The organism is Ruegeria sp. C12 (genome assembly GCF_056537745.1).
Genome location: NZ_JBQFSA010000009.1, coordinates 163188 through 219329 on the forward strand (window position 1 = coordinate 163188; position 56142 = coordinate 219329).

Here is a 56142-nt window from a genome sequence, read left to right on the forward strand (position 1 = left end):
TTTCGTATTTCTGGATTTGTTGAAACTTGATACCAACCTGCTGCGCCAATTGCTGCTGGGTCATCCCAATCAGCCAGCGGCGATGCCGAACGCGCTTGCCCACATGGACATCGACGTGATGAGTCATTGGTATTCTCCTTTACTACACAAACATCTGTACGGGATTGCGCGACGTCCGTGATCGCAACCTTAGCGAGCGGGCCTTAACCACTCCCTAACCTGGATCGTGCCACCCCCCGATTACAGCACTAGGTGCCTATATTGCTGCTTTTGGAATTTTTTTCAAGCCGGTTGAGTCATGCACCCGACATGGTGGTTTGTGGTTGTGTCCCTTTGGACCCTACACCATTGGTTGTATTCGACGGGCCGATTATTCCCGACGTGGCGTGCATATTGACAAGCGACGCGCGACGCGCGCCTATTTCCGCAAATCAAGGGGCGGTCAATCTATGCTGGCATATCGTGTTCAATCCGACGGCGCAGTCGCGCAATTATGTGAGGTCGAGGTTCCGGCCCCGTCTGCGGGTCAGGTGCGCGTTGCCATCAAGGCCTGCGGGCTGAATTTTGCAGACCTGCTGATGCAGAAAGGCACCTATCAGGACACCCCCAAGACTCCGTTCACGCTGGGTCTGGAAATTGCCGGGGTGATCGAGTCGGCTGGCCCGGACATCACGCATCTCAAACAGGGCGACCGGGTCGCGGTTTACTCGGGTCAGGGTGGTTTGGCCGAGTTCGGGGTATTTGACGCAGATCGTGTGATCCCCCTGCCCGACACGACCAGTTTCGAGGATGCCGCTGCGATCCAGATCGCCTATGGCACCAGCCATCTTGCGCTGGATCACCGGGCCCGGCTGCAACCGGGCGAGACCTTGCTGGTCACCGGTGCCGCGGGCGGGGTTGGTCTGACGGCTGTCGAGGTTGGCAAGCTGATGGGCGCGACCGTGATCGCTCAGGCGCGGGGGGCCGAAAAGCTGGCCGTTGCAAAAGATGCGGGTGCGGATCACCTGATCGATGCGTCCGAGGATCTGCGTGAAACCGTCAAAGCACTGGGCGGTGCGGACGTTGTTTACGACGCCATTGGCGGCGACGTATTCAAGGCGGCCTTTCGCGCCACCAACCCTGAAGGTCGCTTGCTGCCCATTGGATTTGCCGGTGGCGAGGCTCCGCAAATCCCGGCCAATCATCTGTTGGTCAAGAACCTGACCGTGATCGGCTTTTACATCGGCGGCTATCTCAGCTTTCGCCCCAAGATCGTTCAGGACAGTTTCAAAACGCTGTTTCGCTGGCACAGCGAGGGCAAGATCAAACCGCATATCAGCCACACCCTGCCTCTGGCGGATGTGGCCGAGGGGATGCAATTGCTGAAAGAACGTAAATCCACCGGCAAGATCGTTATCACGATCTGAGCGCGCCTACCCGACGACCGCCCGCAACTGGCTGCCGCCCAACATGCGGAAGTTCTGCCGGACCAGTTGGGCCAATGCCTCGACAACCGGGTCACGCCCCGAATCGCCGCCGTAGAGGTTGATCATATGCGCGGGCAGGTCCGGAAGCGCACCGCCCGAGTCGATCTGTTCCAGATGCGCGGCCTCGGTCCCGTCCAGCATCGCGTGAACGGCCAGATCGGCGCTGACGGTGGCCTCGATGGTCCGGTCGTTTTCGGTTTCGACAGACAATTCCCACGGGATACCCGCCGCGTCCAGCGCTGCGATCACCTGCGGGCGGAACAGACACCGCCGCCCCAGCGCCAAGGGTAGCGGATTTTTACGCCAGGCAGACCCGCCCGGCGCGCCGATCCAGCGTAGCGGCAGTTCGGCAATCGTCTCAGCCCCGTCCGCCGAAGACGGTTCGGTGGTCAGGATCACATCGCACTCACCGCGTTTGAACATATCCTTCAACTGGAGTGAGTAGGACGAGACCAATTGCACCCGCACGCGTGGGAAGTCGGCATTGAACCGTTGCAGGACACGGGGAATCGCCGGGTAGACGATGTCATGGGGCACGCCCAGCACCACTTCGCCCTCAAACGCCTGATCAGTGAGTTTCGAAATCACCTCATCATTCAACGCAATCATCCGTCGGGCATAGGCCAGCAATTGCTCGCCCGAGGCTGTCAGCGCAATGGTTCGACCGCTGCGGTCCAGCAGTTCAAGGCCCAGAAGCTCCTCCAACCGTTTCAACTGCATTGAAACTGCGGATTGGGTCAGGTGAAGGAATCCGGCTGCGCGGGTTACACCACCCTGATCTGCCACGGCCACGAAAGAGCGCAGGGTTGTAATGTCCAGATTTCGCATCTTCACGATTCCTTATGGGTTACATCATAAATATTCGTTTTCAAAATATGACATGCTTTGCCATATCAATCAAGGAAGTTGATCGATGGCGACAAATCCATCGAAAATCGCAGAAAGGACAATTGCTATGACCCAAATTGCAATCCATCACAGCTGCAAACCCGCCAAACGCTCGTTCGTTTCCTTGGTGCTTCAGGCGCTTTCGGTGAAGCGTCAGCGTCGCAAACTGGCGCAACTGGACGATGCCGCGCTGAAAGACATTGGCATTACCCGCGCCGAAGCCTCGGCAGAAGCGGGTCGGTTTTTCTGGGATGCGCCGCAAATCTGGAAAAGATGACCCGGATGGTCATGTTTTCCCGAGCGATTGGTGACGCAGTGTCGCCTGTCGCTCGTTTTGTTGGGTGTTTTCGTCGGTTTTCCGCCGGAAAGTCTTGAAACACAGCCATTAGTTGCCGATATTTGAGGGGAAAACCGCCCCGCCCTGTCGGGGCGTTCTAACAGGACGATAAGGGAGACCCTTTGATGGCACAATTCGACACGATCCGGACGGTATCCGGCGCGCGCGCCGCCGAGATTGATCAGGGCCTGCGCGCCCATATGAACAAAGTCTACGGCACAATGTCCGTCGGCATGCTGATCACGGCGCTGGCCGCGTGGGCAATTGCCGGTCTTGCCGTAACAAGCGATCCGACCAATGCGGTCGCTCAGATCGGCGCTGATCGCTATCTGACCAGCCTTGGTGGCACCCTGTTCCTGACGCCGCTGAAATGGGTTGTCATGTTTGCCCCGCTGGGCTTCCTGCTGTTTGGCTGGGGCGCTCTGATGCGGCGCGGATCGGCTGCGGCTGTGCAACTGGGCTTTTTCATCTTCGCCGCCGTTATGGGCGTTTCGATGAGCTCGATCTTCATGGTCTTTACGCCCTATTCGATCACGCAGACTTTCCTGGTGACCGCAATCGCATTCGCCGGCCTCAGCCTGTACGGTTACACCACCAAGCGTAACCTCAGCGGCATGGGCACCTTCCTGATGATGGGCGTGATCGGTCTGCTGGTTGCCATGATCATCAACCTGTTCCTGCAGTCGGGCGTGATGATGCTGGCCATCTCGGCCATCGGCATCCTGATCTTTGCCGGTCTGACCGCGTTCTACACGCAGGACATCAAGAACACCTATGTGGCACACGCCGCACATGGCGATCAGGAATGGCTGGACAAAGCTGCCTTTGACGGCGCGCTGAGCCTGTATATCTCGTTCCTGAACATGTTCCAGTTCCTGCTGATGTTCATGGGGCAACAGGAATAACGACTGCAAGGCAAGACAAATACGATGGGCCGGTCAGTGACCGGCCCTTTTCTTTTGCCCTCTGTCCAACAAACAAAAACCCCCGCTGCGGAAGCGGGGGCTGTAATTCCAAATCGTCTAAGTTGTCAGCTGCAGTTCAATGGCACCGCAAACCCGCTGCTCCGCTCGGACGAGCCTTTGCGGAACACGTCCCCCGCAGGAAGGCATCCGGTAAAGCGCTCAGTCTCGCTGCCGAAGGTTGCACCGATCGAATTGTCAACGCGGGTGCTGTTGTTGGATGTGCGCAGCACTCCGAAAAGCGTGCCATTCACGTTGACCGTGCTCAGGAACAGGTTGGTATCGCTGCCCGACAGTTGTACGGCGGTGTCCGGGTTCCGGCCACCATTGTCGATGGCAACACTGGCCACCTTGTTCGGATCGACCTGATCCGAGAGAACTGTAACGGTTGGCAATTCGGCCAGTTCAGCCGGGATATTCGTTGCGGGCGGGACAAAGGCCACCGCGCCCGGCACGTCGGAAATGGTGCGGGGTTCGCCATCAATTCCAGTAAACCCAACACCTTGGCGGTTGAACGGGTCTTCACAAGCCGTAAGGGTCAGAACGGCAATTGTGGATAACAAGATTTTTTTCATGGCGGTCAACATTTTGTGGCGGTTTGCTCAACCGTAAGTGCAGCGGGTTGCAAAAAGCAAGCCGCCGCCCAAACGATTGCCCCTTGCCCTGATGCGCGGCTGCAACGGACTGTGCGATTTAGCAGTCGTTGAATGACATCAATACCAGCACGAAAAAAGGCCCTGCCGCAGCAGAGCCTTTCCCGAAAGTCAGTTCAGAATGGCAGATTACTTGATCTTGCCTTCCTTGTACTCGACATGCTTCCGAACGACCGGGTCGTATTTACGAATGGTCATTTTCTCGGTCATGGTGCGTGCGTTCTTCTTGGTCACGTAGAAGTGGCCCGTGCCCGCGGTCGAGTTCAGACGGATCTTGATTGTCGTCGGCTTCGCCATGGTTGATCTCCTGCGTCCGAAAAGGCAGGGGCCTTTCGGTTGAATTCCTATGAGCGTGCGCTTTTACGCGCTGCACCGCCCATGTCAAGGCCAATCGGCCTCGTGTCGTTCAGGATTCGCGCCCATCCTCAGGCGGACAAGGTCGGGGCGCCCATATAGGCGTGAATCTGGTCCCGTTCCGCGTCGGACAAGCCCAGCGCAGTGGCCAGTTGCAGCAGATACGCCGCCTCACGCTCGTTATCCAGCCGAATCGCCGCCAGGGATGTGGCATAGATCTGCGTTTTGAGCGGCCCGCCCGAAGCCGCCGCCAGCCCCATGACATCGACTGGGGATTCGAGCTGTTCCAGAACAAAGGCGCGTTCTTCGTCGCTGATGTCGTCGCCCAACTCTCCGATGATGGTCTGTTTCTCCTGCTCGTCGAGCTCTCCATCGGATTTCGCGGCCTGGATCATGGCGCGCAGCATCAGTTTGGCCTGCTCTTCCATCGCGGCCCCGGCGGGTGTGCCGCTGAACACCGTCTCCATCATGTCGGCCGTTTGCTGGCTGCCGGTCTTGGCAGCACCCTGCATGGCGTTCAGAAGGCCACTCAGACCAGCAGCACCGGCGGCCCCACCGCCCAGCCCCATTTTGCCGATCATGTCCTGTAATCCCGACGCACCGCCCGGCATTCCGAACTGTTCGGCCATTTTGCCAAGCTGGTCCATACCAAAGCCACCGCCGGACCCTTGCATCATTTTCTGCAACCCGGCCATGCCGCCCATTTCCTTGTATTTTTCCATTCCCTTGGCCGCCGCAAAACCTACGGCAACCGATGCCAATGCCTTCATGAAACTCATAACAATCCTCCCGGGTTCACTAATCCCTGTTTACAAGCGTAGCAGCGGAACAGGGTTGAGAACACCATTTGCGAGGTTCTGGGCGGATCGCCACTTATGGGTTGGCCGGATTTTGGATACGCGCGGAGGGCCTGTAAGCCGGATCTTGTTCCGGGGTTGCCCCCTTCGATGACCATTCCTCTAGGCCGTGCATTGCTGCGCGGCTCAAGCTGCCAACCCGGTCCCTCTCGGCCAAGACGCGCTTAGCGGCGGTATCGGCTGACGCCGACCGGCCCGCGCGGGGACCCTATTTGGCATTGCTCCCGGTGGGGCTTGCCGTGCCGCCCCTGTTGCCAGGGGCGCGGTGGGCTCTTACCCCACCGTTTCACCCTTACCTTCGACCGAAGCCGCAGGCGGTCTGATTTCTGTGGCGCTTTCCGTCGGGTTGCCCCGCCCGGGCGTTACCCGGCACCGTTGACTTGTGGAGTCCGGACTTTCCTCTCGGGCCTTGCGACCCCAGCGGCCATCCGGCCCTCCGCGCGTGGGTTGGGTATGCGCAGTGATTGACGGCGTCAAGAGTGGATAGGGTGCTGAAGGGGCCGGCCCCTTCTTGGCCTGCGGCCAATTCATCCCCGAGATATTTTTTGCCAGATGAAGGGCGGATCAGGTCTGTGGGCCAGACCGGATGAGCGGGGTGAAGTCAGCGGGGCTTAGAGGGCCTTTGCCCCAGGGTCGGTATCGCAGGCGGACCGCGGCGAGAAGGGTGTCGTCGTCCACATTTGCCGTAAAACCTGAGTCTTGGGCCAGGGTGCGGAATGCCTGTGGGGTTGGGTCTGGTAAGGCTGCGCCCTTACCGCGCTTACCGGCCAGACATTGTTTTTCGAGGCGGTGCCAGTCGAATCGGGGGCCGGGGTCGATCTTCCGGCCCGGAGCCATGTCGGAATGGCCAATGACATTCTCAGGTCGAATGGACCAGCGTGCCATGATGCCCTTTATCAACCTTTCCAACGTGGTCATCTGGGGGTCGGAAAACGGGTGCGCGCCCGTATTGTCCAGCTCGACCCCGATGGAGCGCGAGTTGATGTCGTCCTGACCGAGCCATTCACCCGCCCCGGCGTGCCAGGCGCGATCTTGTTCGCGCACCATCTGCCATAGCGTGCCGTCATTGCCGATAAGGTAATGCGCCGAGACCTCGGCCTGTGGATCGCAGAGCCGGTCCAGCGCAGCCCTTGCGCTGTCCATAGCGGTATAGTGCAGGACGATAATGCCCGGTGTCAGCCCATCCCGGCGCGGACCGAAATTGGGTGAAGGATGCCAGACGGCGGACGGGTGATCAGTTGCTGACGGCACTGCGGAACGGGCTGGGATCCCAGCCGCAGGCATAGCCATCGCCATCGGGGTCCAGCCCCTTGCGGTCGCGCTGCGGGCCGCCATTGGACAGGAACTCGATCTGAGCCTGATCCGCCGATGGGAAGCGCGCGCAGTTGCGTTGGGCCTTGGCCTGCAGGTTAAACCCCGCACGACTATAGAGCTGTGTGCCAACAGGGTTCGACGTGCTGAGCGCATATTGCACGATGTTGGGTTGACCGTCCGCACCACGCTCGGGCACGGCGGTCGGGGCGACCAGTTCGTAGGTCTGGCGGTTCTGCTCAATCCGAGCGGCGTCGGATTCGATGCTGCGACGCTCGGACACCGCGGCAAAGTCCTGTTCATCGGAGATCGCGGGGTTGCCGGGCGCAGGTACCGTTGCTTGCCCCGAAGTGCTGGCCAGCGCCGCCGCAGCCTGGTTCGCGATATCTGCGTTTTCGCCCGTCGCCACGGCGGTGCCGGGCGCGCCCAATGGCTGCTGCGATACGTCGACCGGGGCCAGCAACGGGTTGCCTGCAATGCCCTGTCCGGCCAGTTGCGCCTCACGCTGGGCCTGGTATTCCGGCGTGTTGAACCCTGTGCCCTGAACCGGTGCAACCGTGTTACAGGCCGCCACCAGGGCAACAAAAGGGATCACTGGCAAAAGACGCATATAACCGCTCCGATACTGGTGAACTGGCAGCCCGAGGCTTACCACCATTTCGCTGGTTTTGCCACAAACCCGGCGGCGTTTTCCAGCGCGTAGGCGGTGTTGAGCAGATCGCCTTCGTCCCACGGGCGTCCGATCAGTTGCAGACCCAGCGGCAGCCCTTGTTTATCAAGCCCAGCGGGCACCGAGATACCCGGCAAACCGGCAAGGTTCACGGTCACTGTAAAGACGTCGTTCAAGTACATTTGAACAGGATCGGCCTCGGTCATCTCGCCCAGACCAAAGGATGCCGAGGGCGTGGCCGGGGTCAGGATCGCGTCGACGCCTGCGGCGAAGACATCCTCGAAGTCTTTCTTGATCAGGGTGCGGACGCGGCGGGCACGGTTGTAATAGGCGTCGTAGAAGCCAGCCGACAGCACATAGGTGCCGACCATCACGCGGCGCTGCACCTCGTGACCAAAGCCCTCGGCGCGGGTTTTCTCGTACATCTCGGTGATGCCGTCACCCTGCGCCAGCGTCGCGCGGCGGCCATAGCGGACACCGTCATAGCGCGCGAGGTTCGAGGACGCTTCGGCAGGCGCAATCACGTAATAGGCTGGCAGCGCGTATTTGGTATGCGGCAGCGAGATATCGACGATCTCGGCACCAGCGTCTTTCAGCATCGCCGCACCGTCGGCCCAGAGCTTTTCGATCTCGGCGGGCATACCGTCCATGCGGTATTCCTTGGGGATACCGATCTTTTTGCCCTTGATGTCGCCGGTCAGCATCGCCTCGAAATTCGGGACGGCCAGTTCGGTGCTGGTGGAATCCTTTGGGTCGTGACCGCACATCGCCTCAAGCATGATGGCCGCATCGCGAACATTCTTGGTCATCGGTCCGGCCTGATCCAGCGAAGAGGCAAAGGCCACGATGCCCCAGCGCGAGCAGCGGCCATAGGTTGGCTTGATGCCGGTGATGCCGGTAAAGGCGGCGGGCTGACGGATCGAACCACCGGTATCGGTGCCGGTTGCGGCCAGACACAGGTCAGCGGACACAGCCGAGGCCGAACCGCCCGAGGAACCGCCCGGTGTCAGTTGCGCGTCGTCATTGCCGCGCCGCCACGGGCTGACCGCGTTGCCGTAAACCGAGGTTTCGTTGGACGACCCCATCGCGAACTCGTCCATGTTCAGCTTGCCCAGCATCACGGAACCCGCATCTGCCAGTTTCTGCGATACGGTGGATTCGTATTCCGGCTTGAAACCTTCCAGAATTTTCGAGGCCGCCTGCGAGGGCACGCCCTTGGTGCAGAACAGATCCTTGATGCCGATCGGCAGACCGCACATCGACGGCGCGTCGCCGCCCTTGATCCGCTCATCAGCCGCCTTGGCACGCTCCAGCGCGATTTCGGGTGTCTTGTGGACAAAAGCGTTCAGCGCGTCGGCCTCGTCAATGGCCTTGACGCAGGATTCGGTCAGTTCAACCGAGGTCACGTCACCCTTACGCAGCGCGTCGCGGGCCTCGGCCAGGCCCAGTTTGTTCAGATCGCTCATGTCTTACTCCACCACTTTGGGGACTGCGAAGAACCCTTCGCGCGCGTCGGGGGCGTTGGCCAGAACCTTGTCCTGCTGACTTCCGTCCGTGACCACATCCTGACGACGTTTCAGGCGCATCGGCTCGACCGAAACCATCGGCTCGACGCCCTCGACATCAACCTCGTTCAACTGCTCGATGAACCCCAGGATAGTGTTGAACTCGGATGCCAGCGCCGGCAGGGCGTCATCCTCGACCTTGATCCGGGCCAGTTTGGCCACCTTGGCGGCGGTGCTTTGGTCAATCGACATCGGAAAACCTCATATACGCTCAGGGGGGCATTTACCCGTCTGTTGCAGCAGTCGCAAGACCGGCAGGCCCCTGCACAGCATATGATTCACACCCCCGCAAATCGCTTGGCATTCAATCTTGCATACCCGCTATGCAAAAAAGTAAACCGTTTAGTTCATTTTATGACTTGAAAAACTGAACTGTACTGTTCATTTTACATCTCACAAGACAACACAAACCGGAGACTGAAAATGAAAAGCCTCATCGCAGCCGTCACTTTGTCCGCCACTCTTCTGGCCGCGCCGGCCATGGCTTTGGGCATCGACTCCACCAACCTGACCCGCAACCTGAGCTTCCCCTCCCCTGTCTCGGAACCGGTCACGCAGGATCAGGTCAAGCCGGGCAAGTAACCAGCCCGCCTCGGCCGGGTCAGAGGCCCCCCGTCTGACCCGGCCCTGTGCATTTGGGTGCTGCACCTTCTGCGGCATCACGCTACGGTGGCTTTGAAAATCAATCGGATGATCAACGCAAAACGCGCATCCGCAAAGCCAACGGAGCAAGACATGAGCGCGCGCAAGCAAGCGGTTCTGGACGCAATTGATGCGGCCAATGCAAAAGATCCCAATCTCGACGATGGCCAACCCGAAGCGCTGCTGTATGGCACGCGCATGAGCGCCGAGTTGGAGCGGCTGTTCCCCGATGCCTCGGACGCGCTGCAAATCGCGGCGCGCGGTCAACATGTCGAACGTTGGAAACTGGCGCGCACGGAATACCCCGAAGGACGGGCCGGGTATCTGGCCTGGCGCAAAGCGCAGGGCGAACATCATGCAGAAGTGGTGATGTCCCTGATGACCGAGGGTGGGTATAGCGAAGAAGAGGCCGAAGCCGCCGGACGGATGCTGCGCAAGCAGGGTATAAAACGTGACTCCGAGGTTCAGGCGCTGGAGGACGTGATCTGCTTTGTGTTCCTCAAGTGGTATTTCCAACCCTTCGCCGGCAAGCATTCGGCTGAGAAAATCCAGAGCATTGTCGAGAAAACGGCCCGCAAGATGTCCGCAGACGGGCGCGCGCGGGTGTTGGCAGAGTTCGACCTGCCCGAGCATCTGGCCGCCGCATTCCGGGCCTGACGCAAACCTGTTCGTGTTTTTGATGCGGTTAATCGGGCATTAACCATTTAACGCTCACTCTGAGACCCGTAGAATCTCCGGAGTCTCAGCCGTGTTCAAGAAACTGTATCTCGCCGCCGGGTTGCTGTGCCTGTTGCTGGGCTGTCAGGAACTGCCGTCCAGCAAGCCGGATGCAAAGGTCATTGCCGTTGGCGATTCGCTGATGGCCTGGAATTCGCCCTCCGGGTCGTCGATTCCGGATGTGATCGAAGAAAACATCGGCGCTCCGGTGGTGGATCGCACTGTATCTGCGGCGTGGTTGCAAACGCAGTTTGACGACAAGGGCGCGCCCCAAAGTGGGGTGCAGGCCCAGTTTGTCAAAGGCGACTGGTCCTGGGCGGTGGTCAATGGCGGCGGCAATGATCTGATGCTGGGCTGTGGCTGTTCGCGCTGCGATGCGGTGCTGGACAACATGATCTCGGAAGATGGGCAAAGCGGCCAGATACCCCGCTTTGTACGCCAGATTCGCGAAACCGGTACGCGGGTTATCTATGTGGGTTACCTGCGCAGCCCCGACCTGTTTACACCCATCGAACACTGCAAGGCCGAAGGCGATGAGTTCGAGGCGCGGATCGCAAGGCTCGCGCAATTGGATGAGGGGATCACCTTTGTCTCCAGCCAGGATGTGGCGCGGCCCGGCGATGCCTCGTATTTCTCATTCGATCTGATCCATCCGTCGCGCAAATCCAGCCGGATCATCGGCGAACGGATCGCCAGCGTGATCAAGGATCAGGGGTTGTAGCGGCACGCGTCCGGATGATCACCCGGCGGTAGGCCTCGATCATCCAGCCCAGCATGGTGGCGTTCAGGATGTGCCACAGGAAATGCGTGCCGGTTGGAAACTGCTGACAGATCGGCGCGTCAAGTGCGCGGAAGGTAATCGACAAGATCAAAAGAGCTGCGCCAATCGCCATGTTCTTTGCGAACGCTGGCTCTCGATGCAGCAACAGGAATGCATAAATCAAGATCAGCAAAGGCACCGGGGCATAAGCGGCAGAGCCACCCAGACCGGGCACAAGCTGGAACAGCGGTGTCGTCATCGCAGCATAAGGGATGAACAAGATCGTCGCGCCCAGCGCATAGCCCGTGGACATGCCCCAGACATCTTTGTTCACCGCGAAAACATAGATCAGGATAAACAGCAGGATCGGCGTCACGTCGGCAATCGCGGCCCAGACCTGCGCATGGGTGTGAAACAGATAGCTGCCAACGCCAATCGCCGCCAACACCGTGACCAACGCCATCGCAAGCGACATTTCCTGCCCCCGCACCCGCCGCCACATGATGAAGGCCGAGATCAGAAAGGCCGCGTTGGTGACCGCATTGATGGGCTCGGCCCAATAGGCGGCGGACAATCGCTCACAATAGCCGTCGATTTGCTGCATCCAGTCCATGGAATTTTACATAGCGAATGCTAGGCTGGAGCCAATAGGCATCGCAGGAGGAATTTCGGCATGAACATCATTTGGTTGGGCCACGGCAGTTTTCGCATCGAAACCGAGCGGCAGGTGCTGTTGGTCGATCCATGGCTGACGGGCAACCCCGTTCTGCCGGAAGACCAGCACGATGCAGCCGTGGACGGCGCGACGCATATCCTGCTGACCCACACCCATTTCGATCATGTGGTGGATGTTCTGCCTTTGGCAAAACACCTGAACATACCGGTCGTCGGGCAGTACGACCTGATGGGCTATTGGGCCGAGGCCGAGGGGATCGAGACCATCGGTTTCAACAAAGGCGGCACGGTCAATCTGAACGGGGTCAAGGTGACGATGGTGCCTGCCTCGCACAGCTCGACCTTTTCAACGCCCGACGGCTTGCGAACCGGGGGCAGCGAGGTCGGCTTCATGATCGCAGCCGAAGGGCGGATGCTGTATGTCTCGGGCGATACCGACATCATGGCGGATATGGAGTGGATGGGGGATTACTACAAACCCGATATCGGCATCCTGTCTGCGGGCGGGCATTTCACAATGGACATGAAAGCGACCGCCTATGCGGCCAAGCGCTACTTCAATTTCAAGACGGTGATTCCCTGCCATTACAAGACCTTCCCCATCCTCGAACAATCGGCGCAAACGCTGATCGACGGATTGCCCGGAGTGGACGTGATCGAACCCGAAGTGATGCAGCCGATCAAACTGTAGGCCGGGCTTCAGCCCGGCACATCCTTGCGGCGTGCCTCGAAGAAATCCTTCAAAAGTGCCGCCGCCTCGTCAGCAGCGATACCATCATAAACCTCGGGCGCATGATGCGCCTGAGGGTGCGAAAACACCCGCGCACCATGGGAAACACCGCCTGATTTCGGGTCGGATGCGCCATAATACACCCGACGGATACGCGCAGCGGCCAACGCGGCGGCGCACATCGCGCAAGGTTCCAGCGTCACATAAAGATCGTGATCCGGCAGACGTTCGGAGCCGGCCTCGGCACAGGCGGCGCGCAAGGCCAGGATCTCGGCATGAGCGGTCGGATCGTTCAACTCGCGCGTTCGGTTGCCAGCCGCAGCAACGACCCGGCCATCGGACGAGACGATAACGGCCCCCACCGGAACCTCACCCCGATTAGCCGCCGCGCGGGCCTCGGCCAGCGCCTTGTCCATATGCGATTTGAACACCATGCCCCTGACTGCATCAGAAACCTGCCTTTCGCAAGCGGGCGGGATGGGTTAAGGCCGGGGGCATGAGCAATACACCTCCTCCCGGCGACCGGATCGCCAAAGTGCTGGCCCGTGCAGGCGTCGCCTCGCGGCGCGAGGCTGAACGCATGATCGAAGCAGGCCGCGTCAGCGTGAACGGCAAGGCGATCGACAGCCCCGCGCTGAACGTGACCGCCAAAGACAGGATCGCCGTGGACGGCAAACCGGTCTCGGAACCCGAACCCTCGCGCCTGTGGCTCTATCACAAGCCGACCGGGCTGGTGACCACGACCAAGGACGAAAAGGGCCGCGCGACGATTTTCGACGAATTGCCCGAGGATATGCCGCGCGTGATGTCCGTTGGACGGCTGGACCTGAATTCCGAAGGCTTGCTGCTGCTGACCAATGACGGCGGCATCAAGCGCAAGCTGGAACTGCCCTCGACCGGCTGGCTGCGCAAATACCGCGTACGGGTCAACGGACGGCCCAAGGAAGAAGATTTCGCCCCGCTGCGCAAAGGGCTTGTGATTGATGGTGAGCGGTTCCAGCCGATGACCGTGTCACTAGACCGCCAACAAGGTGCGAATGCCTGGTTGACCATCGGGCTGCGCGAAGGCAAAAACCGCGAGATCAGGCGCGCGATAGAAGATATCGGCTTCACCGTGAACCGGTTGCTGCGTGTCTCTTACGGCCCGTTCCAGCTGGGCGATTTGAAACCCGGTCAGGTGGAAGAGGTGCGCCGCCGCGTGATGCGCGATCAGTTGGGCCTGGAAGGTGACGCAAAACCCGAAGGCACGGCCAAACGCGCCACGCGGCCGCAAAGAAAACGACCACTGATCGGCAAGAAACCCCGCAAGTGACGCGGGTTTGGCAACCTTCCCCCTAGCGCCAAGCCTGCGCATCCCTTAAATTTTCTGGGAATGCTGCTATTTGGGGGGCGCAATGTCCGGGAGCGGAGTGCAAAAACTGGCCTATGTGGTCCTGCTGGTCCTGATGCTGGGCGTGTGCACCGGCTTGCTGGGGGGACTTTGAGCATGGCCAAGCGGTTTGGCGGCAAATACAGCCCTCAGGGAGAGTCTCCTTCCGACGCGCCGCTGCCGCGCGGCCAGTTTGATGGCGCACGGGTCGAACCTGCGGGTGCGCGGGCGAATATCCTGTTTTTGCCTGCGATCCCATTGGTTTTCCTGTCTCTGAACGACGGCGCGATTGGCATGACCATCGGCCTGGTTGCGGCAGGCTTGCTGACTGCCGCAGCGTTTTTGCTGCGCGAAGGGTTGCGGGCCGAGGCCGCGTATCATTCACGCAAAACCGCCCGCCGCCCGGCCTTTCCACGCAAAATTTTTGCCAGTGTTCTGACCGGACTTGGCACCGCATTGGCTGCGTACCGGACCGAGTATCTGGATGCCGAAACCGCCGGACAGGTCAGCCTGCTGGCGCCCGTGCTGTTTGGAGTTGCCGCAACCGTTTTGCATTCTGTGTCATTCGGGCTGGACCCGATGAAGGACAAAGGCATGGAAGGCGTCGATACGTTCCAGCAGGATCGCGTGGCCCGTGTGGTTGATGATGCCGAAAAACACCTGTCCGAGATGACGGATGCGATCAAACGCGCCGGTGATCGCCGGGTCGAGGCGCGGGTTGAACGGTTTCAGGATACCGCCCGCGATCTGTTTCGCACGGTCGAAGAAGACCCCCGCGATCTGGCCGGGGCGCGCAAGTATCTGACCGTATACCTGCAGGGCGCACGCGATGCGACGGTCAAGTTCGCAGACGTGTATGCCCGTACCCGCGACGGGCAGGCGCTGGCCGATTATTCCGCCTTGCTGGACGATCTGGAACAGAATTTCGCCGCGCGCACGCGGAAGATGCTATTGGATGACCGCAGTGATCTGACGGTCGAGATTGACGTGTTGCGCGACAGGCTGCAACGCGAAGGCGTCCGGTTGGACTGACCGGCTAAAAATTGAGCGAGGAACATCCCCATGTCCGATGAGATCAAGAACAAGGCGGTCGAGGCCGAAACTCTGGTGCAGGAAGTCACCGCCGTGGCGCTGCCCGAACCGATGGCCGAGGTTGTCTCGCTTGAGGAAGCCGACGAACCGGTCAGTGCCGAGATTCGCAAGCGCATGGATGAGATCGATATGGGCAACACCAATTCGATCGTCTCATTCGGCTCGTCCGCGCAGGCAGAGTTGCAAGAGATCAGCCAGGCCATGCTGGCCGATGTGCGCAACAAGGATGTGGGCCCCGCTGGCGATAGCCTGCGCAACATCGTGACCACGATCCGGGGCTTCTCGGTCAGTGAACTGGACGTGCGGCGCGAGCGTAGCTGGTGGGAAAAACTGCTGGGCAAGGCCGCGCCTTTTGCCAAGTTCACCGCCCAATACGAAGAGGTTCAGGGCCAGATCGACCGCATCACAGACGATCTGCTGAGCCATGAGCATACGCTGCTGAAAGACATCAAATCGCTCGACCTGCTCTATGAAAAAACGCTGGGGTTCTATGATGAACTGGCGCTTTATATCGCGGCGGGTGAGGAAAAGCTGACCGAGTTGGACAGCCACGATATTCCGGAAAAAGAGGCCGAAGTTCAGGCCGCGCCCGAAGATCAACAGGTTATGAAAGCGCAGGAATTGCGCGACATGCGCGCGGCGCGCGACGATCTGGAACGCCGGGTGCATGATCTGAAACTGACCCGTCAGGTGACGATGCAGTCGCTGCCCTCGATCCGTTTGGTGCAGGAGAATGACAAGTCGCTGGTGACCAAGATCAACTCGACCCTCGTCAACACGGTGCCGCTGTGGGAAACCCAACTGGCGCAGGCCGTCACCATTCAGCGCAGCGCCGAGGCGGCAGCCGCCGTGCGCGACGCCAATGATCTGACCAACGAATTGCTGACCTCGAACGCAGCCAATCTGCGCGACTCCAACAAGATGATCCGTGAGGAAATGGAACGCGGCGTCTTCGACATCGAGGCCGTCAAACAGGCCAACGCCGACCTGATCGGCACGATCAACGAAAGCCTCGCCATTGCCGACGAAGGCAAGGCCAAGCGCGCCGCCGCCGAGCAGGAGTTGCAGAAGATGGAAACCGAACTCCGCGACACGCTTGCCGCCGCCAAGGCGCGGCGCGACGGGACCGGCGACAATGCAGGAACGGCTGTTCCGGGATAAGGTGGACTGGGCGTGCGGCCTTTGAACTCTGTCAAACTGGCCCTTGGGGGTATCGCGCTGCTGGCGCTGGTCGGCTGTGAGGAAGCCCTGACATCCGCCGTCGTGCCTCCGCCACGCCCCGCAGCCCCACCGCCTGCGGCCAACGCTTATGTACCGCCCTCAGCCGCCAGTCAGGACCTGGCCCGGTTCTATCAGCGCGTCGAACGCGATCTGCTGACGCGCGGCCTGTTGCGGACAGATGGCGGCGGGCCTGACGCGCCGTATGACGCCGACGATCTGACCCGGAATTTCGAGACGATTGCGTTTTACAGCGAATACCCAAACCACAGCGTCTCACTGGGATCGCGCCAGACCGATGGCCAGCTAAGCCGCTGGGATGGGCCTGTGCGCATCCAGACCGAGTTTGGCCCTTCGGTCCTGCCCGCCACGCGGGAAAAGGATGCGGCGGATGTGCAGTCATATGCCGCCCGTCTGGCGCGCCTGACCGGGCACCCGGTTTCGACTGTCAGCCGGAAGGCCAACTTTCACGTGTTCTTCGCCGGCAAGGATGATAGCGCCTATGTGGTGTCCCGCCTCAGGCAGTTGATCCCGAATATCAGTCAGGCCTCGCTGGAACTGGTCGCCAATCCGCGCGCGAATTTCGACTGTTTTGTCTTTGCCTCGGCCACCACATCCTCGCCCAACAAATACGTGCGCGCGGTCACTCTGATCCGCGCGGAACTGCCAGATCTGGTGCGGCTAAGCTGTATCCACGAAGAAATTGCGCAAGGCCTTGGCCTGTCCAATGACAGCCCCGCCGCGCGGCCTTCGATCTTCAACGATGATGACGAGTTTGCCCTGCTGACCAGTCATGATGAGAAACTGCTGCAAATGCTCTACGATCCGCGGCTTCAGCCCGGTGTATCGGTCGATCAGGCCCGCCCTGTTGTCAGGATCATTGCACGCGAATTGATGGGTCAGCCGCTCTGACCCCAAGGACAGGAGAACCCAGATGGGAATTTTCGATTTTCTGACAGGCGAGTTCATTGATGTCATCCATTGGGTGGACGACACCCGTGACACGATGGTCTGGCGGTTCGAACGCGAAGGGCACGAGATCAAATACGGCGCCAAGCTGACCGTGCGCGAGGGTCAGTCGGCGGTGTTTGTGCATGAAGGGCAGTTGGCGGATGTGTTCACGCCCGGTCTTTATATTCTTGAGACCAACAACATGCCGATCCTGACGACCCTTCAGCATTGGGATCACGGTTTTCAGTCGCCATTCAAATCCGAGGTGTATTTCGTCAACACCACCCGGTTCAACGACCTGAAATGGGGCACGAAGAACCCGATCATGCTGCGCGACCCGGAATTCGGCCCAACGCGCATCCGCGCCTATGGCACCTATACAGTGCGGGTGAAGGACCCGGCCAAGTTTCTGGTCGAGATCGTCGGCACCGATGGTGAATTCACCATGGACGAGATCAGCTTTCAGATCCGCAACATCATCGTGCAGGAATTCAGCCGCGTGATCGCGGGATCCGGCATCCCGGTTCTGGACATGGCCGCCAACACCGCCGATCTGGGCAAGCTGATCGCAGCTGAGGTGTCTCCGGTACTGGACAGCTATGGGCTGGACATGCCTGAGTTCTACATCGAGAACATCTCGCTGCCGCCAGCGGTTGAAGCCGCTTTGGACAAGCGCACCTCGATGGGGCTGGCGGGGGATCTGGGCAAGTTCACCCAGTATTCGGCAGCCGAGGCGATGACAGCGGCGGCGAACAACCCCGGTCAGGGTGGCGGCATGGGTGCCGGTCTGGGCATGGGAATGGGAATGGCCATGGCGCAGCAGATGGCGAACATGGCAGCGGGTCAGCCGCGCGGCCCGTGGGGATCGCCCGCCCCCGCTGCCCCGCAACCGGCAGCACATGCGGCGCCGCCGCCCCCACCTCCCGTTGAACATGTCTGGCACATCGCCGTGGACGGGCAGACCAGCGGTCCGTTTTCAAAGGCCAAAATGGGACGCATGGCCAGCGAAGGGCAGTTGACCCGTGAGACACACGTCTGGACCGCCGGTCAGGACGGCTGGAAGAAAGCGGGTGAGGTGCAGGAACTGGCGCAGCTGTTTACCATTCTGCCGCCCCCACCGCCGGGTGCGTGACCAGAACGGGCGGACGAGTCAAATGTGCAAGGCTCTGACATGAACGAAGAACATCGCTTTCCCTGCGAACAATGCGGCGCGGATTATCGGTTCAATCCCGGTGATGGCACGCTGACCTGTGACCATTGCGGGCATGCCCAACCCATCGGCGCGGGCCCTTGGGGCGGTGCGAAGCTGCGCGAGCTGGATTTTGACGCCGCCATTGCCGATCGTCTGCCCGATAGCGAGATCGAAGAAACGCGGGTTCTCTCCTGCCCCAACTGCGCCGCTCAGGTCGAGTTCGACCCGAACACCCACGCCGCCGAATGCCCGTTCTGCGCCACCCCCGTGGTGACGGATACCGGCGTGAACCGACATATCAAGCCCAAGGGTGTTCTGCCGTTTGCGCTGGACGAACGGACCGCCCACACCGCCATGAACGATTGGCTGGGCCGGTTGTGGTTCGCCCCCAACGGGTTGCAGGACTATGCGCGCAAGGGCCGTAAGATGCAGGGGATTTATGTTCCCTACTGGACCTTCGACGCGGACACCAAATCCAGCTACCGCGGCGAGCGTGGGGTGGTCTACTACGAAACCCGAACCGTGATGCGTGACGGGAAGCGCGTGCAGCAGCAGGTTCCAAAGGTGCGCTGGACCCCCAAATCCGGTCGTGTCGCGCGGTTTTTTGACGATGTGCTGGTGCTGGCCTCACGGTCCCTGCCCAAGGCGTATACGGACGCGCTGGAGCCGTGGGATCTGCCTGCGCTGGAACCTTATCAGCCGCAATATCTGGCCGGGTTCCGGGCCGAGGCCTACACGGTGGACCTGCAAGACGGGTACGCCGAAGCACGTCAGCACATGGCACGTGTAATCGAACGGGATGTGCGGTTTGATATCGGCGGCGACCGTCAGCGCATTCATTCGGTCGAAACCGACGTGGGCGATGTCACGTTCAAGCACATTCTGCTGCCCGTCTGGATGGCGGCCTATAAATACCGGGGCGAGACCTATCGCTTTGTCGTCAACGGGCGCACCGGGCGCGTTCAGGGCGAACGTCCCTGGTCGGCGATCAAGATCACGATTGCCGTGGTTCTGGGCCTGCTGGTGGCAGCAGGTGCTGGCTACCTCATGACAACCGGTCAGCAGTAGCGGCGCAAAACCAGCCCCTTGCACATCCTGATGGCGGCGGTCATCTTCGGCGCGATTGCCGGGAAGGAGATTATCGCCGTGACATTATCCGCGTTGAACACATTGTTGACGGATCGATATTCGTGCCGGGCATTTCGCCCGGACCCGGTGCCGCAAAAGGATATCGAGCAGATCGTTGCCAGTGCCTCGCAAGTGCCCAGCTGGTGCAATGCGCAGCCCTGGCAGTTGGTGATCACAAGCGGAGAGGAAACGGATCGGTTCCGCCGCGCCCTGCGCGATGAAGTCGAAACCGGAACGCCTGCTCCGGACCTTGCTTTCCCCAGTTCTTATTCCGGCGTCTATCAGGATCGACGGCGCGCCTGCGGCTGGGCGTTGTACGCAGCCGTTGGCGTCGAACATGGCGACCGGGCGGGATCGGCGCGCCAGATGATGGAAAACTATGCCCTGTTCGGTGCCCCCCATTGCGCGATCCTGTCCAGCCCGGCCGAACTTGGGCCTTATGGCGCAATGGACAGCGGCGGGTTCGTCACCGCGTTCACGCTGGCCGCGCAGGCGCTTGGGGTTGCAAGCATCCCGCAAGCCGCTGTCGCAGCCTACGGCCCCTTCCTGCACAAGTATTTCGATATTCCTGATGATCGGTTGATCCTGTGCGCAATCTCGTTCGGCTATGCCGATGCCGATCACCCGGCGAACAGTTTTCGCACCGACCGGGCCGCATTGGGTGACATTATCGACTGGCGCGGCTAAACCGGCAGGTAAAAATACCGAAGGGGGGAGCTTTGCGCGCAGTCATACAACGTATCTCACATGCCAGGGTCTCGGTGGATGGGTCTGTTATCGGGCAGGCCGGCCCCGGCCTGATGATCCTTGTCTGCGCCATGCAGGGAGATGACGAAGGTCAGGCCGCGAAACTGGCCGCAAAGATAGCCCGGCTGCGTATCTTCAAGGATGAAGCGGGCAAGATGAACCGCTCGGTGGTTGATAGTGGCGGATCGGCCCTGGTGGTCAGCCAATTCACGCTGGCGGCTGATACCTCAAGCGGCAACCGCCCCGGCTTTTCCACGGCGGCCCCGCCGGATGTCGGGGAACGCTTGTATGAAGCCTTTGCCAAAGACCTCGCCGCGCATGGTATCCCGGTGGAAACGGGGCAATTCGGGGCGGATATGGCTGTTGAACTGGTCAATGACGGACCGGTGACGATCTGGATGGAAAACTGATGACGCGTACCGAACAAGCAATCGAGTTCTGGCGGGCTGGCGTGGCGGCGGTTGATGGGTATGCGGCGACAAAAGCGGCCCTGCCCGGTGTTCCCCGACCCGACCGCATTCTGGCTGTGGGCAAACCTGCCGCCGCCATGGCGCGGGCAGCCTTGGATCAGTTCGGGGATGTTCCGACCCTTGTGGTGACCAAGGACGATCACGGGCGCGATCTGCCGAATGGGGTTCAGGTGATCGAGGCCTCTCATCCCGTGCCCGATCAACGCAGCCTGAACGGGGGCCGCGCCCTGCGTGCAGCCGTGGAGCAGATGGCAGCGGGATCGCATCTGTTGCTTTTGGTGTCAGGCGGCGCCTCCTCGCTGGCCGAGGATCTTGTGCCCGGTAAATCCTTGCAGGACCTTGCAGCCCTGAACCGACAGTTGCTGGCCGAAGGGCTGAACATCACCGCGATGAATGCAGAACGGCGCAAGCTGTCGCGGGTCAAAGGCGGTGGGCTGTTGTCGCATTTCAAGGGCGGCAAGGCCACGGTATTGGCGATCTCGGACGTGCCCGGGGACGATCTGAACGTCATCGGATCCGGTATCGGTGCCCTGCCCCGGACATATGACTTTGATGCCAGCACCCGGATCATCGCCTCAAACGCGCATGCCCGCGACGCCGCAACCAAGGGCGCGCAGACGGCCGGTCTGCAAGTTCATGCCAATGAAGAAGCGCTTCACGATGACTATCTGGCGGTTGCGACCTATGTCGGGCAGCGCCTGCGGGATATGGGACCCGGCGCAATGGTCTTTGGTGGCGAGCCGACGGTTGTTTTGCCGGACTCTCCGGGCCGTGGCGGGCGCAATCAGGCCCTTGCGCTTGCGCTGGCCAAAGAGATCTCGGGCCTCGAAGATCTGGTCGTCGTCGTAGGCGGAACGGACGGAACCGATGGCCCGACCAACGCTGCCGGGGGTGTCATCACAGGCGCAACCTGGGCAGAGGGGGCCGAGCAGGCGCTGAATGCCGCAGACAGCGGCACATTCCTTGAACAGGCGGACGCTTTGCTGGTGACCGGGCCGACAGGTACCAATGTGATGGACCTGATTGTCGCAATCCGAGGCTGATCTGACGCTTTGGACCCCACCTTTCGGGCTCAGCCCGTCACTTTTGTTTCATGAACTACGGACAGCACCGCCGACACGAAACTCTGCCAGCCCGCGGTCAGGAAATATGATTGCGTCTGACATCAATGCACGCGGAACAATAAAACTTGCCCGGTCGCCGGAAATACGCCAACGTTGACTCATGCGTCAATAATAAGCCCCTCAAGGGCACACATCACTCAACAGGGAGATACACCAAATGAACGAACAACTCACGCACATGGCCAGCCAGGTCACTGCGGGCAAACTCACGCGCCGCGAATTCATGGGGAAAGCTGCGGCCTTGGGTGTGTCGGCGGCAATGGCCAGCACAATGTTTGCCGATGCCGCACGGGCGGCAGGCCCGAAAAAAGGCGGCGATCTGAAACTGGGTCTTCAGGGCGGCGAGTCCACCAACTCGCTGGACCCGGCAACCTATGCAAGCTCGGTTCCGTACATGAACGGGCGTCACTTTGGGGACACGCTGGTCGAAGTTGCACCCGACGGCACGATCGAGTCACGTCTGGCCGAAAGCGTCGAAGGCAGCGCGGATGCCAAGGTCTGGACATTCAAGCTGCGTCAGGGGGTCGAGTTTCATAACGGCAAGACCATGACCAGCGAAGATGTTCTGAAGACCATGGAACGCCATTCGAACGAAGATTCGAAATCCGGTGCCCTCGGCATCATGAAGGGCATCGAATCTATGAAGGCCGATGGCGACAACTTTCAGGTTACTCTGACCGAAGCAAACGCCGACCTTCCCTATCTGTTGTCGGACTATCACCTTGTGATTCAGCCCGATGGAGGCATGGACAACCCAGCCGCCGGTATCGGCACAGGTCCATACCAGGTTGAAGTCGACGAACCCGGCGTGCGCCACCTGTTCACCAAGTTTGCCAACTACTGGAATGACGACGCCCATTTTGACAGCGTCGAAAACGTTGTGATCAATGATGCGACTGCACGGACTGCTGCGCTTCAGGGTGGACAGGTTCAGCTTGCAAACCGGATCGAGCCGAAGGTCGCCGACCTGCTGGGCCGCGCGCCAAACATCACGGTCCAGTCGACACCGGGCCGCGGTCATTATGTGTTCATCATGCACTGCGACACGGCCCCGTTTGACAGCAACGAGTTGCGCACCGCGCTGAAATACGCGATCAACCGTGAAGAACTGGTCGACAAGGTTCTGCGTGGCTATGGCTCTGTCGGGAACGACATGCCGGTCAATGCGGCGTATCCTTTGTTCGATGAAACAATCGCCCAGCGCGAGTTCAGCGTCGAGAAAGCGGCAGAGCACTATAAGAAGTCCGGCCATGACGGCTCACCCATTGTTCTGCGCGTTGCGGATGGGGCCTTCCCCGGTGCCGTGGACGCCGCATCGCTGTTCCAGCAAACCGCTGCACAGGCCGGTATCCCGCTTGAGATCAAGCGTGAACCCAATGACGGCTACTGGTCCGAGGTCTGGAACGTGCAGCCCTTCTGCGCCTCGTACTGGGGTGGTCGTCCGGTTCAGGACCAGATGTATGCCACCGCCTATCTGTCGACCGCAGACTGGAACGACACGCGATTCAAGGTACAGGCGTTCGACGATCTGCTGTTTGCCGCACGGGCCGAGCTGGACGCTGACAAGCGCAAGGGCCTGTACAGCCAGATGGGTATGATGGTGCGTGACGAAGGCGGATTGATCTGCCCGATGTTCAACAACTTTGTCGATGCCTCCAGCAATACGCTGGATGGATGGGAAACCGACCCGAACGGCGAGCTGATGAACGGTCAGGTTTCGCGCAAATTGTGGTTCGCATAAAACGGACCCCGGATAATGCATCCCATCATCAAACTGGTGTTCCAGCGCTTGGCGCTGGGACTCCTGCTTCTCTTCGGTGCATCGGCTCTGATCTTCGGCCTCACTGAAGCCCTTCCCGGGGACGCTGCGCAAGCGGTTCTCGGCCAATCCGCAACCCCCGAGGCGCTGGCGAACCTGCGCGAGGAAATGGGCCTAAACCGTCCGGCCCTGACCCGTTATTTCGAATGGCTGGTTGGCATCGTACAAGGTGACCTGGGCCAATCCCTGACAAACAAGCTTGATATTGCCGAATCCGTCGGCAGCCGGTTGAGCAACACTCTGTTCCTGGCGTTCTGGGCCGCGATTATCTCGGTGCCGCTTGCCATTTTCCTGGGCCTTCTGGCTGTTCGTTACCGGAACCGCTGGCCCGACAAGATGATTTCGGCCGTCACCCTGACGACGATTTCGATCCCCGAGTTCCTGATCGGCTATGTGCTGGTCTACTTCGTGGCCGTGAAACTGGGTATGTTCTCGCCTCTGGCGATGATCAACGACAGCATGTCCCTTGGGCAAAAGCTGAACTCGATCGCGTTGCCGGTCATCGTTCTGACCCTCGTGGTGCTGGCGCATATGATGCGCATGACCCGCGCCGCCATCCTGAACGTGATGCAGTCTGCCTATGTGGAAACCGCCGAACTGAAAGGCCTGAGCAACTTTCAGGTCATCTACCGTCACGCTTTCCCCAATGCCGTTGCGCCGATTGTGAACGTGGTGATGCTGAATCTGGCCTATCTGGTCGTTGGCGTCGTCGTGGTCGAGGTGGTGTTCGTCTATCCCGGCATGGGCCAGTATCTGGTGGACCATGTGACCAAGCGCGACGTGCCCGTTGTTCTGGCCTGCGGAGTGATCTTTGCGGCCATCTATATCGGACTGAACATGATTGCAGACATCGTTGCCATTCTGGCCAACCCAAGGCTGAGGCATCCGAAATGAAGAACATCCCTATCTCTGCAATGATCGGGCTGGGTTTCACAGTCCTGTATTTCATCATCGCCCTGTTCGCGCCCCTGCTGGCCCCTTATGGCATGGCCGAAGTGGTCGGCGACGTGTGGGAGCCGTCCAGCAAGGAATTCTGGCTGGGCACCGACAACATTGGCCGCGATCTTCTCAGCCGTATGATCTATGGCGGGCGCACGACGATCTTTATCGCCACGGCGGCAACGATCCTAAGCTTTGTGACCGGCTCGGTTCTGGGCTTTCTGGCCGCTGTGCTGGGGGGCTGGGCCGATCAGGTCATGTCGCGTACCGTTGACCTGATCATGTCGATCCCGTCGCTGATCTTCGCGCTGGTGGTTCTGGCCATGGTGCCGGTCACCATTCCGGTTCTGATCATCGTCATGGGCCTGCTGGATGCGACCCGCGTCTATCGTCTGGCACGCGCCGTCGCGGTGGACATCGCCGTCATGGATTATGTCGAGGCCGCCCGCCTGCGAGGTGAAGGCCAGGTCTGGGTCATCTTCCGGGAGATCCTGCCCAACGCCCTGTCTCCGCTGGTGGCTGAACTGGGCCTGCGTTTCATCTTCATGGTTCTGTTTGTCTCGACCCTGTCCTTCCTGGGGCTGGGCGTCCAGCCGCCGCTGGCGGATTGGGGCGGCATCGTGAAGGAAAACAAGGACGGCATCGTCTATGGCATTGGCGCGGCCCTGTACCCTGCCGTTGCCATCGCGACGCTGGCAATCTCGGTCAACCTTGTGGCTGACTGGGTCCTGAACCGCACCACATCGCTGAAAGGAGGCCGGGGATGAGTGAACCGCTTCTCAAAGTCCGCGGGCTGAAGATTGGCGCGACGGTGTACCCGCCGGGCGAAAAGCCTCATGATATCGAAATCGTGCACGGGGTCGATTTCGACCTCGAACGCGGCAAGGTGCTGGGGTTGATCGGCGAATCAGGGGCAGGTAAATCCACCATCGGTCTTGCCTCGATGGCCTATGGCCGGGGTGGCGTGAAGATCACCGGCGGTGAAGTCTGGGTCAACGGGCGTGACATTCTGAAAACGTCCCATGGCGACATCCGCAAACTGCGCGGCGGTGAGGTCACTTATGTGTCCCAATCCGCCGCTGCGTCCTTCAACCCGGCCAAAAAGATCATGGATCAGGTGGTCGAAGCCGCGGTCGAGCAAAAGAAGTTCAGCCGCAAAGTGGCCGAAGGCCGGGCGCGTGAACTGTTCGCCAAGCTGGGCCTGCCCGATCCGGATAATATCGGTGACCGGTATCCGCACCAGGTCTCGGGCGGTCAGCTACAGCGTTGCATGACCGCGCTGGCGCTGTGCCCCGAGCCTGATCTGGTGGTGTTCGACGAGCCCACCACAGCGCTGGACGTGACCACCCAGATCGACGTTCTGATGGCCATCAAGGAAGCCATTGCCGATACCGGCGTTGCCGCGCTGTATATCACGCACGATCTGGCCGTTGTGGCGCAGGTCAGCGATGACATTATGGTGCTGCGGATGGGTAATACGGTCGAATACGGCGACACCGACCAGATCATCAACAACCCGAAGGAAGAGTACACGCAGGCTCTGGTCTCGGTCCGTTCGATTGAGCATGAAGAGAAACAGCCCACGCCGGATCCGGTGCTGACCGTCGATGGTATCACCGCGCGCTACAAGGGGCTGAATTTCGACGTGCTTCACAACGTCAATGTCGAGCTTCATCCGGGGCAGACGCTGGCGGTTGTGGGCGAATCCGGTTCGGGCAAGTCCACACTGGCACGGGTGATCACCGGCCTGCTGCCGCCACGCGATGGTGAGATCACCTTTGCCGGGCGCAAGCTTTCGTCCGACCTCAAGGGCCGCACCCGCGAGGATCTGCGCGAGTTGCAGATGATCTATCAGATGGCTGACGTGGCGATGAACCCGCGTCAGACCGTTGGCACGATCATTGGCCGCCCGCTGGAGTTCTACTTTGGCATGCGTGGCGCGGAAAAGCGCAAACGGATCATCGAGTTGCTGGACGAGATCGAACTGGGCGAAAAGTTCATCGACCGCTATCCGGCAGAACTGTCCGGTGGTCAGAAACAGCGTGTCTGTATTGCGCGGTCGCTGGCGGCCAAACCGAAGATGATCATCTGTGATGAGGTCACCTCGGCGCTGGACCCGCTGGTGGCGGATGGCATTCTCAAACTGCTGCTCGACCTGCAGAAGATCGAGAATGTGGCCTATCTGTTCATCACCCACGATCTAGCAACGGTCCGCGCGATCAGCGACAGCATTGCGGTGATGTATCAGGGGCGCGTGGTCCGCTATGGCCCGAAATCACAGGTGCTGAGCCCGCCGTTCGACGACTATACCGACCTGCTGCTCAGCTCGGTGCCCGAGATGCATCTGGGCTGGCTGGAAGAGGTCGTCGCCCATCGCAAGATGGAAAGCGCCGGGAACTGATCCGGGGCTTCAAAAAGAAACCGGCGGGTCGTTGGCCCGCCGGTTTTCCTTTGGGTTATACCTTCTAGCCGTAGCGTTGATGGTGTCGGGTCAGAACCTGCCTCAGTTCATCCCGGTAACGCATCCCCTGCAAGGTTTGGCGCAGCCCGCCTTCGGCATCGAACAGCAACAGGGTCACATGGGGCACGCCGTATTGATTTGCGAATCTGGCCCCGTCCTGCTGGCTGATATCCGCGACCAGATAGATCAGATCGCATTCCCCGAACTGCTTCATCGCCTTGCGGGTTTCCCGCTGTAGCGCGGTACAGGTCGAACATTGCGGGTCGTGCACCTGCACCACGACCGGTTTGCCCTGCCCGACCCGCGTCAGGTCATGCTCGGCCTGCATTGCCCGGACGGATCGTATCGTGAAAAACCCACCGCCGCCCACAACTGCCGCAGCGATTGCACCATTGCGCGCCAGCCTCAGAACATCGCGACGCGACGCGCCCTGTGCCGCAGCGGTTTTCGCCTTCTCGATCTGCGCCTTTTTTCGTTTTGAGACCTTAGCCATGGTTCGACCCGAGTGTTTTCGCCTGGTCAGAAGCATATGCGTTCGCGCGGTCAGGCGACCTCACAATCGCGGCATCGGCTTCAACGCGCCTTCGACCGGCAACATGTCGTTTTTCGCATTGCCCGGCGCGGCCCGGCGCGTCAAACAGGCATCAACAGTAGCAAAGGACGCCTGACATGGACCGCAAACTCCTTCTCATCATTCTGGACGGTGTTCCCTGGCGCAACTTCCGTCGTCTGTTCGGCAATCTGGAAGGCTGGGTCGACAGTGGCGAGGCAAAGGTCTGGAAACTGCGCGCCGTGCTGCCTTCGACCTCGGCCAGTTGCTATGCCTCGATCCACACCGGTGTGACGCCGCAGGAACACGGCTGTACCGGCAACGGCAACGTCTTTCGCCTGAGCCATAAGGACGTGTTCAGTCAGGTCCGCGAAGCCGGTGGCGTGACCGGAGCCGTGACCCACAGCTATTGGTCGCAATTCTTCAACCGCCACCCGTTCGATTATGTCCGCGATGTTGAATATGATGAGCCGGACAGCATGACCATCAACCACGGTCGGTTCCACACCATGACCGGCTATGGCAGCGCCAATCAGATGACCCCGTCGGATGTCGATCTGTATGCGACCCTGACCAACCTGTGCCTGCGCTTTGGGTTGGACTACGGCATTCTGCACACCTGCACGCTGGACAGTATGGGCCACCGCTTCTTCCATGATTGCGAGGAAATGGACCACGCCTGCTTTGTCGCGGATGAAATGCTTGCCCCCTTCATCCCGCGTTGGCGGCAATTGGGCTATAACGTCATCGTAACCGCCGATCATGGTCAGGATGAACGCGGCCACCACGGCGGGCGTGGGCCATTGCAGCAGGAAACTGCGCTGTATTATTTCGGGGATGCAACCGGGCCCGACGCGGACGCGGTAATTGAACAGGTGCAACTGGCGCCCACGATCCTGAACCGTATGGGCGCCCCAATTGCGGACACCATGAAGGGGAAACCGTTCCTGACGTGATCTTGGGCTTTAGTCGTAAGACCAGATGCCCTGACCCAAAGCCTCGATCGCGACAGAGATGCGCTCAAAACTGTCCGCCGCGCGTTTGACCGAGGTTCGGGCGCGCAGGTATCCGTGGACCAGGCCCGCCTCGTTGATCCAGTGCGCCTGCCCGCCGGCGGCAGAGATACGTTCGCAATAGGTCGAGCCATCATCACGCAGCGGGTCGCAATCCGCGGTGACAACAACGGTCGGTGGCAGGCCCGAGAAATCGCTGTCGTGAAGCGGCGCGTAGGTCGGATCGTCGTGCGGGGCGGGGCCGCCACAGCGGACATTCTCGTAAAACAGAATCTCGTCGCGGGTCAAAAGCGGCGCGTGGGCGTGTTCGACATACGAACCCTTCGAGTTGTCGCCGCCCAGACCCGGATAGATCAGGACCTGGCCGAGTATTTCCGCCCTCTGCCCCCGAAGCTGATGGGCGACCGCAGCGGCCAGATTGCCGCCTGCACTGTCACCGGCCAGAACCATAGGGTCACCGAATTCCGACACGACCCAGTTCACCGCAGTCAGGCAATCCTGAAACTGCGCCGGGTGCACATGTTCGGGGCAAAGCCGATAATCCACCGCCACGATTCGATACCCTGTCTGTGCGCAGATCTCGGCGCAGACGTCGTCATGACTGTCCAGCCCGCCAACAACAAATCCGCCGCCGTGGAAATAGACCACAGTCCGGGTGGGATCTCCGGCCGTATAAATGCGAACAGGCACGCCATCGGCGCGCCTGTCCTGTGTTTCAACACCCTTTGGGCGGGGCTGGCGAAAGTCCTGACACATCGTGTCATAAACCCGGCGCTGATCCTCAATCGACAGATCAACCGCGTCGTCAGGATAGCTTTCCGCCGTGCGTCTTATGAACGCCCAAGTTTCCTCATCAATCAGACGTTCATAATCCATGTTCCCTCCCGGTCAGGCAGCCCACTCCCATGGCCGGGTGAACGACCCCAGCACTTTGCTGACATCGTCCTCTGACGCGCCGTTCGCGTCAAGCTGCGCGACTAGGCCGCGTTTCTTATCGTCAATGACCGAGACCACGCGCGCATCGACGCCTGCCGTTTCCAACGCACCGTTGTAGATCCGGGTAATGGCATGTTTGCGCAGATCAGGCTTGAACACCTTGCCGACGGCAGTTTTGGGCAGTTCCGACAGGATGGTCATATGCTTGGGCTGTGCCGCGCGTTCGTGGACATGCACCTTGCAGAACTCCATCAGAGCCTCTTCGGTGACCGAGGCCCCCTCGACCAGTTCGACAAAGGCGCAAGGCACTTCGCCCGCATGCGCATCGGGTTGGCCGATGGCACCGGCAAAGGCAACGGCTTCGTGACCCAACAGCGCCTCTTCGATCTCGGCCGGGTCGATATTGTGACCGCCACGGATGATCAGATCCTTGGCACGACCGGTAATCCACAGATAACCGTCCTCGTCAAAACGACCCAGGTCGCCTGTACGCAGGTATTTGTCATAGTGGTACAGGTTCACGTTCTTGTCGGCTTCGGTATAGGTGTTGCCCGCAAAGACGCCCGGGTTTGAAATACAGATTTCTCCGATCTCATCCGCTGCACATTCCTTGGGTCCATCGGGGCCGTCCTGCAGTATTTTTACATCCGTGTACGGGAACGGGATACCGATCGAGCCGATCTTTTTCTCGCCATCCACGGGGTTACAGGACACCAGACAGGTGGCTTCAGTCAGGCCATAGCCTTCCACAATGGTAACGCCGGTGGCTTCCTCGAACCGGCGGAACAGTTCAACCGGCAGCGGCGCCGAGCCCGAGAAGGCGGTTTTGACCGAAGAAATATCCGCATCTACCGGGCGCTGCATCTTGGCCGAGATTGCCGTGGGCACCGTGATGATGAAGCTGACCTTCCAACGCTCGATCAGTTTCCAGAAATTGTCGAATACGCCATCGCCACGATACCCTTGCGGTGTCGGGAAGATTACATGAGCGCCAGATGAAACGGCCGCCATCATGATGACGTGGACGGCAAAGACGTGGAACATGGGCAGCGGGCACATGATGACGTCAGTTTCATCGAACAGCAGCGTATGACCCAACCAGCCATTGTAGACGAGGCCGGAATACTTGTGCTGTGCCACCTTGGGCATACCTGTCGTACCGCCGGTGTGGAAATAGCAAGCGACGCGGTCTTCCTTGCTGTCCTCAAAGGTCAGCGTCTTCGGTTGTTTGGCCAGCTCTTTGTTGAAGTTCTTGTAATCCGCATGGGCCAGCTTTTCCTTGTCGCCCATCTTCGGACGCAACAGAGGAACAATCCACGATTTGGGCGGCGTCAGATAGCGGTTCAGGTCGATTTCCAGAATGGTATTGACCTTGGGCGCGTGTCGAACGGCCTCTTCCACCTTTTGCGCCACATCCGTTTTCGGGAATGACTTCAGCGTCACGACGACCTTGGCACCCGTCTCACGCAGAATCGCTGCGATTTGCTCGGGCTCCAGCAGTGGGTTGATCGGGTTCACGATCCCAGCTACGGCACCGCCCATCATGGTCACCAGGGTCTCGTTACAGTTGGGCAGCACATAAGCCACCACATCCTTTTCCCCAACTCCAAGCGAGCGGAACAGGTTCGCCGCCTGATTGACCTGTCCCAGAAGGTCCGACCACGTCAGCGTTTCGGCCTTGTCATTGGGGCCTGAAAATATTTGGAAACTGACTGCGTTGTGATTTGGAAATTTCCCGGCTGTCCGTGACAGCAATTGATGAAACGTAACCGGCAGGTCACGATCCTCCCACGGCATTTCCTGTTCAACACGCGTTTTGTCTTCCAGCCCAACAAAGGCCATGTGGCTCCTCCCGTCTTATAATCTCCCGCGCGCCACACGCGGTTATGATCCGTCCTAAGATGGGATCACAACCTTGCCGACGCAAGCAAGCGCTTAGCGACGAAAATGCTCAAAATGTAGAATGACGCTGCGGCGGAACCGGGAATTTCGGTACGTCACTTCATTCCGCAGCGACCCCGTCGGTGAATTGCAGCCGCGCCAGACGGGCATACAGGCCATCCTGTGCCACCAGATCGTCATGGGTGCCCTGCGCAACGATACGCCCGGCCTCCAACACAACAATCCGGTCTGCCTTTTTCACGGTTGCCAGACGGTGCGCCACGATCAGCGTCGTGCGCCCCGCCCGCATCTGATCCACCGCACCTTGCACCGCGCGTTCGCTTTCCGCATCCAGGGCCGAGGTCGCCTCGTCCAGCAGCAGAACCGGCGCGTCGCGCAGAATGGCGCGGGCAATGGCGATGCGCTGTTTCTGTCCACCCGACAACATCACGCCCCGCTCACCCACAAAGCTGTCATAGCCTTCGGGCAGGGCCGCAATGAACTCATGCGCGGCGGCGGCGCGTGCAGCGGCCTCGACCTCGGCATCCGCGGCATCCAGACGACCAAAGCGAATGTTTTCGCGGGCCGAGGCGGCGAAGATCACCGGGTCCTGTGGCACCAGCGCAATATGAGTGCGGAAGTCCGCCCGATCCAGGTCCTGCAGGTCAGAGCCATCAATCAGAACACGCCCGGCATTCGGATCGTAGAACCGTTGGATCAGCTGGATCACGGTAGTCTTGCCCGCGCCCGAGGGGCCCACGAACGCAACCGTTTCACCCGGCCTCACCTGCAAGGACAGATTGTCCAGCGCAACCACGTCCGGCCTTGCGGGATAGCGGAAGCTTACGTCCTCAAACCGGATCTCACCGCGAACCGGCAAAGGCAGCGATTTGGGTTGTCCCGGGTCGGTCACTGTGTCTTCGGCATGCAGCAACTCGACCAGACGCTCGGTCGCGCCAGCGGCGCGCTGCAGTTCGCTCCAGATTTCGGACAGGGCGGCGACCGAGCCTGCCATGATGATCGAGTAAATCACGAACTGGATCAGAACGCCTTCGGTCATGACCCCGTTTCGCACGTCATTGGCCCCCATCCACAGCACCCCGACGATGCCCGAGAAGACCAGAAAGATGACGATGACGGTCAGAACCGCGCGGGTCTGAATGCGCCGCAGTGAGACGACATAGGATGTCTCGGTCATCTGATCGAACTGCGCGCGGCTGGCCTGTTCGTGGGTGAAGGCCTGAACTGTCTGGACCGCGCCCAAGGCCTCACCCGCATTGCCCGAGGACGCGGCGATCCAGTCCTGATTCTCGCGGCTGATTGCCCGTAAGCGGCGGCCCAGAACCAGGATTGGAACAATGACCACCGGGATCAGCAACAGAACCAGCCCGGTCAGCTTGGCCGAGGTCAAAAGCATCAGCACCAGACCACCGACAAACATCAGCAAATTGCGCAGGGCAATCGAGACGGACGAGCCCAGCACCGACTGAATCAGAGTCGTGTCGGTGGTGATCCGGCTGAGCACTTCGCCAGTCATGATGCGTTCGTAAAACTCGGGGCTCATGCCGATGACGCGGTCAAAGACGGCCATGCGAATGTCGGCCACCACCCTTTCACCCAGGCGTGTGACCAGCGCGTAGCGGATACCTGTTCCAACTGCCAGAATGCCCGCAATAACCAGTGCCGCCAGAAAATACCAATCCAGCAGTTCGCCATCCTGAATGCGGAAATTGTCCACCACGCGGCGCACCGCCAAAGGCAGGGTCAGCGTCATGCTCGCCGTCAGAATCAAGGCCAGAGTCGCACCGAGCATCAACAGCTTGTAGGGCCGCATAAACGGCCAGAGCGCCCGCAGCACGCCGATTTTCTTGGAGGTCGCGCGTTCCTCGCTGGCCCCGGGTGCCGGTGCGGTCGGTTGACTGGTTTCAGTCCGTCTTGCCATGTGGGGCCCTTGTTTCCTGAACTTTGCTGGGTCCATGCTTCTTGGCGGCAGCGGCATCCGGGGTCAAGCAGGACCCAGTTGATTGCTGGTCCGACAGGGCCATTTGACGCAGAAATTTAAGGGGAAACAACTGGAGCGGGTAGACGGAATCGAACCGACATAGCCTGCTTGGAAGGCAGGGGCTTTACCATTAAGCTATACCCGCTCAAGGTTTCGCCTTCCTATGTGATGGCCAAGTGGGCGTCAAGAGTGAACTATCAGCGGGTTAATTTGACCTCAATAAAAGCTGTTTTGGATTGTGCGAGGCTGGTATGGCGCGCGGCGTTTTGCTCGATATCGCTGGAGTTCTGTATCAGGGTGACCAACCGCTGCCGAGTGCTGCCGAAGCGGTCTCGAGCCTGCGAAACGCGGGTCTACCGATCCGGTTCCTAACGAACTCAACCCGCCGACCAAAGCGTGCGATTTTGGACAAGCTTCACGGGTTTGGAATAGACGCATCATCAGGCGAGGTCATGACACCGGCGGCCGCCGCATGTTCCTGGCTTGAAAAGAACGGATACGCGCCGCATCTGCTAATCCATCCAGATTTGGAGGAAGACTTTGCAACCTGCCGGAGGTCAGGTCCTTGCGCGGTCATAGTTGGAGATGCCGGTCCCTACTTCACCTATGAAAGGCTGAACGCTGCCTTTCGTCTAATCAAAGATGGCGCGCCTTTTCTTACTTTGGCGTCCAACAGGATCTTTCGTGATGCAGATGGCGAACTCAGCATGGATGCGGGCGCATTTGCTCGGGCGCTCGAGTATTCGAGCGGGACAAAGGCACTTCTGTTCGGCAAACCCGCACCTGCCTTTTTCCACGCCGCCGCCAACAGTATGAAACGAGACCCTGCGGAGGTCACAATGGTCGGCGATGATGCCGAAAACGATATCGCGGGCGCTTTGAAAGCAGGATTGGGAGCCGCCATTCTTCTCCGAACGGGAAAGTATCAAGCTGGAGATGAGGCGCAACATCAGCCGCGACCGTCATCAACAGAAGACTCCATACTCTCCGCTGCTAGGCAGATTTTAGACAGAACCGTTTAACCGACGACAAGAAGATCATTTTGCAGCAACGATACCGCATTCAGAAAGTGCGCAGGCATCATAGTCCGGCATCCATATTCATTGCAATCGCCGTTGAATCTTCCAATGCTGCGGCGATGCGAATGAGTCATAGAACACTGCAAACAGGGCCGCAATTTGGCCACCAAGCTGCCGTTCGCTGCGCTACCAGCACTGTGTCTCACGACCGGCAGCTATGTGCAGAAAGCGGACTTTGCAATCTTCGGCGGACAATCATGGCAAACGTTTGCCAAGACCATTTGGAGCAGCCGCTATTAGGAACTGGCTGAACATGCCATTGATCATGATTTGATGCTCTGCCGTATTCTCGCGTCCGTTGCTGGTCGCTTTGATTGCAAAGTCAGGCAATGGTCACTGTCCCGAATTGGTTTTCGCGATACTGCAAAGCAGATCGACATGTCTGTCCAACCATTCTTCGTCCAGTGCCTCGTAACGTATGAGCTTGCGGAAGTAGGGTGCAGCGATTGCTAGTTCTATGAGCTGGTCAACCGGTGCATCCGCGGCTATCTCACCGCGGTCTATTGCGGCTGCAATTACTGCTTCAACACTTGCGAACCTGTCTTTCATGAATTCAGTGATTACCAACCGCGCTTCTGCATCGGTGGACGCAGCAGCGACCACCTGAGGCGCGATTTGGCCCCACGGTGTGTCATTTAAGGCTCCCATCAGTACACCGAGTAACCAGCGCAGGTCAGATCGTAGCGGGCCATCGGTTTTGGGCGGTATGTTTGGCGGTGTTGCGATGCGCCGGAATGCTGCATCACGCAGACTGCGCGCATCTGGCCAGTGCCTGTAAAGTGTACTGCGCGAAATGCCAGTTGCCTTCGAAACTGCGCCATGAGTTACGTGCAGCACGCCCTCATCCATCAGTATCCTTTGCGCCGCATCAAGCGCGGCCTGCCGTGTGGCGATCAGCCTAGGATCTTCTTTCAATCACCCCTCCTATAGAACACCTTGTTGCACAGTAGAACATTTTGTTCTAAAAGTACTGCCAGCCAAAAACTAAAGCTCAATACTCAATTCCGCGAACACGTCTTGTCAAAATGGGAGCGTATCAATGTTCAAAGTGGCAGCAACCCCGCTAGCGGTACTCTTATCGATGGTCGCGACAACCGCATTGTCCGAGAGTGGTACGTACGAGCTGGACCCCGGGCACAGCCAGGTACTGTTCAGCTACGACCACATCGGATTCTCAGAAACGTTTGGAATGTTCTCAGGGTTTAGCGGTGAGATTGAGTTCAATGAAGATGATCCGTCTGCGTCATCTGTCACAGTGTCTATGCCTATAAAATCCATGATCACGGGCTGGGATGCCCGTTTGCAACACTTCATGTCCGATGACTTTTTTAGCGCGAGTGACGATGACGTGGTCACTTTCGCCTCAACCAGCATTGAAGTGACCGGGGACAATTCCGCGAATATTTCTGGCGACCTGACCATGAATGGCGTCACCAAACCTGTTGTTCTGGAAACAACGCTTAACAAATCAGCGCCATACCCTTTTGGCGAAAAGGAGGGCACGCCGACCTTGGGGCTGGCAGCCACGGCGACTATCGTGCGGTCTGAATTCGGACTTGGGGCGTTTGCACCTGCGGTGAGCGACGAAATAGCAGTCTTGATCAATGTCGAAGCGTTAAAGGCTGAATGATGTGTGCAAGGGAACTGATATGGCACCGAGCGCTCATTCTTAACTTTTGACCGGCTGACAACAAATGAATGTGTTCCTGAAACTACTGGCGGCTGCCGCGACAGCGGTGGCATTGATGTGCCCGATGGTATCCGCACAAGAGCGCTCCTTGCCGGAGCGCACCTCGCCCAGTCCCGAAACGACAAGCGGCGTACCCCATACACAGATTGGTGTCGAAATTGATGCCGATTTGGCCAAGCTATTGCTGGAGCGTGTTGCGCAATTCCCAGGGGTCACACTTGGCCCAACACGCATATCATTACCTGGCGCGATTGGCTTTCAGCTTGATCCTGACATGTTGATGTCTCAACCGAACTCTATCGTCGGTGGGTTTGAGTTTGCGCATATGCATCCTGATGGCAGCTTGCACGCTTCGCTGCACCCCGCAATGGCCCGACGGGCAATTGAGGCTGGCTGGGCCGTAGGACACCCTTGGGCCAATCAACGTCCCGGATGGAGTGGCTTTGTCATGATCTATACTCCGACCACACCAGAAGAGTTGGATGTCGTCATCGGCCTGGTCGAAAGTTCGTACACCTTCATCACCGGAAACACCTTAGGCTAAACGCCTCTCTGCTGACCTTGCCGTTGCTGACTAATACGCAGATCGGTCAAAATTCAGTTGTACCGGACTTTCAGGTGATCCATGTTCCGCTGTTCCGGACGGACATGATCCAGAGATGTGGCGCACCCATAATAGGTGCAACTAGGATCGTTTGCGTCGACCCATCCTCGTAACTTGTCAAAACCACGTGCCCCCAGTAGGTATTTGGTATGTTTCGCCTGGTCCTGTCGATACTTCTTGTTGTTGCATTCTCTGGCGCATCCGCAGCGTCCGTGAAGCATGGCTTGACCCATGGATCGGATCATTCTGGTCATCATGCTCAAATGGCGGACGACGATCCGTTGGCTAATGCCGAGAAAGCTGTTGCGGATTGTTGCGACACCACCAGCGGCATGGGTTCAACATCCTGTTTTGGTGATCTCGTCGCCACGGCGGGGATTTCGCCTATTGCTCCATTGGTGATCTCAGTGGGTGGTGTGACGCACGCTGGAGCCGATTTTTCGGGCCTCGCACTGGGTGTTCCCACCGGTCCTCCGAAAGCCTGAATGGCAACGGGCGCTCGCCCGCATTCCGTTCAAATTTCACATCAAAGGACCGACAGACATGATCACACGTCGTCAATTCACCACAATGTCTGCAACTGCTCTCATCGCGACAGCTCTTCCCGTCCGTGCAGGCACCCCAATGCACGTGCTCAGTTCACCAGGTTGCGGATGTTGTCACGCGTGGGCCGACTTGGCTCGCGCACGTGGCAACGCCGTAACCGTTGAGGAACTGACCGACCCCGAGGCACAGAAGTCAGCGCGGGGTATCCCGCTGAACCTCGCATCCTGTCACACCATTGAAGCCGATGGTTATGTCTTTGAAGGCCATGTGCCGTTCGAAGCACTGGAAGCCGTGTCGAAGGATCGGCCTGACATTACAGGGCTTGCCGTTCCTGGCATGCCAATGGGCTCCCCTGGTATGGGCGACGATCCGTCCGCCCGTTACGACGTCATTGCATTTGGGGGAGAGGCTGGAGCCGGTACGGTATACTACCGCGCTGGCAACGCACAGCCGTTCCACACCTGATGCTAGGGCGCACAACACTCTTGGTCACCGGTGGGCTTGCGCTCGCCGGTTTCGCCCTAGCTTTCGTTCTGGCCCAGCCCTCTAAGGCCGTCGGTCTATTGAGGCCGGATGACGCCGAACTGGTCGCAACTGGCCAAGATATCTACGCGGACCAATGTGCTGCCTGCCACGGAGCACGCCTGGAAGGACAGCCAAACTGGCAGATACGCGGCGAGGATGGTTTGCTACCGGCACCGCCGCACGACGCCACAGGGCATACGTGGCACCACGATGATGAAACGCTCTTCACCTTGACCAAATTTGGCCTGGCCGGACTGATGGAAAATGCGTCCCCAACCGGTATGCCGGTCTATGAAAGTGTGCTCGGCGATGACGAAATCCTAGCGGTTCTTTCTTTTATCAAGTCAACCTGGCCCAATGACCTTCGTGAGTACCACGACGAGCTGAATGCCCAATCCGAATAGAGGAAAACTCAGATGATCAAACAAACTCTTCTCGGCTTGGTCGTAGCAATGGCTCCAATACTTGCGGCAGCGCATTCCAAGTCCGAAGATACGACGCCGGCAGACGGCGCGACTGTCACTGACGTGCCAGAGCTTTCCATGCGGTTCGATGATCCGATGCGCATCATCTCGGTCACGCTGACCTCACCCGATGGCGACGTCGAAATTGAACGCGAAACGGGTATGGACCCCAACACGGAATTCCGGGCTATGCCTTTGGAGGAGCTTGCTCCCGGAAGCTACCGCTTCGACTGGCGAGGTATGGCTTCAGACGGTCACCCGATGCAGGGCAGCTTTTTTTTCACGGTCGCTGAGTGATCGGACTGGCCCCTATAGATGGTGTCGTCGTCTTGGCCATTTTGGCGAAGGCACTTAGCTACGGTGCGGCGCTGTTGGCGATGGGTAGCGTCCTATTCACGGTCCTCTTTGCCAAGCGCGCCGAGGCATCTGTTTTGCGCCTTGCACGTCAACTCGCGGTCGGTGCGTCGCTTCTCGGTCTCGCCGTGCTCGCTCTACGTTTCGGCATCAGAGCGGCGCGGATATCCGGGATGGGCTTTGATGGCGCGACGGACCCAATAATGCTTGGCTTTGTTTGGGACAGTCCGCTTGGCACCGCCGCGATTTGGCGAGCGGTGGGTGAATTCGCGATATTGGCAATCCTACTCCCCCGTGCCGGGCAATGGATTGCTTTGGCGGGCAGCCTTGCCATAGCGATTTCCTTTGCTCAGGTGGGACACTCGCTCGGACAGCCCAGGGCGGCTCTCGCAATCTTGCTGGTTTTGCATCTACTGGCTGCCGCGTTTTGGGTCGGTGCTCTCCTGCCTTTGCGCAAAGCGGCGCTCACTCCTAATGGGGCCGATCTATTGCGCCACTTTGGCAATGTCGCTGCTTATGGAGTTGCCGTCCTGATTGTTGCGGGTGCAGCGCTCGCGTGGCTGCTTTCGGGCACTGTGGCCGACTTGTTCGGAACGGCCTATGGATTGGTACTTTTGGCCAAGGTCGTGATCGTTTCTGCCCTTCTTGGCCTCGCGGCGCTGAACAAGCTGAGATTTGTTCCGGCTCTCAGGGCCAAAGAACCTAGTGCCACGACTTCACTCAGGCGGTCGATTTCAATGGAGATGTTGGCCGTTGTCCTTATCCTGTTTGCAACGGCGACGCTGACCAGTGTGACGACACCTCCTATCAACTTCTGACGGCTTATAGTTTGATGCCGGAACTGCAAAGCCTTGCTACGAAGGTCCGCTTAGCGCTGCCATCAGCCAATCACGTGTACCGCAGGGAATGACTATTTAGAGCCCAAGCCGGTCATCTTAATTTCATGCCGCGAGTGCGCGCAGTGGCAAATATTCTGCACAAGCACGAAATTCCATGACGCGGTGCGGCAGCGATTTCGACCCTTCGTGAGCGACGCAACATTATTAAAGGCGGCAATTTACAGAACGCGAGACGAAGCGGGCTTTCGCTATATATATTGTAACGGCTGCAATTTAGCTTACCCCAAGCACTTAAAGCCTTAATTTGATTTATTGTGCACCCAAGACGCGTCATTTTTGGAGCTTGCCTGACACGCTGCGATAAACCACATCCCATTCATAGCAGCGTCAATCCCTGGGAGGAGAAGCCCATCGCTAGATCCGCTGATAAGATCTGCTGCGTCACTGTAGAGATTGGCGAACCCCTCTAGATACCCCTCGGGATGCCCAGGAGGGATGCGCGTCCAACGGTCATTTTCATCGCCTAAATGAGAGCCGCCCCGTGTGAGGATTTGTGTGGCCGCCCCAAATCTGGTGAAACTCATCTGATTTGGGTTCTCTTGGTTCCACTCAATGCTGCCCTTATCGCCATAGATGCGCAATGTCAGGCTGTTTTCGCAACCAACGGCAACTTGACTGGCCCAAATCATACCCTTCGCGCCACCCTCCAAACGTAAAAGGATGTGGGCATTGTCATCGACCTTACGGCCATCTACGAAACAATGCAGGTCTGCACACAGCGCTTCCGTACCAAGACCCGATACGAAAGAGAGAAGATTGAAGGCATGCGTGCCGATGTCGCCTATCGCTCCAGCGCCGGACATATTGGGATCGGTGCGCCAATCGGCCTGTTTGTTGCTGGTGTCTTCGGCCAGCCAATCCTGGGCATATTCGGCCTGAACCACCCGTAATTTCCCCAGATCTCCACGTGCAATCATCTCACGGGCTTGTCGCATAAGCGGGTAACCTGTGTAGTTGTGAGTCAGGATAAATTTTGCCTTTGAAGTGTCCACGGCGACTTTGATTGCCTCAGCATCGTCCTGTGTCGCGGCAAGGGGTTTGTCACAGATCACGTTAATCCCAGCATTCAAAAACGCGATCGTAGGGCCTGCATGCATGTGATTTGGCGTTACAATCGCAACCGCATCAATGCCATCTTCACGTGCGGCTTCCTGCTGGGCCATGACTTCGAAACTGTCGTAAGACCGCTCCGGCGCGATGCCCAGCTCCACCGCCGAGGCCGCCGCGCGTTCAGGGTTGGATGACAACGCTCCCGCGACCAGATCCCACTTGCCGTCGATACGCGCGGCGATGCGGTGCACACCACCGATAAATGCGCCTTGGCCGCCGCCGACCATTCCAAGTTTTAGTTTTTTCATAGTCCTAGCATCCGTTTGATTTGCGCATCGTCACGCTCTGCACCGGCGAAGTCGTCAAAGGCTTTTCCGGTCACCTCGATCAGGTGTTTCTCGATAAAGGGCGCTCCTTCGGCCGCACCCTGTTCCGGTGATTTGATGCAGCATTCCCATTCAAGAACGGCCCAGCTGTCATAGCCATATTGGGTCAGTTTCGAGAAGATGCCCGCGAAATCGACTTGGCCATCGCCAAGCGACCGGAACCGCCCGGCGCGATCCGTCCACCCCTGATAGCCGGAATAGACGCCCTGACGCCCGGTCGGATTGAACTCGGCATCCTTGACGTGGAACGCGTTGATGCGGTCGTGATAGAGGTCGATGAACTGCAGGTAATCCAGTTGCTGCAGCAGAAAATGCGACGGGTCGTAGTTGATCATCGCCGCTTCATGGCCGCCACAGGCATCCACAAACATCTCGAAGGTGGCGCCGTCGAAGACATCTTCGCCGGGGTGGATTTCAAACCCGATATCCTGCCCGTGATCCTTGTAATGGTTCAGGATCGGTATCCAACGGCGACCTAGTTCGGCAAAAGCTTCTTCGATTAGGCCTGCAGGGCGTTGCGGCCAGGGATAGAGATAGGGGAATGCCAGAGACCCTGTGAAACTGACCGTGTGCTTGAGGCCAAGCCGTTCGGAGGCGACGGCGGCCTTCATCATCTGATCCACGGCCCATTCCTGCCGCGTCTTGGGATTACCATGCACAACCTCAGGCGCGAAGGCGTCAAAGGCTTCGTCATAGGCGGGGTTCACGGCCACCAATTGGCCCTGAAGATGGGTCGATAGTTCGGTGATCTCGACACCCGCGTCCGCGCAAATCCCTTTAATCTCGTCGCAATAGGCCTGGCTGGTCGCTGCCTGTTCAAGGTCAAACAGGCGTGCGTCGAAGGTCGGGATCTGCACGCCCTTGTAGCCCAACCCCGCGGCCCAGCGGGTGATCCCGGCCAGGGAGTCGAAGGGCGCTTCGTTGCCCGCGAATTGGGCCAGAAAAAGGGCTGGCCCCTTGATTTGAGTTGCCATCGTTTTCTCCTTGCGATGGATTGTTAGTGTTCAGGAGGAACGTGCAGCCTTTGCATCAACGGCTCATCGGGTGCGATCAGCTGCTGCATGACAGCCTTTGCGAGGAACCGGCCCGTCTTCCCGACATCCTCAGTTTCGACGAGGATGTCGTCGCGGAATGTCTTCAGCAACGGCACGGTTTCTTTCGAATACACGTCGATATCCTTGCCCAGCTTGCGCCCTAGGCCTTCGAGAACACCGATGGTCGCGATGGCTACTTTGGGGGAAGCGCAGACAACAGCATCGATATCTGGTGACTTTTCAAACCTGTTCAGCAGCCAATGCCGGATGTCGTCGGAAGAATCGTCGCTGGAGATCTTCTCGGCAATTCGATAGCTCAGATTCAGATGAGGTGCGGTTTCAAGCAGGCTGCGCTTCATGTCCGTGGCATAGGCCTGATGCAGCGGTGGTAGAATTGCGTGGATGTTTCTGCGTCCACGCTCTGCAAGACGGTTTAGAGCGATGCGCATGAATGCAGCGTTGTCGTAGTCGGAATAGGCGTGATCGGCGCACCACTTCGAACGCCCGTGCGTCGCAAATGGAAACTTGCGTTCCATCAGATACGCGACGCGCTGGTCTTCTGGTTCGACCATATTGAAGATCACCGCATCGGCTGACCGCGTTTCGACGATGTACTTGATCGGCCGCAACGAATCTTCGTCTGGAAACCATGGCAACACGTTCAGGTGAAACTGTGTCCCGCGCAACTCGAGTGCGATTGAACTCGTAAGGCGAGTTGCGCTGCTGATGACATCGCCCTCCGCGGGCACGACGAGGGTGACAACATTTGTTCGTCCTGTCCGGAGGCGGACCCCGGCTCGGTTTGGGACATAGCCAACCGCATCGGCGATTTTGCGTACAAGCTCTTTGGTGTCGCTGCCGATATCCGGAGCATCCCCCAACGCGCGTGAGACCGTTGCGACGGCCAAACCGCTGATTCGCGAGATTGTCTTCAGGGTCGGTCGTTCGCCTGGATGAACCAGCGCCGACAGTTCTTTTTTGCTCAATCCAGCGATTACATCTGCGCTTCGTCTCATTAGCCTACACCTCAGAACATTGCTTAGACAGGCCTGAACCTATTCAGCAATTCTTGCTTCGCCTCCGTCTGCGAAAGGTCGCACCCCAATAATAAAGCGTACAAAAAAACACTTGCAAGGAGAAACTATAACGTTATAGGAGAAAAACTATATCGTTATAGGTGGGAGGAAACCATGAACCGGACTAAAATGCTGATGTCAGCAACGGCGATTGTCGCCGCATCCAGCGCTTCAGCCGCTGAGCTTGAAGTTATGCACTGGTGGACGTCGGGCGGTGAGGCCGTAGCGGTCCAGCAGTTCGCCGATGCTTTTAATGCCACGGGCAATACTTGGGTTGACGGCGCGATCGCTGGAGGCGACGCCGCGCGCGCTGTTATGGTGAGCCGCCTGACAGGTGGCGACCCAATGGGCGCGTTCCAGTTCAACCACGGTCGTCAGGCCGAAGAGCTGATCGAAGCAGGGCTGCTGCGCGACATCACCGACATCGCCGAGGCCGAAGGCTGGCTTGACCTTGTGAACCCTCCCAGCTTGCTGGAAGCCTGCACCGTCGACGGGCGCGTCTATTGCGCCCCGGTGAACATCCATTCCTGGCAGTGGCTCTGGGTAAGCCATGGTGCTTTTGAAGACGCCGGTGTCGCGGTACCGACCAATTGGAATGAATTCGTTGCCGCTTCAGACGCTCTTGAGGCTGCCGGGAAAATCCCGATGGCCATAGGTCAGCAGGGCTGGCAGCAGGCCGGCGCATTCAATGTCTTCATGGCAAGCTTGCCGCCAAGCGACGTATTCACCAGCGTTTATGGCGACAAGAACATCGAGATTGCCGCGGGCGAAGACGTGGCTTCCGTGTTCGCCGCAGCCGCGTCCGCGCGGGATATGGCTGCCAACTCCAACGTCCAGAACTGGAACGACGCCACCAACATGCTGATCACGGGCAAGGCTGGTGGCCAGATCATGGGTGATTGGGCACAAGGTGAATTCGCGGTTGCCGGTCAGGTTGCCGGTGAAGACTATAGTTGCTTGCCTGGTCTTGGCGTAAACCCGCGTCTATCAACGGGCGGTGACGCATTCTACTTCCCCGTGCTCGACGACGCGGAGTTATCGGCGGCCCAAGCCGAACTCGCAGCCCTGCTTCTCAAGCCTGAAACGCAGGTAAGCTTTAACCTAGCGAAAGGCTCGTTGCCGGTCCGGGGTGATATCGACCTCGAAGCAGCCAATGATTGCATGCAGCAGGGTCTGGCCTTGCTTGCGGAAGGCGCACTTCTGCCGGACTTCAACATGCTGGTGACCCCTGACACCAAATCTCAGATCGACGATCTTATGGTGCAGTTCTTTGCCGATCCTTCCTACTCCCCGGAAGATGCACACGCCGATTTCGTGCGCATTATTGAACGCGCAAACTAAACAACTCTGGGGATGGCGCGTTTTCGAACGGGCTAACCCATCCACTTTGATTGTCGGGCTTTCAGCAGGGAGATAGGCGATGACTTCGACGCGCCCAAACCAGCTGTTCCGGAACAAATCAGCAAAGATTGCAGCAATACCAATGGTGTTGACCGCTCTCTTTGTCTTTGTTGGCGGAACCGTGTGGACGGTTGTTTACAGTTTTACCGATTCAGGGCTTTTACCGCGCTTGAATTGGGTTGGCCTTGACCAGTATGAGCGGCTATGGACAACGCGTAAATGGCTGGTTTCAATCGAGAACCTTGCCATCTATGGCTTCTGTATGCTGGTTCTGATGTTTGTGATCGGCTTCATTCTGGCTGCGCTGATTGACCAAAAGATTCGATTTGAGAATACCATTCGGACCATTATTCTTTACCCGTATGCGCTCAGCTTCGTTGTCACCGGTCTGGTCTGGCAATGGATTCTGAACCCGGAATTCGGCGTGCAAAATATCGTGCGTGGTCTGGGTTGGGAAAGCTTCACCTTCGACCCGCTCTATACGGCCGATATCGCGATTTACGGCGTGCTCATAGCTGGCCTCTGGCAGGGCAGCGGGCTCGTTATGGTGCTGATGCTCGCCGGTCTTCGCGGTATCGATCAAGAGGTCTGGAAGGCGGCCCGTGTCGACGGTATCCCCGCCTGGAAAACTTATATCTTCATTGTCATCCCGATGATGCGCCCGGTCTTTATCACGACCCTTGTACTGGTGGTGACGGGCATTGTGAAACTCTATGACCTGATCGTGGCGCAAACGGGCGGGGGTCCGGGCATCGCCACCGAAGTTCCCGCCAAATACGTCTATGACATGATGTTCCAGGCCAACAATTTGGGTCAGGGCTTTGCTGCCTCGACCATGATGTTGGTGACGGTCGCAATCATCGTGATCCCCTGGGCTATCCTCGAGTTTGGAGGCAAGAACCGTGGCTAATACTTCCGCTTCCGCTTTCACCGACCCACATGGGCCAAAACCGCAAAAGGCCTTCTCGCGGCGCAATATCTTTCTCTACGGCACGCTCTTTGTAGTGGCTGCCTACTACGCTCTGCCGCTCTACATCATGATCGTGACGTCGCTGAAAGGTATGCCGGAAATCCGGATGGGCAATATCTTTGCCCCGCCGATGGAGGTGACTTTTCAGCCCTGGGTCAAAGCCTGGTCCGAGGCTTGTACCGGTCTGACCTGTAACGGTCTCAGTACTGGGTTCTGGAATTCGGTCCAGATCACGATCCCCTCGGTGATCCTGTCGATCATCATCGCATCGGTGAACGGCTACGCTTTGGCCAACTGGAAGTTCAAAGGCGCGGATTTGTTCTTCACCATCCTGATCTTTGGCGCCTTCATCCCCTATCAGGTGATGCTCTATCCGATTGTGATCATGCTGCGCGAGATTGGCTTATACGGATCGTTATCGGGGTTGGTCATTGTTCACACAATCTTCGGGATGCCGATCCTGACGCTGCTGTTCCGCAACTATTTCACGTCGCTGCCTGAAGAGCTGTTCAAGGCTGCACGCGTCGACGGGGCGGGCTTCTGGGGCATCTATTTCCGCATCATGGTGCCCATGTCGCTGCCGATCTTCACGGTCGCGATGATCCTGCAAGTGACAGGCATCTGGAACGACTTCCTGTTCGGCGTCGTCTACACCGGCCCGGAAAGCTATCCGATGACTGTGTCGCTGAACAATATCGTCAACACGACCCAAGGCGTGAAGGAATACAACGTCAATATGGCCGCCACGATCCTCACCGGATTGGTGCCACTGACTATATATTTCGTCTCGGGAAGACTCTTTGTGCGCGGCATCGCCGCCGGCGCGGTGAAAGGCTGAACATCATGGGAAATTCAGTAGAAATCAAAAATCTCGACCTGCGGTTTGGATCGGTTGAAGTCCTCAAAGACCTCAATCTCGATATCGGAAAGGGCGAATTCCTGGTGCTCCTGGGCTCGTCCGGATGCGGCAAGTCCACCCTGTTGAACTGTATTGCAGGCCTGCTGGATATCTCCGCTGGGCAGATCCACATAAACGGTCAGAACGTTACCTGGGCCGAGCCGTCCGAACGTGGCATCGGCATGGTGTTCCAGTCCTATGCGCTCTACCCGCAGATGACGGTCGAGGGGAACCTGTCCTTCGGCCTTAAGAATGCGGGCCTGCCAAAGCCTGAGATCGCCGAGCGGATCAAACGCGCCTCGGAAATCCTGCAAATCGAGCCGCTTTTGAAACGCAAACCTGCCGCCCTGTCCGGTGGTCAGCGTCAGCGTGTGGCCATCGGGCGTGCGTTGGTACGCGACGTCGATGTATTTCTGTTTGACGAGCCGTTGTCGAACCTCGATGCGAAACTACGCGCGGATCTGAGGGTCGAAATCAAGCGCCTGCACCAGAACCTCGAAAACACCATGATCTACGTCACCCACGACCAGATCGAAGCGATGACGCTGGCCGATCGGATCGCGATCATGCGGGGCGGTCAGATCATGCAGCTGTCGTCCCCTGATGAAATCTACAGCCGCCCGGTCAACAAATATGTGGCGGGCTTCATCGGATCGCCGTCAATGAATTTCATGGATGGCCAGATCAAGGACGGTCACTTCGAAGTGGGCGAGCAGAAGATCCCGCTGTCCGGCTACGAATTCTCTTCGGAGGGTTCGATCGAAGGCCCTGCGACCTTGGGCATCCGCCCAGAACATGTGGTCACCGGAGAGCTTGTGCAGAACGCGCCCTATCTGATCGATGTGGATATCGACCTGATTGAACCAACTGGCTCAGACAAGCTGGTGGATTGTGTTGTTGCGGGCAACCATTTCCGCGTGCGCATGGAGGGGCAGGCCGATGTGAAGGTCGGTGAGAAACTGCGACTTGGTTTCGACCTGTCACAATCCTCGCTCTTTGATATTCAATCGGAATTGCGGCTCTAAGCCGCTTTCCAATCCAGAAAACGGGCCGAAGCCATCCCCTCAACTTGATCTTAAAGGACAGATCATGCCGTCTATATCCTATCAGCTTTATTCCTCCCGCAATTGGGACGTTGAAGAGACCTTCAAGATGCTCGCCGAGTTGGGCGTCAAAGAGGTCGAAGGTGTTGGCCCTTACTATGAAGACCTGGCCAAGACCAAAGCCTTGCTCGAGACCCATGGCATGACCATGCCGACGGGCCATTTCGCGCCCGATCTCGTAGAGCACGAACCGCAAAAAGCCATCGAGATTGCCAAGATTCTAGGAATCAAGACGGTGATCGTGCCCTTCATTCCGCCGGCCGAACGCCCGACAACTCTGGCCGGTTGGCAGGAATTTGCCACGCGTCTGGCCAAAGCCGGCGAACCGATCACCGCCGCTGGGTTTGAGTTCGGCTGGCACAACCACGATTTCGAGTTTGTTCCTGTCGACGGGCAGATTCCGCTGGATATCATCGCCGCCGCTTCGGACGACATCATGCTTGAGCTGGATTTGGCCTGGGTCAAAGTGGCTGGGCACAACCCAGCGAAATGGCTAGCGAAATATGCCGACCGCATCACCACCGTGCACGTCAAGGACCGAGCCCCCGAAGGTGAAAATGCCGATGAGAGCGGCTGGGCCGATGTTGGTCACGGCATCATGGACTGGCCCGCGATCAAGCAGGCGATGGATGCCGCCGGGGTCGAGCGTTATGTCATCGAGCATGACAACCCCAATGACCACGTCCGCATGGCGACCCGCTCGCTGGCCACTGTTCAGGCATTTTGAGGGATCGCAGACATGAAGACTGTTGGTGTCGGCATCATCGGCTGCGGAAATATCTCGAACTCTTACCTTAAGCTCGCGCCTCTTTTTGAGGCGCTTGAGGTCCGGGCGGTTGCCGACCTGAACATGGATGCCGCCAAGGCACGGGCCGAAGAGTTTTCCGTCCGCGCCGATACGAATGACGATCTGCTGTCTGCTGATGACATTGAGATCATCGTCAACCTGACGATCCCGGCGGCACATTTCGATGTGACCAAACGGATTTTGGAGGCAGGCAAACACGCTTATTCCGAAAAGCCCTTCGTGCTGACCCTTGAAGAGGGCGAAGCACTGCGGAGCCTGGCGGCGGAAAAAGGTCTGCGCGTAGGATCGGCGCCGGACACCTTCCTAGGCGGTGCCCATCAACTCGCTCGTGCAGCCATTGACGAAAATCTGGTCGGGGACATCATCGGTGGTACCTGTCACGTAATGTCGCGCGGAATGGAGGCTTGGCACCCCAATCCGGACTTCTTTTTCCAGCCCGGTGGCGGACCCATTCTTGACCTCGGTCCCTATTATGTGACCAGCCTGGTGCAACTTATCGGGCCGGTGAAAGCGGTGACAGCCATGGCTTCGGCCAGCTTTCCGACCCGCACCATCGGCAATGGCCCGCGCGAAGGCGAAACCGTGCCTGTGGACACGCCGACCAATATTCACGCCGTGCTTGAATTCGAAAACGACGCGCTGATCACCCTTGGCGCGAGTTGGGATGTTTGCGCCCATCGCCATGAGAATATGGAGCTCTATGGAACTGATGGTTCGCTGTACCTTCCTGATCCAAATTTCTTTGGGGGTGAGGTTTATCTAGCTAAGCAGGACGGCGATGCCACCGCTATTGCGTCTCGCAATCATGCATTTGAGATCCCCAATGCCAAGGACGGGCAAGGGAATGACCGTGCCAACTACCGCTGTGCAGGACTTGCGGATATGGCCGCTGCCGTCGCCACGGGAAGGCCGCATCGTTGCAGCTTGGAACTAGCGACTCACGTGGTCGAGATAATGACCGCAATCCTACAGTCAGCTGAAGAACGACGCTGGGTCGATATAGTCACCTCTTGCGAACGTCCGGATGCGTTGCTCCCGGATCAAGCCCGCGCTCTGCTCATTTGAGTTGCACTCCTATGGTTGAACCCCCAAAGGCCACCCGAAATCATGTCTTTATTGTCATGGGCGTGTCTGGTGTTGGCAAAACCACTATCGCACGCAGTCTCGCGGAGCGACTGGACGCTAAATTCATTGAAGCCGACCATTACCATCCGGAAGCCAATCGAAGGGCCATGAATCGGGGTACCCCGCTCAACGATGAGATGCGATTGCCGTGGCTGCATGCATTGTGTGAGGCCGCAGAAACCGCCCGATGTCAGGGGCATGTCGTCATGGCCTGCTCTGCCCTTAAACGGCAGTATCGTGACCTGTTTCGCACCCACGTCGGGCATTTAAAGTTCATTTTTTTAGATGCCGATTGCGATGCCATTGCACAGCGCATAGCGTCGCGCAGGGACCATTTTATGCCAGCATCTTTGCTGGATACCCAGTTCGCGACTCTGGAGCCGCCGCTCCAAAATGAAGGCGTTATCGCAATAGATGCCGCTGCTCCTATGCCGGTGGTCGAGGATGCCGTCGAAGCAGCTGCCCGATCGGTTCTTAGCTAGCAACTGTATTTCTCAAGCGGTCTGAGATGACCGTTTCTGACCTGATTTGACGACAGCGCTAGCAATGGTCACGGGCTTGCGGGCGACGGCTGTGATGACGACATTGTGTGGTTTTCCAGCGCCTCGGAGACGATCAGCAAATTCTTTGAGAACAGGATTGTGATGACTTGTCTCGCCGCGAAAGCACAGTTTCGGTTCCAGCCAAATCGACGCACTTGAACGATCGCTCCGACGACATCGGCTGCAACGCGGCGAAAAGTGTGCTTCACCTGCCAGCGGATGCTGCGTCAGCAATAGCTGCATGAGCAAATGGCGGCTGTGTCCCGCCAATCGGAACTGCAAAACCTATTTTAGAAAGTCCGGTTCGGGCTGGAGAGGGTCCACTTCTTGGAGTAAAGAGATGGACGGTTCTGAGCCCTGCGTGAAGTTAACTATCCTTCTGCTGTTTCAATTTTCCACGCCTTTAGCAACTGCGGAAGTGCAACATCCCAATCAACAACACCTGTCCGTTTGGCCCAGTCGTTGTATTGGCCAACTAAGTCTGCCTCTAATTCGACGTTACTCCCTCTCAAATCAGTCAACTCTGTGCGATCCGCTTCGACGTCGTAAAGTTCCCAATCTTGCCCATGCTGCCTGACAAGTTTGAACTGACCCAGCCGCACCGCCGAATTTCCCTCATGTTCGAAGAAGATAGGCTCTTCTCGCGCCCAATCCTGGCCGCGGAACAGGTCCATCAATGACTGCCCTTGCATGGGCTGAATTTCGTGGCCACCAACCTCACTTTGGTACTGACAACCCGTTGCGTCCAAGATAGTCGGCAAAATATCGACGACATGACAGGCCGCATGTGCGGTCGCACCGGAAGCGACCCCTTTCGGCCAATGCGCTATCAGTGGTGTCGAAATCCCGCCTTCATGGACGTAGTGTTTGAACAACCGAAATGGCGCATTCGAGACATTTGCCCACGGCTTGTCGTAGCTCTGGTATGTCTGGGCACCGCCCGGCATCACGTCGGGGCGGTTTCCCATTTCAATGGTTAGGCCGTCATTTGTCGTATCTGGGAAGAACTTTGCCCACCCGTCTTCCGCCATGAATTCAGCGCAACCACCGTTGTCGGACAGGAACAAAATCAAGGTGTCTTCAAACTGCCCAAAACGCTTTAACGAAGCGATGAGCCTGCCGATAGATTGATCCATCCGGTCAACCATCGCAGCATAGGTGGCCATCTTCCGTGCCTCCCAATCGGTATTCTGTTCAACCTCCCAAGGGTGAACAGCAACATCACGCGGAGATATTTCCCAGTTCTTCTGAAACAGGTTCATGCTGTTCATGGTTTCGTGTCGTGCGGTACGGATTGCGTCCCAACCGCCAGAATACACCCCGTCATATCGAGCGATGTCCTCGGGATGGGCATGCAGCGGCCAATGCGGTGCAGTATGTGCGAGATAAAGAAAAAATGGCTGATCGTCGGGCGTTTCTTCGATCATTCCAATCGCTTTGTCCGTGATTGCATCTGTGAAATAAAAGTCATCAGGGAATGTCATGACACGGCTGTCATCTTCGAGCATGTAATGCGGTGAGAAGAAATGGGTGACGCCATCGACGATCCCATAGAAGCGATCAAAACCGCGCTGTCTCGGCGTTGGGTGCTCAACATCTCCAACACGCCAACTGTCAACTTCGCGCGCCATGAAATCTCCGGCGACATGCCATTTGCCGGACATCAAAGTCCGATAGCCACCAGCACGTAGGTGCTCGGCAATGGTGGCGCTGTCATTCCGCAAAAACCCCTGGTATGCGGGCGTTCCCAGGTTGGCCCCCATGTGGCCCACGCCGGCGTTGTGCGGGTACAACCCTGTCAAAAGAGACGCCCGCGTAGGACAACAGCGGGCACAGTTATACATTGCCGTAAGCAGCACACCATCCCTTGCAAGGCCATCGATATTTGGAGTGCGTATTTCCGACCCGGTGGCACCCAAATCTGCAAAGCCCAGATCATCGGCCAGGATCAGTATCACATTCGGTCGTTTTCCTGTCGGCATTCGGGGGCTCCATTGCTACACTTGTGATCTTACCGCACGATTGAAGATGATCTTGTCCCCAAGCGACCCGACCACAGAAGTGTAGAGCCAAGGTTCTTTGATCATCCTGTCCGAGCGACTAGTTTGAGAACATGGCCTCCGTAGCACAACTAACCGACTGGATGATTACCGAAGGACGCCGCTCAGGCGACCCTGAGAAAGTAGTTTCTTATTTCTGCTCGTTCTTAAGTAAGGAAGGTGTACCGCTCTGGCGGGTCAATATCGGTCAGCGCTTCGCCAATCCGCTACTCATCGCATGGGGGGTCGTTTGGACCCCTGACGGAACAGACAGCTACGACGTAACTCATGAAACGACGTTGACAAAAGGGTATGTTGGTAGCTCATTTGAGTACATTCTGGAGCACAGAAAACCTCTGCACAAAAGCCTGCGACAGCTGGACCCAAAGACTGAGCACTCATCGTATGTTGAATTCGCTGGGTTAGGTGGCACAGATTACTATGCCACTTTGATGTATTATGGCGACGGATCTCTGCACGGCTGCACTTTTGTCACGCAGAAGCGAGAAGGCTTTTCACCGCAACATCTGGCGTTGATTGAGGCGGCACTGCCTGCTCTGTCTTCCGCTTTGGAACCCGTCACGATGCGCAAGTCAGCCCAGGGGCTGCTACGAACATATCTCGGCGACGGGCCCTCCGACGCCGTGTGGAACGGGCGGATCAAGCGAGGCGAGCGAACGACCCTTGATGCGGTCGTCATGTTTTCTGATTTACGAGGTTTTACGGCACTTTCAGAAGTCGCGCCAGAGGCAGATGTTTTTGACGCGCTGAGCGGCTACTTTGATCTGGTTGTTCAGTCTGTGGAAGACAACGGAGGCGATGTTCTCAAATTTATGGGTGACGGAATTCTTTCGATTTTCACCATCGAAACTCAGGCTAATCACGCAGAACGATGCCGAAAGGCAGCGCAAGCCGCAAAAACTGTATTGGCCGGTTTGACGACGCTAAACCGTCGCTGTGTCGAGGCTAAAAAGCCATCTTTGGATGTTGGGATCGGGATCAATGTTGGGCAAGTCAGCTATGGCAACATCGGCAGCCCAGGAAGGCTTGATTTCACGGTTCTTGGGGGCGCAGTGAACGTTGCCAGTCGAATTGAAGGGTTAACTAAGTCTATTGGCCGCAGAGTGCTGGCGACATCAGCGATTGCTGATGCCTCCCCTGATCTGTTTTCCCCTTGTGGGTTTCACGAAGTTCGTGGCCTTGCTCGTCCAATCGAATTGTTTTCTCTCGTCGAAGAAGAGCTTTGATTTCGTGCTGAACTGATTTTGGCTGCATCGCAAAAAGCAGGAAACGGGTATTGGGCGCCAATTGTCAAAAGGCTGGTTTGTCCCACATTTGGGGGTTTGCAAAGCCCGACGGTGAAGGTTCGGTTCGGGCTGGATACTGATTCAACTTGCGGCACAGACAGTCTGCAAGCTCACGCGATGTTTGGCTCAAGTGTTGAGCCGATTTATGTCCACGTCCGCAACTTCAGCCGCGAAGGCCTGTAAGGATTCATCAAGCACAACATCGCATCCCGGAACCACAAGATCGTTGGTTTGAGTGGCACCGACTTAGCGGGGGTTCGCTGACGCATAGTGACTGTGCGTTCTCGCTAGTGGCGAGCAGTTGTCCGACCTCCCATCTTCGGCCTGAAAGGAGACAACCGATGCTCGATACATATGCCATTCGCCAAGACGACATGCCTCAAGAAATGCGGTTTCTCTTGGACCAATACCCCCGCGACAGTTGGGAAACCCATCCAGGTTTCAAAGAAAAAACCAAGCATTGGCTCGGCGCGCATGAGATGTTCCGCCATGTTGCGGAACGTATTCGCTTGGATACAGAAGGGGTTTTGAGCAACGAGATGGGGTTGGACGACTACGTGGGGCGGCTGTCCTACTATGGCGGCAACCTAGTCGGGACCCTGCATGGCCATCACGGCTGGGAAGATCGCAGCTATTTCCCTGAACTTTCTGCTGCGGATCCTCGTTTTGATGCGGGGCTGGAGTTGCTGGAAAAGGATCACTTCGATCTGGATAAGGTGCTGAATGACTTCACCCGCACGGCGAACCGTGTGATTAAGCTATCCGCGCTTGATGAGGCGCAAGCTTACGATGAAGCCGGACAGCTACATGCGACGAGCGACACGATTGAAGCGTTCCTCAGACGGCATCTCAGCGATGAAGAAGAATTGGCCGTGCCAATCATCTTGCATCACCGGCTGAGAGGATGATGCTGAAGTCATGACCGACACGTCTACCGAAGAAGACCAAACTGATATCAACAAGCGCCGCGCACGGGGTGAATTCGTGCGCGGTGTCAGCGGCTTTCGCCACGCTATTGGCGATCCAGTGTTCCCGGCAGAACCTTATCGCTATCACCTGTTCGTAGCACTGAATTGTCCGTGGTGTCACAGAGTGACGCTGGCGCGAAATGTGTTGGGCCTTCGAAACAGCATCACGATGGACGTTGCATTTCCAAACCGCACCGGCGACGACGATCCAGAGGCGCCAAACCTATGGGAGTTTGCGCCTGATCGGATTGCATCGCTTACAAGTGAGACTTTGCCAGAATGCACGAGTGAGACCGGCACCGGCAAAGGACTGCGCCTTGCCAAAGAGATCTATCGTGCCGAAGGCTCTGAAGAGCAATCCCTTCCAATCCTGTATGACAAGATACAAAGACGCATTGTTAACAACGAAAGCGCTGAAATTGTCCGAATGCTGTACGCTGGGGTGGATTCTCTTGGCAGCACAATCCCGGCAGCTGATCGCGTTAAGCTCTACCCAGACGAAGTGCCGCGTCACCAAATTCACGACCTGAACGAACGGATATATACAGCGATTAACAATGGTGCCTACAAGGCCGGGTTTTCGTCTGATCAAACGATCTATGACAAAGCTTTTGACGCCTATTTTGAGACACTAGAATATTTGGAGGAGCATCTCTCAGATGGCAGGCTCTATTTGACAGGCAACCACTTTTCAGAAGTAGATCTTCGCCTGTTCCCAACACTCTATCGTCACGATCCCGTCTACTATGTGCGAATGAAGCTTAATGGTGCGAGAATCCTAGATTACCCATACTTGTGGCGGTGGCTGTGCCGAGTATATGCGTTGCCCGGAATTGCCGAGGCAGGGTCTCTTGTACACTGCCGCCAGGGTTATTTCGGACGCAGCTGGAATAGCGTAGTGCCCAAGGGGCCTTTCAAGCCGATGTCGTACCCTGAGGCCTATCACCACCCTGACCTTGCAACACTGTAGGCCTCGTCTAGGTGTATTTGGGAGGCCTAGCTTCGTAACCAAACGTTACTATTTTGGATTACGAGAGCACTTTTTCCCCGCATTTCGAAACCTGCTTATTCTTAGTTGCGAATGTCCGGTTTGGGCTGGAAGCGGATAGTGGGATATTCCCGGCTAAGTGTACACGACCATGGGAAGAATTAAGCCACAAGGAGTTTCCTCGGCAGGGCGCAACTCCTTGAAACCTGCTTTTTTTGTATGCAGCAATCGCCCGGCATTGCTCGGGTGTGGATCAGTGGCGATCACCGGTGCACCCTCCTCAAAAAGTGTTTTGAGCCTTTGGGTTTTTCCGAAAAGTGCGGGGGGTTGAAACACCGTGGGTCACAATTAGGAGACCAGAGTTGTTGGCAATCGAAAAGGGCACTTGCAGGAGGATCACGGATACGATGGCACCCTTCGCTGGCACCAGTGCCGAGTATATCACATGGTATCTCTTTAGATCAGAGGTACTTTCTTTTTCGCCAAAGCAATCTATGGAATTTTACACCTTTTTTCGAAGAGATAGGAAAACTACGAAACTCGGTTGCACGAGAGAACGCGGCAAATCTGCCTGTAAGTGCCCGACGATCCGTCGATAGCTTCAGGTCACTACCAGAGCATGGACGATACCTAAAAACACGCGCGCGCCCGTCCATTGGATCGGCACTGGTCTATTTCGCGCGGTCCAGCTTCTTGCGTGCCGCCCGTCGCACGAATGTTTCGGCGTCGCTCTTGGCAATCTCTTTCAACCGGTCCATCGCGGTGTTGTCACCGATCCGCGCCAGCGCCTGAGCGGCGACCTTGCGA

General features: G+C 58.1%; 60 protein-coding genes, 1 tRNA gene and 1 other RNA gene (2 of these 62 running past the window's edge). 39 read left to right on the forward strand and 23 right to left on the reverse strand.

Going from position 1 to position 56142, the window contains the following annotated elements; translation table 11 throughout:
• On the reverse strand, window positions 1-127 hold the beginning of the coding sequence (locus ACR0C9_RS18020) for a helix-turn-helix domain-containing protein (RefSeq protein ID WP_170454946.1). It extends 245 nt beyond the left edge of the window; the window shows 127 of its 372 coding nt (coding positions 1-127); the start codon lies at window positions 125-127; the stop codon falls past the left edge of the window.
• Between the two features lie 322 nt (window positions 128-449).
• Between ACR0C9_RS18020 and ACR0C9_RS18025 the strand changes: the two genes are divergently transcribed.
• Window positions 450-1406, forward strand: coding sequence for an NADPH:quinone oxidoreductase family protein (locus ACR0C9_RS18025; protein ID WP_170454948.1), 957 nt, complete (start codon window positions 450-452; stop codon window positions 1404-1406).
• A gap of 6 nt (window positions 1407-1412) precedes the next feature.
• Here ACR0C9_RS18025 and ACR0C9_RS18030 read toward each other — a convergent pair whose 3' ends face one another.
• Window positions 1413-2294 carry a LysR family transcriptional regulator gene (locus tag ACR0C9_RS18030; protein ID WP_170454950.1) on the reverse strand — a complete coding sequence of 294 codons (882 nt, stop codon included), beginning with the start codon at window positions 2292-2294 and terminating at the stop codon, window positions 1413-1415.
• A gap of 127 nt (window positions 2295-2421) precedes the next feature.
• Here ACR0C9_RS18030 and ACR0C9_RS18035 point away from each other — a divergent pair, with 127 nt between their 5' ends.
• Complete coding sequence (locus ACR0C9_RS18035) at window positions 2422-2631, forward strand: DUF1127 domain-containing protein (RefSeq protein WP_480781614.1); 210 nt, start codon at window positions 2422-2424, stop codon at window positions 2629-2631.
• Window positions 2632-2816: 185 nt separating this feature from the next.
• The gene (locus ACR0C9_RS18040; RefSeq protein WP_170454955.1) at window positions 2817-3596 is read left to right on the forward strand and encodes a Bax inhibitor-1/YccA family protein; all 780 of its coding nucleotides are present in this window, start codon (window positions 2817-2819) and stop codon (window positions 3594-3596) included.
• 125 nt (window positions 3597-3721) lie between these two features.
• On the opposite strand, the gene ACR0C9_RS18045 is transcribed toward ACR0C9_RS18040, so the two are convergent.
• From ACR0C9_RS18045 to gatC, 8 genes are all read right to left on the reverse strand, one after another.
• Window positions 3722-4228: a hypothetical protein gene (locus ACR0C9_RS18045; protein WP_170454957.1), complete on the reverse strand. Its 507-nt coding sequence runs from the start codon at window positions 4226-4228 to the stop codon at window positions 3722-3724.
• A gap of 207 nt (window positions 4229-4435) precedes the next feature.
• Complete coding sequence (gene rpmG / locus ACR0C9_RS18050) at window positions 4436-4603, reverse strand: 50S ribosomal protein L33 (protein WP_037309480.1); 168 nt, start codon at window positions 4601-4603, stop codon at window positions 4436-4438.
• Between the two features lie 128 nt (window positions 4604-4731).
• Window positions 4732-5439: a DUF533 domain-containing protein gene (locus tag ACR0C9_RS18055; RefSeq protein ID WP_170454959.1), complete on the reverse strand. Its 708-nt coding sequence runs from the start codon at window positions 5437-5439 to the stop codon at window positions 4732-4734.
• Between the two features lie 118 nt (window positions 5440-5557).
• An RNA gene (rnpB, locus tag ACR0C9_RS18060) (RNase P RNA component class A) lies at window positions 5558-5957 on the reverse strand.
• A 124-nt stretch (window positions 5958-6081) separates the two neighbouring features.
• Entirely contained in the window at window positions 6082-6801 is a 720-nt protein-coding gene (locus ACR0C9_RS18065; RefSeq protein WP_480781615.1) for an N-acetylmuramoyl-L-alanine amidase, read from the reverse strand.
• A complete protein-coding gene (locus ACR0C9_RS18070; protein ID WP_170454963.1) occupies window positions 6752-7438 on the reverse strand; it encodes a hypothetical protein in 687 nt (228 codons plus the stop codon). Before ACR0C9_RS18070 ends, ACR0C9_RS18065 begins: the two co-directional genes overlap by 50 nt.
• A 38-nt stretch (window positions 7439-7476) precedes the next feature.
• Window positions 7477-8964, reverse strand: a complete 1488-nt coding sequence (gene gatA / locus ACR0C9_RS18075; protein WP_480781616.1) for an Asp-tRNA(Asn)/Glu-tRNA(Gln) amidotransferase subunit GatA — start codon at window positions 8962-8964, stop codon at window positions 7477-7479.
• Between the two features lie 3 nt (window positions 8965-8967).
• A complete protein-coding gene (gene gatC / locus ACR0C9_RS18080; protein ID WP_170454967.1) occupies window positions 8968-9255 on the reverse strand; it encodes an Asp-tRNA(Asn)/Glu-tRNA(Gln) amidotransferase subunit GatC in 288 nt (95 codons plus the stop codon).
• A 231-nt stretch (window positions 9256-9486) separates the two neighbouring features.
• On the opposite strand from gatC, the gene ACR0C9_RS18085 reads away from it, so the two are divergent.
• From ACR0C9_RS18085 to ACR0C9_RS18095, 3 genes are all read left to right on the forward strand, one after another.
• On the forward strand, window positions 9487-9645 hold the full coding sequence (locus tag ACR0C9_RS18085; protein WP_170454969.1) for a hypothetical protein: 159 nt from the start codon (window positions 9487-9489) through the stop codon (window positions 9643-9645).
• Between the two features lie 153 nt (window positions 9646-9798).
• Window positions 9799-10362 carry a DUF4202 domain-containing protein gene (locus ACR0C9_RS18090; RefSeq protein WP_480781617.1) on the forward strand — a complete coding sequence of 188 codons (564 nt, stop codon included), beginning with the start codon at window positions 9799-9801 and terminating at the stop codon, window positions 10360-10362.
• A 91-nt stretch (window positions 10363-10453) separates the two neighbouring features.
• Entirely contained in the window at window positions 10454-11143 is a 690-nt protein-coding gene (locus ACR0C9_RS18095; protein ID WP_170454973.1) for an SGNH/GDSL hydrolase family protein, read from the forward strand.
• Here ACR0C9_RS18095 and ACR0C9_RS18100 read toward each other — a convergent pair.
• Entirely contained in the window at window positions 11124-11795 is a 672-nt protein-coding gene (locus ACR0C9_RS18100) for a ceramidase domain-containing protein (RefSeq protein ID WP_480781618.1), read from the reverse strand. The two genes, ACR0C9_RS18095 and ACR0C9_RS18100, sit on opposite strands and share 20 nt — an antisense overlap.
• Window positions 11796-11855: 60 nt before the next feature.
• On the opposite strand from ACR0C9_RS18100, the gene ACR0C9_RS18105 reads away from it, so the two are divergent.
• Complete coding sequence (locus ACR0C9_RS18105; RefSeq protein ID WP_480781619.1) at window positions 11856-12548, forward strand: metal-dependent hydrolase; 693 nt, start codon at window positions 11856-11858, stop codon at window positions 12546-12548.
• An 8-nt stretch (window positions 12549-12556) separates the two neighbouring features.
• Here the strand turns inward: ACR0C9_RS18105 and ACR0C9_RS18110 are convergent, their stop codons facing one another.
• Window positions 12557-13021, reverse strand: a complete 465-nt coding sequence (locus tag ACR0C9_RS18110; protein ID WP_480781620.1) for a nucleoside deaminase — start codon at window positions 13019-13021, stop codon at window positions 12557-12559.
• Window positions 13022-13083: 62 nt separating this feature from the next.
• On the opposite strand from ACR0C9_RS18110, the gene ACR0C9_RS18115 reads away from it, so the two are divergent.
• The 13 genes from ACR0C9_RS18115 to ACR0C9_RS18175 all read left to right on the forward strand — a co-directional run bounded on the left by ACR0C9_RS18115 (window position 13084) and on the right by ACR0C9_RS18175 (window position 27037).
• The gene (locus ACR0C9_RS18115) at window positions 13084-13899 is read left to right on the forward strand and encodes a pseudouridine synthase (protein WP_480781621.1); all 816 of its coding nucleotides are present in this window, start codon (window positions 13084-13086) and stop codon (window positions 13897-13899) included.
• Between the two features lie 174 nt (window positions 13900-14073).
• A complete protein-coding gene (locus ACR0C9_RS18120; protein WP_480781622.1) occupies window positions 14074-14988 on the forward strand; it encodes a 5-bromo-4-chloroindolyl phosphate hydrolysis family protein in 915 nt (304 codons plus the stop codon).
• Window positions 14989-15018: 30 nt separating this feature from the next.
• The gene (locus ACR0C9_RS18125) at window positions 15019-16209 is read left to right on the forward strand and encodes a toxic anion resistance protein (RefSeq protein WP_170454986.1); all 1191 of its coding nucleotides are present in this window, start codon (window positions 15019-15021) and stop codon (window positions 16207-16209) included.
• 12 nt (window positions 16210-16221) lie between these two features.
• On the forward strand, window positions 16222-17178 hold the full coding sequence (locus ACR0C9_RS18130; RefSeq protein WP_170454988.1) for a DUF2927 domain-containing protein: 957 nt from the start codon (window positions 16222-16224) through the stop codon (window positions 17176-17178).
• 22 nt (window positions 17179-17200) lie between these two features.
• Complete coding sequence (locus ACR0C9_RS18135; protein ID WP_170454990.1) at window positions 17201-18349, forward strand: SPFH domain-containing protein; 1149 nt, start codon at window positions 17201-17203, stop codon at window positions 18347-18349.
• A gap of 39 nt (window positions 18350-18388) precedes the next feature.
• Entirely contained in the window at window positions 18389-19477 is a 1089-nt protein-coding gene (locus tag ACR0C9_RS18140; protein WP_170454991.1) for a TFIIB-type zinc finger domain-containing protein, read from the forward strand.
• 30 nt (window positions 19478-19507) lie between these two features.
• On the forward strand, window positions 19508-20224 hold the full coding sequence (locus ACR0C9_RS18145) for a nitroreductase (RefSeq protein ID WP_170454994.1): 717 nt from the start codon (window positions 19508-19510) through the stop codon (window positions 20222-20224).
• A gap of 32 nt (window positions 20225-20256) precedes the next feature.
• Complete coding sequence (dtd, locus tag ACR0C9_RS18150; RefSeq protein WP_170454996.1) at window positions 20257-20694, forward strand: D-aminoacyl-tRNA deacylase; 438 nt, start codon at window positions 20257-20259, stop codon at window positions 20692-20694.
• The gene (locus ACR0C9_RS18155; protein ID WP_480781623.1) at window positions 20694-21797 is read left to right on the forward strand and encodes a glycerate kinase type-2 family protein; all 1104 of its coding nucleotides are present in this window, start codon (window positions 20694-20696) and stop codon (window positions 21795-21797) included. Before dtd ends, ACR0C9_RS18155 begins: the two co-directional genes overlap by 1 nt.
• Window positions 21798-22035: 238 nt before the next feature.
• Window positions 22036-23619: an ABC transporter substrate-binding protein gene (locus ACR0C9_RS18160; RefSeq protein WP_170455000.1), complete on the forward strand. Its 1584-nt coding sequence runs from the start codon at window positions 22036-22038 to the stop codon at window positions 23617-23619.
• Window positions 23620-23634: 15 nt separating this feature from the next.
• A complete protein-coding gene (locus tag ACR0C9_RS18165; protein ID WP_170455002.1) occupies window positions 23635-24591 on the forward strand; it encodes an ABC transporter permease in 957 nt (318 codons plus the stop codon).
• The gene (locus ACR0C9_RS18170; protein ID WP_170455004.1) at window positions 24588-25403 is read left to right on the forward strand and encodes an ABC transporter permease; all 816 of its coding nucleotides are present in this window, start codon (window positions 24588-24590) and stop codon (window positions 25401-25403) included. Before ACR0C9_RS18165 ends, ACR0C9_RS18170 begins: the two co-directional genes overlap by 4 nt.
• A complete protein-coding gene (locus ACR0C9_RS18175; protein WP_170624420.1) occupies window positions 25400-27037 on the forward strand; it encodes an ABC transporter ATP-binding protein in 1638 nt (545 codons plus the stop codon). The genes ACR0C9_RS18170 and ACR0C9_RS18175 overlap by 4 nt, the downstream gene beginning before the upstream one ends.
• A 64-nt stretch (window positions 27038-27101) precedes the next feature.
• Here the strand turns inward: ACR0C9_RS18175 and ACR0C9_RS18180 are convergent, their stop codons facing one another.
• On the reverse strand, window positions 27102-27590 hold the full coding sequence (locus tag ACR0C9_RS18180; RefSeq protein WP_480781624.1) for a TlpA family protein disulfide reductase: 489 nt from the start codon (window positions 27588-27590) through the stop codon (window positions 27102-27104).
• Between the two features lie 176 nt (window positions 27591-27766).
• On the opposite strand from ACR0C9_RS18180, the gene ACR0C9_RS18185 reads away from it, so the two are divergent.
• A complete protein-coding gene (locus ACR0C9_RS18185) occupies window positions 27767-28603 on the forward strand; it encodes an alkaline phosphatase family protein (protein WP_480781625.1) in 837 nt (278 codons plus the stop codon).
• A 9-nt stretch (window positions 28604-28612) separates the two neighbouring features.
• On the opposite strand, the gene ACR0C9_RS18190 is transcribed toward ACR0C9_RS18185, so the two are convergent.
• The 4 genes from ACR0C9_RS18190 to ACR0C9_RS18205 all read right to left on the reverse strand — a co-directional run bounded on the left by ACR0C9_RS18190 (window position 28613) and on the right by ACR0C9_RS18205 (window position 33624).
• Window positions 28613-29536, reverse strand: a complete 924-nt coding sequence (locus ACR0C9_RS18190) for an alpha/beta hydrolase (protein WP_480781626.1) — start codon at window positions 29534-29536, stop codon at window positions 28613-28615.
• 12 nt (window positions 29537-29548) lie between these two features.
• Complete coding sequence (locus ACR0C9_RS18195) at window positions 29549-31438, reverse strand: acyl-CoA synthetase (RefSeq protein WP_170455014.1); 1890 nt, start codon at window positions 31436-31438, stop codon at window positions 29549-29551.
• 160 nt (window positions 31439-31598) lie between these two features.
• Window positions 31599-33419 carry an ABC transporter transmembrane domain-containing protein gene (locus tag ACR0C9_RS18200; protein ID WP_480781627.1) on the reverse strand — a complete coding sequence of 607 codons (1821 nt, stop codon included), beginning with the start codon at window positions 33417-33419 and terminating at the stop codon, window positions 31599-31601.
• 131 nt (window positions 33420-33550) lie between these two features.
• Window positions 33551-33624: transfer RNA gene (locus ACR0C9_RS18205), tRNA-Gly, on the reverse strand.
• 106 nt (window positions 33625-33730) lie between these two features.
• On the opposite strand from ACR0C9_RS18205, the gene ACR0C9_RS18210 reads away from it, so the two are divergent.
• A complete protein-coding gene (locus ACR0C9_RS18210; protein WP_480781628.1) occupies window positions 33731-34501 on the forward strand; it encodes a TIGR01458 family HAD-type hydrolase in 771 nt (256 codons plus the stop codon).
• A 390-nt stretch (window positions 34502-34891) separates the two neighbouring features.
• On the opposite strand, the gene ACR0C9_RS18215 is transcribed toward ACR0C9_RS18210, so the two are convergent.
• Window positions 34892-35473: a TetR/AcrR family transcriptional regulator gene (locus ACR0C9_RS18215; protein WP_480781629.1), complete on the reverse strand. Its 582-nt coding sequence runs from the start codon at window positions 35471-35473 to the stop codon at window positions 34892-34894.
• A gap of 124 nt (window positions 35474-35597) precedes the next feature.
• On the opposite strand from ACR0C9_RS18215, the gene ACR0C9_RS18220 reads away from it, so the two are divergent.
• From ACR0C9_RS18220 to ACR0C9_RS18250, 7 genes are all read left to right on the forward strand, one after another.
• Window positions 35598-36188, forward strand: coding sequence for a YceI family protein (locus tag ACR0C9_RS18220; RefSeq protein ID WP_170624433.1), 591 nt, complete (start codon window positions 35598-35600; stop codon window positions 36186-36188).
• 64 nt (window positions 36189-36252) lie between these two features.
• On the forward strand, window positions 36253-36792 hold the full coding sequence (locus ACR0C9_RS18225) for a luciferase domain-containing protein (RefSeq protein ID WP_170624435.1): 540 nt from the start codon (window positions 36253-36255) through the stop codon (window positions 36790-36792).
• A 209-nt stretch (window positions 36793-37001) separates the two neighbouring features.
• Window positions 37002-37337: a hypothetical protein gene (locus ACR0C9_RS18230; RefSeq protein ID WP_170451089.1), complete on the forward strand. Its 336-nt coding sequence runs from the start codon at window positions 37002-37004 to the stop codon at window positions 37335-37337.
• 190 nt (window positions 37338-37527) lie between these two features.
• Window positions 37528-37863 (forward strand): DUF411 domain-containing protein, encoded by a 336-nt coding sequence (locus tag ACR0C9_RS18235; RefSeq protein ID WP_480781630.1) that lies wholly within the window; start codon window positions 37528-37530, stop codon window positions 37861-37863.
• The gene (locus ACR0C9_RS18240) at window positions 37863-38327 is read left to right on the forward strand and encodes a c-type cytochrome (RefSeq protein WP_480781631.1); all 465 of its coding nucleotides are present in this window, start codon (window positions 37863-37865) and stop codon (window positions 38325-38327) included. Before ACR0C9_RS18235 ends, ACR0C9_RS18240 begins: the two co-directional genes overlap by 1 nt.
• A 12-nt stretch (window positions 38328-38339) precedes the next feature.
• A complete protein-coding gene (locus ACR0C9_RS18245; RefSeq protein WP_480708638.1) occupies window positions 38340-38684 on the forward strand; it encodes a copper resistance CopC family protein in 345 nt (114 codons plus the stop codon).
• 41 nt (window positions 38685-38725) lie between these two features.
• Window positions 38726-39559, forward strand: a complete 834-nt coding sequence (locus ACR0C9_RS18250; protein WP_480781632.1) for a CopD family protein — start codon at window positions 38726-38728, stop codon at window positions 39557-39559.
• A gap of 320 nt (window positions 39560-39879) precedes the next feature.
• Here ACR0C9_RS18250 and ACR0C9_RS18255 read toward each other — a convergent pair whose 3' ends face one another.
• From ACR0C9_RS18255 to ACR0C9_RS18265, 3 genes are read right to left on the reverse strand one after another with little or no spacing between them, the layout of a single operon-like run.
• Complete coding sequence (locus ACR0C9_RS18255) at window positions 39880-40998, reverse strand: Gfo/Idh/MocA family protein (protein ID WP_480781633.1); 1119 nt, start codon at window positions 40996-40998, stop codon at window positions 39880-39882.
• Window positions 40995-42050 (reverse strand): sugar phosphate isomerase/epimerase family protein, encoded by a 1056-nt coding sequence (locus tag ACR0C9_RS18260; protein WP_170525015.1) that lies wholly within the window; start codon window positions 42048-42050, stop codon window positions 40995-40997. The genes ACR0C9_RS18255 and ACR0C9_RS18260 overlap by 4 nt, the downstream gene beginning before the upstream one ends.
• Window positions 42051-42073: 23 nt before the next feature.
• Window positions 42074-43126 (reverse strand): LacI family transcriptional regulator, encoded by a 1053-nt coding sequence (locus ACR0C9_RS18265; RefSeq protein WP_170525018.1) that lies wholly within the window; start codon window positions 43124-43126, stop codon window positions 42074-42076.
• A gap of 195 nt (window positions 43127-43321) precedes the next feature.
• On the opposite strand from ACR0C9_RS18265, the gene ACR0C9_RS18270 reads away from it, so the two are divergent.
• From ACR0C9_RS18270 to ACR0C9_RS18300, 7 genes are all read left to right on the forward strand, one after another.
• Window positions 43322-44527 carry an ABC transporter substrate-binding protein gene (locus tag ACR0C9_RS18270; protein ID WP_170525080.1) on the forward strand — a complete coding sequence of 402 codons (1206 nt, stop codon included), beginning with the start codon at window positions 43322-43324 and terminating at the stop codon, window positions 44525-44527.
• A 79-nt stretch (window positions 44528-44606) separates the two neighbouring features.
• Window positions 44607-45497 carry a carbohydrate ABC transporter permease gene (locus tag ACR0C9_RS18275; protein WP_170525021.1) on the forward strand — a complete coding sequence of 297 codons (891 nt, stop codon included), beginning with the start codon at window positions 44607-44609 and terminating at the stop codon, window positions 45495-45497.
• Entirely contained in the window at window positions 45490-46395 is a 906-nt protein-coding gene (locus tag ACR0C9_RS18280) for a carbohydrate ABC transporter permease (protein ID WP_170525025.1), read from the forward strand. The genes ACR0C9_RS18275 and ACR0C9_RS18280 overlap by 8 nt, the downstream gene beginning before the upstream one ends.
• 5 nt (window positions 46396-46400) lie before the next feature.
• Entirely contained in the window at window positions 46401-47480 is a 1080-nt protein-coding gene (locus ACR0C9_RS18285; RefSeq protein ID WP_170525028.1) for an ABC transporter ATP-binding protein, read from the forward strand.
• Between the two features lie 64 nt (window positions 47481-47544).
• Window positions 47545-48285: a sugar phosphate isomerase/epimerase family protein gene (locus tag ACR0C9_RS18290; protein ID WP_480582430.1), complete on the forward strand. Its 741-nt coding sequence runs from the start codon at window positions 47545-47547 to the stop codon at window positions 48283-48285.
• A gap of 12 nt (window positions 48286-48297) precedes the next feature.
• On the forward strand, window positions 48298-49431 hold the full coding sequence (locus ACR0C9_RS18295) for a Gfo/Idh/MocA family protein (RefSeq protein WP_480781634.1): 1134 nt from the start codon (window positions 48298-48300) through the stop codon (window positions 49429-49431).
• An 11-nt stretch (window positions 49432-49442) separates the two neighbouring features.
• Entirely contained in the window at window positions 49443-49973 is a 531-nt protein-coding gene (locus ACR0C9_RS18300) for a gluconokinase (protein ID WP_170525039.1), read from the forward strand.
• A gap of 431 nt (window positions 49974-50404) precedes the next feature.
• On the opposite strand, the gene ACR0C9_RS18305 is transcribed toward ACR0C9_RS18300, so the two are convergent.
• The gene (locus tag ACR0C9_RS18305; RefSeq protein ID WP_170624453.1) at window positions 50405-52015 is read right to left on the reverse strand and encodes an arylsulfatase; all 1611 of its coding nucleotides are present in this window, start codon (window positions 52013-52015) and stop codon (window positions 50405-50407) included.
• A 131-nt stretch (window positions 52016-52146) separates the two neighbouring features.
• On the opposite strand from ACR0C9_RS18305, the gene ACR0C9_RS18310 reads away from it, so the two are divergent.
• From ACR0C9_RS18310 to ACR0C9_RS18320, 3 genes are all read left to right on the forward strand, one after another.
• The gene (locus ACR0C9_RS18310) at window positions 52147-53319 is read left to right on the forward strand and encodes an adenylate/guanylate cyclase domain-containing protein (RefSeq protein ID WP_170624455.1); all 1173 of its coding nucleotides are present in this window, start codon (window positions 52147-52149) and stop codon (window positions 53317-53319) included.
• Between the two features lie 401 nt (window positions 53320-53720).
• On the forward strand, window positions 53721-54287 hold the full coding sequence (locus tag ACR0C9_RS18315) for a hemerythrin domain-containing protein (protein WP_170624457.1): 567 nt from the start codon (window positions 53721-53723) through the stop codon (window positions 54285-54287).
• 10 nt (window positions 54288-54297) lie between these two features.
• Entirely contained in the window at window positions 54298-55317 is a 1020-nt protein-coding gene (locus ACR0C9_RS18320; protein ID WP_170624459.1) for a glutathione S-transferase C-terminal domain-containing protein, read from the forward strand.
• A gap of 689 nt (window positions 55318-56006) precedes the next feature.
• On the opposite strand, the gene ACR0C9_RS18325 is transcribed toward ACR0C9_RS18320, so the two are convergent.
• Window positions 56007-56142 carry the 3' portion of a HEAT repeat domain-containing protein gene (locus ACR0C9_RS18325; protein ID WP_480781635.1) on the reverse strand. 329 nt of this gene lie beyond the right edge of the window, so 136 of the gene's 465 nt are visible here — the last part of the coding sequence; the start codon falls outside the window, past its right edge; it ends in the stop codon at window positions 56007-56009.

Coding starts and splice junctions, on each gene's coding strand:
- ACR0C9_RS18185 (WP_480781625.1), top strand. CDS start 27,767: ATGGACCGCAAACTCCTTCTCATCATTCTGGACGGTGTTCCCTGGCGC.
- rpmG (WP_037309480.1), bottom strand. CDS start 4,603: ATGGCGAAGCCGACGACAATCAAGATCCGTCTGAACTCGACCGCGGGC.
- ACR0C9_RS18265 (WP_170525018.1), bottom strand. CDS start 43,126: ATGAGACGAAGCGCAGATGTAATCGCTGGATTGAGCAAAAAAGAACTG.
- ACR0C9_RS18270 (WP_170525080.1), top strand. CDS start 43,322: ATGTCAGCAACGGCGATTGTCGCCGCATCCAGCGCTTCAGCCGCTGAG.
- ACR0C9_RS18315 (WP_170624457.1), top strand. CDS start 53,721: ATGCTCGATACATATGCCATTCGCCAAGACGACATGCCTCAAGAAATG.
- ACR0C9_RS18090 (WP_480781617.1), top strand. CDS start 9,799: ATGAGCGCGCGCAAGCAAGCGGTTCTGGACGCAATTGATGCGGCCAAT.
- ACR0C9_RS18110 (WP_480781620.1), bottom strand. CDS start 13,021: ATGGTGTTCAAATCGCATATGGACAAGGCGCTGGCCGAGGCCCGCGCG.
- ACR0C9_RS18165 (WP_170455002.1), top strand. CDS start 23,635: ATGCATCCCATCATCAAACTGGTGTTCCAGCGCTTGGCGCTGGGACTC.
- ACR0C9_RS18035 (WP_480781614.1), top strand. CDS start 2,422: ATGACCCAAATTGCAATCCATCACAGCTGCAAACCCGCCAAACGCTCG.
- ACR0C9_RS18320 (WP_170624459.1), top strand. CDS start 54,298: ATGACCGACACGTCTACCGAAGAAGACCAAACTGATATCAACAAGCGC.
- ACR0C9_RS18100 (WP_480781618.1), bottom strand. CDS start 11,795: ATGGACTGGATGCAGCAAATCGACGGCTATTGTGAGCGATTGTCCGCC.
- ACR0C9_RS18230 (WP_170451089.1), top strand. CDS start 37,002: ATGTTTCGCCTGGTCCTGTCGATACTTCTTGTTGTTGCATTCTCTGGC.
- ACR0C9_RS18045 (WP_170454957.1), bottom strand. CDS start 4,228: ATGAAAAAAATCTTGTTATCCACAATTGCCGTTCTGACCCTTACGGCT.
- ACR0C9_RS18040 (WP_170454955.1), top strand. CDS start 2,817: ATGGCACAATTCGACACGATCCGGACGGTATCCGGCGCGCGCGCCGCC.
- ACR0C9_RS18310 (WP_170624455.1), top strand. CDS start 52,147: ATGGCCTCCGTAGCACAACTAACCGACTGGATGATTACCGAAGGACGC.
- ACR0C9_RS18125 (WP_170454986.1), top strand. CDS start 15,019: ATGTCCGATGAGATCAAGAACAAGGCGGTCGAGGCCGAAACTCTGGTG.
- ACR0C9_RS18245 (WP_480708638.1), top strand. CDS start 38,340: ATGATCAAACAAACTCTTCTCGGCTTGGTCGTAGCAATGGCTCCAATA.
- ACR0C9_RS18120 (WP_480781622.1), top strand. CDS start 14,074: ATGGCCAAGCGGTTTGGCGGCAAATACAGCCCTCAGGGAGAGTCTCCT.
- ACR0C9_RS18220 (WP_170624433.1), top strand. CDS start 35,598: ATGTTCAAAGTGGCAGCAACCCCGCTAGCGGTACTCTTATCGATGGTC.
- ACR0C9_RS18255 (WP_480781633.1), bottom strand. CDS start 40,998: ATGAAAAAACTAAAACTTGGAATGGTCGGCGGCGGCCAAGGCGCATTT.
- ACR0C9_RS18300 (WP_170525039.1), top strand. CDS start 49,443: ATGGTTGAACCCCCAAAGGCCACCCGAAATCATGTCTTTATTGTCATG.
- ACR0C9_RS18155 (WP_480781623.1), top strand. CDS start 20,694: ATGACGCGTACCGAACAAGCAATCGAGTTCTGGCGGGCTGGCGTGGCG.
- gatA (WP_480781616.1), bottom strand. CDS start 8,964: ATGAGCGATCTGAACAAACTGGGCCTGGCCGAGGCCCGCGACGCGCTG.
- gatC (WP_170454967.1), bottom strand. CDS start 9,255: ATGTCGATTGACCAAAGCACCGCCGCCAAGGTGGCCAAACTGGCCCGG.
- ACR0C9_RS18140 (WP_170454991.1), top strand. CDS start 18,389: ATGAACGAAGAACATCGCTTTCCCTGCGAACAATGCGGCGCGGATTAT.
- ACR0C9_RS18305 (WP_170624453.1), bottom strand. CDS start 52,015: ATGCCGACAGGAAAACGACCGAATGTGATACTGATCCTGGCCGATGAT.
- ACR0C9_RS18065 (WP_480781615.1), bottom strand. CDS start 6,801: ATGCCTGCGGCTGGGATCCCAGCCCGTTCCGCAGTGCCGTCAGCAACT.
- ACR0C9_RS18260 (WP_170525015.1), bottom strand. CDS start 42,050: ATGGCAACTCAAATCAAGGGGCCAGCCCTTTTTCTGGCCCAATTCGCG.
- ACR0C9_RS18210 (WP_480781628.1), top strand. CDS start 33,731: ATGGCGCGCGGCGTTTTGCTCGATATCGCTGGAGTTCTGTATCAGGGT.
- ACR0C9_RS18135 (WP_170454990.1), top strand. CDS start 17,201: ATGGGAATTTTCGATTTTCTGACAGGCGAGTTCATTGATGTCATCCAT.
- ACR0C9_RS18200 (WP_480781627.1), bottom strand. CDS start 33,419: ATGGCAAGACGGACTGAAACCAGTCAACCGACCGCACCGGCACCCGGG.
- ACR0C9_RS18160 (WP_170455000.1), top strand. CDS start 22,036: ATGAACGAACAACTCACGCACATGGCCAGCCAGGTCACTGCGGGCAAA.
- ACR0C9_RS18085 (WP_170454969.1), top strand. CDS start 9,487: ATGAAAAGCCTCATCGCAGCCGTCACTTTGTCCGCCACTCTTCTGGCC.
- ACR0C9_RS18070 (WP_170454963.1), bottom strand. CDS start 7,438: ATGCGTCTTTTGCCAGTGATCCCTTTTGTTGCCCTGGTGGCGGCCTGT.
- ACR0C9_RS18180 (WP_480781624.1), bottom strand. CDS start 27,590: ATGGCTAAGGTCTCAAAACGAAAAAAGGCGCAGATCGAGAAGGCGAAA.
- ACR0C9_RS18030 (WP_170454950.1), bottom strand. CDS start 2,294: ATGCGAAATCTGGACATTACAACCCTGCGCTCTTTCGTGGCCGTGGCA.
- ACR0C9_RS18295 (WP_480781634.1), top strand. CDS start 48,298: ATGAAGACTGTTGGTGTCGGCATCATCGGCTGCGGAAATATCTCGAAC.
- ACR0C9_RS18105 (WP_480781619.1), top strand. CDS start 11,856: ATGAACATCATTTGGTTGGGCCACGGCAGTTTTCGCATCGAAACCGAG.
- ACR0C9_RS18170 (WP_170455004.1), top strand. CDS start 24,588: ATGAAGAACATCCCTATCTCTGCAATGATCGGGCTGGGTTTCACAGTC.
- ACR0C9_RS18190 (WP_480781626.1), bottom strand. CDS start 29,536: ATGGATTATGAACGTCTGATTGATGAGGAAACTTGGGCGTTCATAAGA.
- ACR0C9_RS18225 (WP_170624435.1), top strand. CDS start 36,253: ATGAATGTGTTCCTGAAACTACTGGCGGCTGCCGCGACAGCGGTGGCA.
- ACR0C9_RS18055 (WP_170454959.1), bottom strand. CDS start 5,439: ATGAGTTTCATGAAGGCATTGGCATCGGTTGCCGTAGGTTTTGCGGCG.
- ACR0C9_RS18025 (WP_170454948.1), top strand. CDS start 450: ATGCTGGCATATCGTGTTCAATCCGACGGCGCAGTCGCGCAATTATGT.
- ACR0C9_RS18175 (WP_170624420.1), top strand. CDS start 25,400: ATGAGTGAACCGCTTCTCAAAGTCCGCGGGCTGAAGATTGGCGCGACG.
- ACR0C9_RS18195 (WP_170455014.1), bottom strand. CDS start 31,438: ATGGCCTTTGTTGGGCTGGAAGACAAAACGCGTGTTGAACAGGAAATG.
- ACR0C9_RS18290 (WP_480582430.1), top strand. CDS start 47,545: ATGCCGTCTATATCCTATCAGCTTTATTCCTCCCGCAATTGGGACGTT.
- ACR0C9_RS18115 (WP_480781621.1), top strand. CDS start 13,084: ATGAGCAATACACCTCCTCCCGGCGACCGGATCGCCAAAGTGCTGGCC.
- ACR0C9_RS18285 (WP_170525028.1), top strand. CDS start 46,401: ATGGGAAATTCAGTAGAAATCAAAAATCTCGACCTGCGGTTTGGATCG.
- ACR0C9_RS18240 (WP_480781631.1), top strand. CDS start 37,863: ATGCTAGGGCGCACAACACTCTTGGTCACCGGTGGGCTTGCGCTCGCC.
- ACR0C9_RS18145 (WP_170454994.1), top strand. CDS start 19,508: ATGGCGGCGGTCATCTTCGGCGCGATTGCCGGGAAGGAGATTATCGCC.
- ACR0C9_RS18275 (WP_170525021.1), top strand. CDS start 44,607: ATGACTTCGACGCGCCCAAACCAGCTGTTCCGGAACAAATCAGCAAAG.